At 59.1% G+C, this 57,671-nt stretch carries 46 protein-coding genes, 2 tRNA genes and 1 pseudogene (1 of these 49 running past the window's edge); 26 read left to right on the forward strand and 23 right to left on the reverse strand.

Features of this window, described 5'->3' with window-relative positions; all coding sequences use genetic code 11:
- Positions 1 to 1,385 (reverse strand): annotated as a pseudogene (locus VE934_RS12750) (hypothetical protein); the annotation flags it as partial.
- A 201-nt stretch (positions 1,386 to 1,586) separates the two neighbouring features.
- On the opposite strand from VE934_RS12750, the gene VE934_RS12755 reads away from it, so the two are divergent.
- The 5 genes from VE934_RS12755 to VE934_RS12775 all read left to right on the forward strand — a co-directional run bounded on the left by VE934_RS12755 (position 1,587) and on the right by VE934_RS12775 (position 7,299).
- Entirely contained in the window at positions 1,587 to 3,107 is a 1,521-nt protein-coding gene (locus VE934_RS12755) for a 3-hydroxyacyl-CoA dehydrogenase (protein WP_324888046.1), read from the forward strand.
- A 165-nt stretch (positions 3,108 to 3,272) separates the two neighbouring features.
- Positions 3,273 to 4,052 (forward strand): oxepin-CoA hydrolase, alternative type, encoded by a 780-nt coding sequence (locus VE934_RS12760; RefSeq protein ID WP_324888048.1) that lies wholly within the window; start codon positions 3,273 to 3,275, stop codon positions 4,050 to 4,052.
- Positions 4,053 to 4,174: 122 nt separating this feature from the next.
- Entirely contained in the window at positions 4,175 to 4,900 is a 726-nt protein-coding gene (locus tag VE934_RS12765; RefSeq protein WP_324888050.1) for a Crp/Fnr family transcriptional regulator, read from the forward strand.
- Positions 4,901 to 4,903: 3 nt separating this feature from the next.
- Positions 4,904 to 6,016: a phosphotransferase gene (locus VE934_RS12770; RefSeq protein WP_324888052.1), complete on the forward strand. Its 1,113-nt coding sequence runs from the start codon at positions 4,904 to 4,906 to the stop codon at positions 6,014 to 6,016.
- 23 nt (positions 6,017 to 6,039) lie between these two features.
- Positions 6,040 to 7,299, forward strand: a complete 1,260-nt coding sequence (locus VE934_RS12775) for an acyl-CoA dehydrogenase family protein (RefSeq protein WP_324888054.1) — start codon at positions 6,040 to 6,042, stop codon at positions 7,297 to 7,299.
- A 90-nt stretch (positions 7,300 to 7,389) separates the two neighbouring features.
- Here VE934_RS12775 and VE934_RS12780 read toward each other — a convergent pair whose 3' ends face one another.
- Positions 7,390 to 8,073, reverse strand: coding sequence for a hypothetical protein (locus VE934_RS12780; protein WP_324888056.1), 684 nt, complete (start codon positions 8,071 to 8,073; stop codon positions 7,390 to 7,392).
- Positions 8,074 to 8,300: 227 nt separating this feature from the next.
- On the opposite strand from VE934_RS12780, the gene VE934_RS12785 reads away from it, so the two are divergent.
- Positions 8,301 to 9,254, forward strand: a complete 954-nt coding sequence (locus tag VE934_RS12785; RefSeq protein WP_324888058.1) for an amino acid ABC transporter substrate-binding protein — start codon at positions 8,301 to 8,303, stop codon at positions 9,252 to 9,254.
- A gap of 47 nt (positions 9,255 to 9,301) precedes the next feature.
- Here the strand turns inward: VE934_RS12785 and VE934_RS12790 are convergent, their stop codons facing one another.
- Positions 9,302 to 10,468: a response regulator gene (locus tag VE934_RS12790; RefSeq protein ID WP_324888060.1), complete on the reverse strand. Its 1,167-nt coding sequence runs from the start codon at positions 10,466 to 10,468 to the stop codon at positions 9,302 to 9,304.
- Positions 10,469 to 10,630: 162 nt separating this feature from the next.
- Positions 10,631 to 13,810: an ATP-binding protein gene (locus tag VE934_RS12795; protein WP_324888062.1), complete on the reverse strand. Its 3,180-nt coding sequence runs from the start codon at positions 13,808 to 13,810 to the stop codon at positions 10,631 to 10,633.
- A 289-nt stretch (positions 13,811 to 14,099) separates the two neighbouring features.
- Between VE934_RS12795 and VE934_RS12800 the strand changes: the two genes are divergently transcribed.
- Together VE934_RS12800 and VE934_RS12805 are read left to right on the forward strand one after the other, a co-directional pair.
- Positions 14,100 to 14,176, forward strand: a tRNA-Pro gene (locus VE934_RS12800).
- A gap of 75 nt (positions 14,177 to 14,251) precedes the next feature.
- A tRNA-Arg gene (locus tag VE934_RS12805) sits at positions 14,252 to 14,328 on the forward strand.
- Positions 14,329 to 14,383: 55 nt separating this feature from the next.
- On the opposite strand, the gene VE934_RS12810 is transcribed toward VE934_RS12805, so the two are convergent.
- The 4 genes from VE934_RS12810 to VE934_RS12825 form a co-directional block, all read right to left on the reverse strand.
- Positions 14,384 to 16,522: a sensor histidine kinase gene (locus VE934_RS12810; RefSeq protein WP_324888064.1), complete on the reverse strand. Its 2,139-nt coding sequence runs from the start codon at positions 16,520 to 16,522 to the stop codon at positions 14,384 to 14,386.
- A gap of 185 nt (positions 16,523 to 16,707) precedes the next feature.
- Complete coding sequence (boxB, locus tag VE934_RS12815) at positions 16,708 to 18,132, reverse strand: benzoyl-CoA 2,3-epoxidase subunit BoxB (RefSeq protein ID WP_324888066.1); 1,425 nt, start codon at positions 18,130 to 18,132, stop codon at positions 16,708 to 16,710.
- Positions 18,133 to 18,231: 99 nt separating this feature from the next.
- Complete coding sequence (gene boxC / locus VE934_RS12820) at positions 18,232 to 19,926, reverse strand: 2,3-epoxybenzoyl-CoA dihydrolase (protein WP_414693850.1); 1,695 nt, start codon at positions 19,924 to 19,926, stop codon at positions 18,232 to 18,234.
- A gap of 5 nt (positions 19,927 to 19,931) precedes the next feature.
- Positions 19,932 to 20,831, reverse strand: a complete 900-nt coding sequence (locus VE934_RS12825; RefSeq protein ID WP_324888070.1) for a helix-turn-helix transcriptional regulator — start codon at positions 20,829 to 20,831, stop codon at positions 19,932 to 19,934.
- A 125-nt stretch (positions 20,832 to 20,956) separates the two neighbouring features.
- Here VE934_RS12825 and VE934_RS12830 point away from each other — a divergent pair, with 125 nt between their 5' ends.
- The 9 genes from VE934_RS12830 (at position 20,957) to VE934_RS12870 (ending at position 32,763) form a co-directional block, all read left to right on the forward strand.
- Positions 20,957 to 21,448, forward strand: a complete 492-nt coding sequence (locus tag VE934_RS12830) for a flavodoxin domain-containing protein (RefSeq protein WP_324888072.1) — start codon at positions 20,957 to 20,959, stop codon at positions 21,446 to 21,448.
- Between the two features lie 83 nt (positions 21,449 to 21,531).
- A complete protein-coding gene (locus tag VE934_RS12835) occupies positions 21,532 to 23,115 on the forward strand; it encodes a benzoate-CoA ligase family protein (protein WP_324888074.1) in 1,584 nt (527 codons plus the stop codon).
- A 147-nt stretch (positions 23,116 to 23,262) separates the two neighbouring features.
- On the forward strand, positions 23,263 to 24,462 hold the full coding sequence (locus tag VE934_RS12840) for an ABC transporter substrate-binding protein (RefSeq protein WP_324888076.1): 1,200 nt from the start codon (positions 23,263 to 23,265) through the stop codon (positions 24,460 to 24,462).
- Between the two features lie 166 nt (positions 24,463 to 24,628).
- Complete coding sequence (locus VE934_RS12845) at positions 24,629 to 25,255, forward strand: LysE family translocator (RefSeq protein WP_324888078.1); 627 nt, start codon at positions 24,629 to 24,631, stop codon at positions 25,253 to 25,255.
- Between the two features lie 137 nt (positions 25,256 to 25,392).
- Entirely contained in the window at positions 25,393 to 26,256 is an 864-nt protein-coding gene (locus VE934_RS12850) for a branched-chain amino acid ABC transporter permease (protein ID WP_324888080.1), read from the forward strand.
- Positions 26,253 to 27,275 (forward strand): branched-chain amino acid ABC transporter permease, encoded by a 1,023-nt coding sequence (locus VE934_RS12855; RefSeq protein ID WP_324888082.1) that lies wholly within the window; start codon positions 26,253 to 26,255, stop codon positions 27,273 to 27,275. The genes VE934_RS12850 and VE934_RS12855 overlap by 4 nt, the downstream gene beginning before the upstream one ends.
- Positions 27,268 to 28,014 (forward strand): ABC transporter ATP-binding protein, encoded by a 747-nt coding sequence (locus VE934_RS12860; protein WP_324888083.1) that lies wholly within the window; start codon positions 27,268 to 27,270, stop codon positions 28,012 to 28,014. Before VE934_RS12855 ends, VE934_RS12860 begins: the two co-directional genes overlap by 8 nt.
- Before the next feature lie 163 nt (positions 28,015 to 28,177).
- The gene (locus VE934_RS12865) at positions 28,178 to 28,891 is read left to right on the forward strand and encodes an ABC transporter ATP-binding protein (protein WP_324888085.1); all 714 of its coding nucleotides are present in this window, start codon (positions 28,178 to 28,180) and stop codon (positions 28,889 to 28,891) included.
- A gap of 197 nt (positions 28,892 to 29,088) precedes the next feature.
- Complete coding sequence (locus VE934_RS12870) at positions 29,089 to 32,763, forward strand: PAS domain S-box protein (RefSeq protein ID WP_324888087.1); 3,675 nt, start codon at positions 29,089 to 29,091, stop codon at positions 32,761 to 32,763.
- 1 nt (position 32,764) lies between these two features.
- Here VE934_RS12870 and VE934_RS12875 read toward each other — a convergent pair whose 3' ends face one another.
- Positions 32,765 to 33,586, reverse strand: a complete 822-nt coding sequence (locus VE934_RS12875; protein ID WP_324888089.1) for an IclR family transcriptional regulator domain-containing protein — start codon at positions 33,584 to 33,586, stop codon at positions 32,765 to 32,767.
- A 121-nt stretch (positions 33,587 to 33,707) separates the two neighbouring features.
- Between VE934_RS12875 and pobA the strand changes: the two genes are divergently transcribed.
- Positions 33,708 to 34,880 carry a 4-hydroxybenzoate 3-monooxygenase gene (gene pobA, locus VE934_RS12880; protein ID WP_324888091.1) on the forward strand — a complete coding sequence of 391 codons (1,173 nt, stop codon included), beginning with the start codon at positions 33,708 to 33,710 and terminating at the stop codon, positions 34,878 to 34,880.
- Between the two features lie 76 nt (positions 34,881 to 34,956).
- Here pobA and VE934_RS12885 read toward each other — a convergent pair whose 3' ends face one another.
- A complete protein-coding gene (locus VE934_RS12885) occupies positions 34,957 to 35,196 on the reverse strand; it encodes a helix-turn-helix transcriptional regulator (RefSeq protein ID WP_324888093.1) in 240 nt (79 codons plus the stop codon).
- A 276-nt stretch (positions 35,197 to 35,472) separates the two neighbouring features.
- Positions 35,473 to 36,042 (reverse strand): DUF2975 domain-containing protein, encoded by a 570-nt coding sequence (locus VE934_RS12890; protein ID WP_324888095.1) that lies wholly within the window; start codon positions 36,040 to 36,042, stop codon positions 35,473 to 35,475.
- Between the two features lie 181 nt (positions 36,043 to 36,223).
- On the opposite strand from VE934_RS12890, the gene VE934_RS12895 reads away from it, so the two are divergent.
- The gene (locus tag VE934_RS12895) at positions 36,224 to 37,168 is read left to right on the forward strand and encodes a CoA transferase (RefSeq protein WP_324888097.1); all 945 of its coding nucleotides are present in this window, start codon (positions 36,224 to 36,226) and stop codon (positions 37,166 to 37,168) included.
- A gap of 96 nt (positions 37,169 to 37,264) precedes the next feature.
- Here the strand turns inward: VE934_RS12895 and VE934_RS12900 are convergent, their stop codons facing one another.
- Both VE934_RS12900 and VE934_RS12905 read right to left on the reverse strand, forming a co-directional pair.
- On the reverse strand, positions 37,265 to 39,487 hold the full coding sequence (locus VE934_RS12900; RefSeq protein WP_324888099.1) for an ATP-binding protein: 2,223 nt from the start codon (positions 39,485 to 39,487) through the stop codon (positions 37,265 to 37,267).
- A 190-nt stretch (positions 39,488 to 39,677) separates the two neighbouring features.
- Positions 39,678 to 40,262, reverse strand: a complete 585-nt coding sequence (locus VE934_RS12905) for a helix-turn-helix domain-containing protein (RefSeq protein WP_324888101.1) — start codon at positions 40,260 to 40,262, stop codon at positions 39,678 to 39,680.
- Between the two features lie 67 nt (positions 40,263 to 40,329).
- Between VE934_RS12905 and VE934_RS12910 the strand changes: the two genes are divergently transcribed.
- Positions 40,330 to 40,758 carry a VOC family protein gene (locus VE934_RS12910; protein WP_324888103.1) on the forward strand — a complete coding sequence of 143 codons (429 nt, stop codon included), beginning with the start codon at positions 40,330 to 40,332 and terminating at the stop codon, positions 40,756 to 40,758.
- A gap of 167 nt (positions 40,759 to 40,925) precedes the next feature.
- Here the strand turns inward: VE934_RS12910 and VE934_RS12915 are convergent, their stop codons facing one another.
- The 4 genes from VE934_RS12915 to VE934_RS12930 form a co-directional block, all read right to left on the reverse strand.
- On the reverse strand, positions 40,926 to 43,304 hold the full coding sequence (locus VE934_RS12915) for a YgiQ family radical SAM protein (protein WP_324888105.1): 2,379 nt from the start codon (positions 43,302 to 43,304) through the stop codon (positions 40,926 to 40,928).
- 139 nt (positions 43,305 to 43,443) lie between these two features.
- A complete protein-coding gene (locus VE934_RS12920) occupies positions 43,444 to 43,737 on the reverse strand; it encodes a hypothetical protein (protein WP_324888107.1) in 294 nt (97 codons plus the stop codon).
- A 56-nt stretch (positions 43,738 to 43,793) separates the two neighbouring features.
- Entirely contained in the window at positions 43,794 to 43,991 is a 198-nt protein-coding gene (locus tag VE934_RS12925) for a hypothetical protein (protein WP_324888108.1), read from the reverse strand.
- Between the two features lie 175 nt (positions 43,992 to 44,166).
- Entirely contained in the window at positions 44,167 to 44,622 is a 456-nt protein-coding gene (locus tag VE934_RS12930) for a CHRD domain-containing protein (RefSeq protein WP_324888110.1), read from the reverse strand.
- 344 nt (positions 44,623 to 44,966) lie between these two features.
- Here VE934_RS12930 and ligD point away from each other — a divergent pair, with 344 nt between their 5' ends.
- Positions 44,967 to 47,561, forward strand: a complete 2,595-nt coding sequence (ligD, locus tag VE934_RS12935) for a DNA ligase D (RefSeq protein WP_324888112.1) — start codon at positions 44,967 to 44,969, stop codon at positions 47,559 to 47,561.
- A gap of 352 nt (positions 47,562 to 47,913) precedes the next feature.
- Positions 47,914 to 48,228 carry a hypothetical protein gene (locus tag VE934_RS12940; protein ID WP_324888114.1) on the forward strand — a complete coding sequence of 105 codons (315 nt, stop codon included), beginning with the start codon at positions 47,914 to 47,916 and terminating at the stop codon, positions 48,226 to 48,228.
- 140 nt (positions 48,229 to 48,368) lie between these two features.
- Here VE934_RS12940 and VE934_RS12945 read toward each other — a convergent pair whose 3' ends face one another.
- The 4 genes from VE934_RS12945 to VE934_RS12960 all read right to left on the reverse strand — a co-directional run bounded on the left by VE934_RS12945 (position 48,369) and on the right by VE934_RS12960 (position 51,601).
- The gene (locus VE934_RS12945; RefSeq protein ID WP_324888116.1) at positions 48,369 to 49,322 is read right to left on the reverse strand and encodes a PA2169 family four-helix-bundle protein; all 954 of its coding nucleotides are present in this window, start codon (positions 49,320 to 49,322) and stop codon (positions 48,369 to 48,371) included.
- Between the two features lie 357 nt (positions 49,323 to 49,679).
- Positions 49,680 to 50,864, reverse strand: coding sequence for a class I SAM-dependent methyltransferase (locus VE934_RS12950; RefSeq protein ID WP_324888118.1), 1,185 nt, complete (start codon positions 50,862 to 50,864; stop codon positions 49,680 to 49,682).
- A 148-nt stretch (positions 50,865 to 51,012) separates the two neighbouring features.
- Positions 51,013 to 51,231, reverse strand: coding sequence for a hypothetical protein (locus VE934_RS12955; RefSeq protein ID WP_324888120.1), 219 nt, complete (start codon positions 51,229 to 51,231; stop codon positions 51,013 to 51,015).
- 10 nt (positions 51,232 to 51,241) lie between these two features.
- Entirely contained in the window at positions 51,242 to 51,601 is a 360-nt protein-coding gene (locus tag VE934_RS12960; protein WP_324888122.1) for a hypothetical protein, read from the reverse strand.
- Positions 51,602 to 51,928: 327 nt separating this feature from the next.
- On the opposite strand from VE934_RS12960, the gene VE934_RS12965 reads away from it, so the two are divergent.
- Positions 51,929 to 52,099, forward strand: a complete 171-nt coding sequence (locus VE934_RS12965; protein WP_324888123.1) for a hypothetical protein — start codon at positions 51,929 to 51,931, stop codon at positions 52,097 to 52,099.
- Positions 52,100 to 52,260: 161 nt separating this feature from the next.
- On the opposite strand, the gene VE934_RS12970 is transcribed toward VE934_RS12965, so the two are convergent.
- Positions 52,261 to 53,424 (reverse strand): acyl-CoA dehydrogenase family protein, encoded by a 1,164-nt coding sequence (locus VE934_RS12970; protein ID WP_324888125.1) that lies wholly within the window; start codon positions 53,422 to 53,424, stop codon positions 52,261 to 52,263.
- Between the two features lie 105 nt (positions 53,425 to 53,529).
- Between VE934_RS12970 and VE934_RS12975 the strand changes: the two genes are divergently transcribed.
- Both VE934_RS12975 and VE934_RS12980 read left to right on the forward strand, forming a co-directional pair.
- Positions 53,530 to 54,735 carry an acetyl-CoA C-acetyltransferase gene (locus VE934_RS12975; RefSeq protein ID WP_324888127.1) on the forward strand — a complete coding sequence of 402 codons (1,206 nt, stop codon included), beginning with the start codon at positions 53,530 to 53,532 and terminating at the stop codon, positions 54,733 to 54,735.
- A 95-nt stretch (positions 54,736 to 54,830) separates the two neighbouring features.
- Positions 54,831 to 56,990, forward strand: a complete 2,160-nt coding sequence (locus VE934_RS12980; protein ID WP_324888129.1) for a 3-hydroxyacyl-CoA dehydrogenase NAD-binding domain-containing protein — start codon at positions 54,831 to 54,833, stop codon at positions 56,988 to 56,990.
- Positions 56,991 to 57,084: 94 nt separating this feature from the next.
- On the opposite strand, the gene VE934_RS12985 is transcribed toward VE934_RS12980, so the two are convergent.
- On the reverse strand, positions 57,085 to 57,282 hold the full coding sequence (locus VE934_RS12985) for a hypothetical protein (RefSeq protein ID WP_324888132.1): 198 nt from the start codon (positions 57,280 to 57,282) through the stop codon (positions 57,085 to 57,087).
- Here VE934_RS12985 and VE934_RS12990 point away from each other — a divergent pair.
- On the forward strand, positions 57,281 to 57,671 hold the 5' portion of the coding sequence (locus tag VE934_RS12990; protein ID WP_324888134.1) for a chromate transporter. Its footprint extends 194 nt past the window's final position; only the first 391 of its 585 coding nucleotides appear in the window; its start codon is at positions 57,281 to 57,283; its stop codon lies off the right edge, out of view. The two genes, VE934_RS12985 and VE934_RS12990, sit on opposite strands and share 2 nt — an antisense overlap.

The raw sequence follows: 57,671 nt of genomic DNA on the forward strand, positions 1-57,671 counted from the left end.
CAACGGGTATCTGCACTCTGTCCCGACACCCCGGCTTCCAGATCACCGATTTCGCGGGCGACAGCGTGCAGCAAAAGCAACTCGCGATAGGCCTCCAGGTGCAGCACTTCCGCGGGGTTACCCGGCTCACGAAACAGCGCATCTTCAATCACGTCAAGAACCCGGCGAGTACCCCAGGCACCCTGTATCCGCTCAAGCACTGCCCCATTAGCGCTCGTAGCCGGTACAGCGGCCGAACTGTAGCGGTGGAACGAGGCAACCTGCGTATTAAATACCCGGTTGAAGTCAGCCCTGAGGACTTCATAGTCTTCTTCGTTGCCGGTCTGGTGGTACAGGTCGAGCAGGTCGAGATAAACCAGCGCACTGGTTTTGACGTTGTCGACCAGATGCTCCCTGAGCAGCGCAATGGCCTTGTCTTGCTGGCCAAGCGAGCTAAAAAATTCGACCTGCTGTTGCAGATCAAACAGCTCTGGAACCTTCACCGTTCGCTGAACAAAAGGCACGCTCACTGAAAATTTGGCCCGGTCACGTGGGGGCAACGGCGGAATGGACTCCGGCCCAGCCCGACGGGTCGGTCGCTTTAGCTCGTCAAAAAGCGACTCGTTCAGATCAAGCTCTGCTCCCCCGCCAGAGCCGGAAGCGGACATGGTCGTAGACGATCTGGCTTCCATCGCACCCTCGGGGGGACCGCCGTCATCGGGCGAACGTTGGCGCGACAGGAATATCAGTCCGCCAACAGTCAAAAGGCCCAGCAAACCAAACAGGACCACCCTGACAAAGCGACTGGTCTCGGCTTTCTCAAGTTGCACCTTGCTCTCCGCAATGGCAGCCTGATTTTTTTGCAGCTCTTCGCGCATCTGGCGCAATTCGCTCTCCATGGCCTGCACTTTGTCTGCGGTTGGCCCAGCCTCTGTACCACCCGCCATGGCGGCCGCGCCGGCGGCGGGAGCCTGCACACCGGCCTGCAAGCGAGCGGATCCCGCAGCGCGGGTCTTGGTGGCAGCAAGCACCACATATCGACGCGAAGTCTTCTGAACACAACCAGCGCGCAGGTGCACGGTCACCACCGGACCTTCAACAGGGGCCGCCGCGCGAATGCGGATCACCGACTCCTGGGTGTTTGCAAGTTTTTCGGCAACGATGTCGACGCTGGATCTGTCCAGCTGCTTGTCGACGTAGAACACGTCCGCTTCGAGGCACAAAGCCTTGGGATCGTCAGAGGAATCCAGCATCATCTGGATGGAAATATCCAGCGGTTGCCCGAGTACCGCCGATCGTGTGTTCGGACCCAGCGTCAATGCCAGAGAGGCTGTTGCGCACAGGAAAAGGCCACCCGCAAGAAGGTGGCGCCCCCGCTTTCCGATTTTCCGTAGAAGAATGATCACGTAATTGATTTTGGCATAGACAGACAAGCTTGAACGTACCAGCCATGTCCGGCTGGCAAGCGGGGCACCGCTCACAATGACACTTCCAACCACTGCCCGACCCGGGGTGGCCCCTTGTGGGAGACGGCCCTTCCAAATCAGTTTACATCCCCCGCACGGGGCCGGCAAACGCCCGAGGTCGCTGCGTGATAATACTTTTCCATGAGACCACCCTTTAAAACTGTTGGAATCGTTGGAACGGGTGCCATGGGCAGAGGCATTGCCCAGATTGCGGCACAGGCGGGCAGTCAGGTCCGGTTATTCGATGCCAACGCGGTCGCCGCGGAAAAGGCGCTCGAATCGATCTGCGCGCAATGGGACAAGCTGGTGGAAAAGGGACGGATGGACACGGTCCTGGCTACCGAGTCCAAATCCCGCCTGTTACTCGCGCCCGCCATGGAGGACCTTGCCGATTGCGACTTGGTGATTGAAGCCATTGTTGAACTTTTGGCTGTCAAGAAGTCACTGTTTTCTTCTCTCGAAACCGTTGTTTCGTCGCAAACAGTGTTGGCCAGCAATACCTCTTCGCTGTCGATCACTGCGATTGCTGCGGGATTAAAACACCCGGAGCGTTTTGCAGGCTTTCACTTCTTTAACCCCGTGCCCCTTATGAAGGTGGTCGAAGTTATTGCAGGCCTGAGGACCGATGCCGGCACTTGTCACGCCCTGACCGAGTACGCGAGACGCATGGGGCACACGCCCGTGCTGGCTCAGGACACCCCCGGTTTTATCGTCAATCATGCAGGCCGGGCTTATGGCACCGAGGCCTTGCGCATCGTCAGCGAGGGCATCGCCGATTTCGCAACCATTGACCGCATCCTGAAAGACCAGGTCGGCTTCAAGCTTGGCCCTTTCGAACTGATGGACCTGACCGCCCTGGATGTGTCACATCCGGTGATGGAATCCGTTTACCGGCAGTACTACGAAGAGCCGCGTTACCGCCCCAGTGTGATCACTGCCCAGCGTCTGGCTGGCGGCTTGCTGGGCCGAAAGACCGGCGAGGGCTTTTACCGCTATGTCGACGGGGCCGCCCAGGTCGCAGAAGAAGTAGCTGCACCCGCTGTCGCTGAAATGCCGCCTGTCTGGGTTTCTCCCCGTTCAGCCCGTCGTTCCGAGCTGCTGCAGCTTCTGAAAAATCTCGGTGCCCACATCGAAACAGGGGCATCACCGTCGATGACCGCGTTGACGCTGGTTGCCCCGCTGGGATTTGATATCACGACCGTTGCCGTTGTTGAGCGCCTTGACCCCGCCCGCACCGTGGGCATCGACATGCTCATCGATGACGAATCGACGAAGCGCCGCGTGCTGGCAACCAATCCTGCAACCCGCGTCGACATGCGTGACGCTGCGCACGCCCTGTTTGCGCGTGATGGCAAGGCTGTCAGCGTCATTCGCGACAGCGGGGGTTTTGTCACCCAGCGCGTGGTTGCCGCCATCGTCAACATCGCGAGCGACATTTGCCAGCAAGGCATCTGCAGCCCCAAGGACCTGGAGATTGCCGTGAACCTCGGACTCGGTTACCCGCTGGGGCCGCTGGCCATGGGTAATCTATACGGTCCCACCAACATTCTGGAAGTGCTGTTCAACATGCAAACTGTTTATGGTGACCCGCGTTACCGCCCGTCCCCGTGGCTGCGGCGCCGGGGAGCTATTGGGCTGAGCCTGCTACACCAGGAAGAATGAACACCCCCGTCGGATATGAAACACCCCCGTCGGACGCTCACTTCGTGTAGCGCCTTCCCCCCTCAAGGGGGCAGCGCCTGCGGCCTGGCGGAGCCAGATCCGCGGCGCCCACTTGTAGGGGATCTATTTCCTGCTTCTTCCTCATTTCGCTGATTGGAAAACCACATGGCAGGCGCACTTAAAAGCACCAGTGACGGCAGCACCCTGGTACTCACGCTGAGCAACCCGGAGTTTAAAAACGCTCTCGGACCGGAGATCTATGCAGCTGGCGTGGAAGCGCTCAACGCTGCAGAAAACAATCCCGAGATTCGCAGCGTCGTCATCACTGGCGAGGGGGTCAACTTCAGCGCGGGCGGCAACCTGCATCGTCTTCAGACCAACCGTGAGCTTGCGCCTGAAGTCCAAACCCAGAGCATTGACGGCCTTCATAGCTGGATCGATTCGATTCGCACGTTTCCCAAACCGGTGATTGCCGCCGTAGAAGGTGCCGCCGCTGGCGCCGGTTTTTCCCTGGCGCTGGCTTGCGATTTTGTGGTCGCGGCGGAGAATGCGGTTTTTGTAATGGCTTACAGCAACGTTGCCCTGTCGCCTGATGGGGGTGGAAGCTGGTCCCTGAGCCGCGCCCTGCCCCGCGCGCTGGTCACGGAGCTGCTGATGTGTGGCGACCGCATCGGCACCGCCCGGCTACACGCGATGGGCCTGGTTAACCGGCAGGTGACCCCGGGCGACGCACTCAATGAGGCACTCAAGCTGGCAGATACGCTCAATGCACGCGCACCCAATGTGCTGGCCAGCATCAAGGAACTGGTCAACGATGCAGCTTCAAACACCCTGAGCGAACACCTGGACGCCGAGCGCGCACATTTTGTTCGAAACCTCCAGCACCCAAACGGCGGGGAAGGCATTTCCGCGTTCCTGGAAAAAAGAACGCCCCGGTACAGCTGAGGCAGATTCCTCCGGCGCCTGGGGCAACGGCCGTCATGCGACACCGAGGCGACAGATGGATGATCGCAACGCCGTCTCTGGCGTGACAATAGAAGTCTTCTGAGTCACACAAAAGACAGACTATGGACGATCCGATTCTTACGATAGACGAAAGAGAGGCCATCAACAATGGCCGCTGGTTTTCATCCCTGTCACCCTCGCTCCGTCACGACATACTTCGATGCGCCTTCGTTCAACGTTTCAAAGACGGCCAGCTGATCTGCGCGCGGGGAGACCCGCCGGAGCAGTGGATTGCGTGTGCCAAGGGAGCGGTGCGCGTGAGTTCAACTTCCATTTCGGGCAAACAGATCACGCTGACCTATGTCGAGCCGGGAATCTGGTTCGGAGACGTGGCGATATTCGACGGCGATCGCCGCACGCACGATGGCTATGCGCATGGCGAGACCACCATCCTTTGCGTGGCCAAGGCAGATTTCAAAAAAATCCTGTCCATGCATGTGGAACTGTACGAAGCCATGTTGCGCTTGCATGCGCGCCGCATTCGCCAGCTCTACGGTTTGGTGGAAGACCTCAACACCCTGCCCTTGCGGGCCCGCCTGGCCAAGCAGCTACTTCACCTGGTGCGCAGTTATGGCGTCAGCAGTCTCAGCGACGGGCGCGAGGTACGCATCGGATTGCAACTCGCGCAGGAAGAATTGGCGCAACTGCTGGGAGCTTCTCGCCAGCGTGTGAACCAGGAGCTCAAAGCCATGGAGCGCGAAGATGCCATCCGCATAGAACCGGGCGGTCTGGTCGTGCGCAATCGCGAAGCGCTGATGCGCATATCTGAAGCCGACCTTGAAAAATAATTGATGAGCAACTTTGACCATTTCCTGGGCACCCGTGAGGTGTCAGCCCAGCACGCTTTTGATACCGCAGCTCTCAGCGCCTACCTTGAAGGCAAGTTGCAAGGTTTTCAGGGGCCGCTAACGGTGGAAATGTTCAAGGGAGGCCAATCCAACCCTACCTACAAGCTGATCACGCCGGGCAAGTCGTATGTGATGCGCGCCAAGCCCGGTCCTGTGGCCAAGCTGCTGCCGTCTGCCCACGCCGTGGAGCGTGAGTTCAAGGTCATGAGCGGCTTGCAGGGCACCGACGTGCCGGTTGCCAAAATGTATTGCCTGTGCGAAGACGAAGCGGTGATCGGTCGCGCCTTCTACATCATGGAATTTGTCGAAGGCCGCGTCCTCTGGGACCAGGCCTTGCCAGGCATGACCACAACCCAGCGTGGAGAAATCTACGCCGAGATGAACCGCGTGATCGCTGCTCTGCACAAGGTCAGGTTTGCCGAGCGCGGCCTGGCCGACTACGGCAAACCCGGTAATTATTTTGAGCGGCAAATCGGCCGCTGGACCAAGCAGTACATCGCCTCCATCACCGAGCCCATTCCCGAGATGGACGCGCTGATGACATGGTTGCCGGCCAACATCCCGGCCAGCGCGCGTGACGAAGCCATGACATCCATCGTGCATGGCGATTTCCGGCTCGATAACCTGATGTTTCACCCGACCGAGCCGCGGGTGCTGGCCGTCCTGGACTGGGAACTGTCGACGCTGGGCCACCCGCTGGCTGACTTCAGCTACCACTGCATGGCCTGGCACATTCCGCCGGGAGCCTTTCGCGGCATTGGCGGCCTGGATGTGGCCAGCCTGGGCATTCCAGCCGAGGCGGAGTACATCCGGCTTTATTGCGAACGCACTGGCTTTGCCAGCCCCGAACTGATCAAGGCAGACTGGAACTTTTACCTCGCCTACAACCTCTTCCGCCTCGCCGCCATTTTGCAAGGCATTGCCAAACGGGTTGAAGCCGGCACCGCTGCCAGCGCGCAGGCCGTGGCATCTGCCAAGGGCGCACCCGCCCTGGCGCGCATGGCCTGGGACTTTGCCCAGAAAGCCCAGGCCGGCGCCGCGGCTAACCAGAAATAAAACGCATTCCTCAGGAGCTTTTCATGGATTTCAACTTCACCCCCAAGGTTCAGGAACTGCAGGCACGCCTGCTCAAGTTTATGGACCAGCATGTTTACCCGAACGAGGCGCGGTTTTTTCGGGAGATTGCTGAAAACCGGGCCAAAGGTAACCCGTGGATTCCGACCACCATCATTGAAGAGCTCAAACCCAAAGCCCGCGCCGCTGGCCTGTGGAACCTGTTCCTGCCGCACTCGCCCCGCGCGCCCGAAGGCCTGTCCAACCTTGAATACGCCCCCCTGTGCGAAATCATGGGCCGGGTCACGTTTGCGCCCGAGATCTTCAATTGCTCTGCACCCGACACCGGCAACATGGAAACCATTGCCCGCTACGGCTCCGAAGAAAACAAGGACCGCTGGCTGGAGCCGCTGCTCAAGGGCGAAATCCGTTCCGCCTTTCTGATGACCGAGCCTGAAGTCGCTTCGTCTGATGCCACCAATATCCAGTGCCGCATTGAACGCGACGGTGACGACTATGTTCTCAACGGCCTCAAATGGTGGTCATCTGGTGCAGGCGACCCGCGCTGTGCAATCTACATCGTCATGGGCAAAACCAACCCCGACGCAGGCCGTCATGAGCAGCAGTCCATGATCCTGGTTCCTGCCAATTCGCCGGGCATCGAGGTCATCCGTCCCTTGAACGTCTTTGGCTACGACGACGCACCGCATGGCCACATGGAAGTGCGCCTGACAAACGTTCGTGTGCCGGTCACCAACCTGCTGCTCGGCGAAGGCCGCGGCTTTGAAATTGCCCAAGGCCGCCTCGGCCCCGGACGTATCCACCACTGCATGCGCAGCATCGGCATCGCTGAGCGCGCGCTGGAGCTGATGTGCAAGCGCCTGAACACCCGCGTGGCGTTCGGTAAACCCATCGCGAGCCAGTCGGTCTGGCACGAACGGATTGCCGAAGCGCGCTGCATGATTGATCAGGCACGCCTGCTCACGCTCAAAGCCGCCTACATGATGGACACCGTTGGCAACAAGGTCGCCAAAGCCGAAATTGCCATGATCAAGGTGGTGGCGCCCAACATGGCCTGCCAGATCATCGATTGGGCCATCCAGGCGCATGGCGGCGGCGGTGTGTCAGATGATTTCCCGCTGGCTTACGCTTATGCTCATCAGCGCACATTGCGGCTGGCTGATGGCCCGGATGAGGTTCACCGCGCCTCGCTTGCCAAGCTGGAGCTGGCCAAGCATCTGGCCATGCCGGGTGAAGTGGAAATGCCCATCACTCGCGGCAGTTAAGCAGATCAGAAATGCGTCCGACGCAGCTTGCTATTAAATAAATAGCAAACTACGCTCGTAGCACTTGGGTAAATCCAGTTTCTTCTTAAATTAGAGGACGATGTCGGTCCCGAGACCTGCAAGTGCGGCGGCGCAGGCACTGGTGTAGGTTACGGCAGCATGTTGCAGTACTGCGATATCTGGAGGCGAATACTGCATGCGAAGGTAGGCTTTACCGCGCAACAGCATCAGGATAAATGGCGTCTCGGCATCCGGGCCAGGTGTCGGCCAGGACAACAGCTGCTCTGCCAGATTGTTGTCAATCCAGGCCAGCGCGTTGTCGCGCTGATCTGCCAGCACCGAATAACGCTCCCAAAACTCTGGTTGCAGGCTGTTCCAGCCCACTTCTTCGTACATGGCGAGCCAGCGCATTTCTTCGGGCAGGCTTGGGTCAGCGGTAGTCTGCAGGGTGTCTGTATAAATCGCATAGGCCCTTTTTTCGAGCGCCTCTTTCAGCGGGCGATTCATGATGAGGACCGCGGCATCTTCATTGATACCGAGATCGGCACGCGCCCTGAGCTCCTCGCCTCGAATGTAATCACGCGACGCCAGTCCGCGTTCAAGCTTCCAGGTTTTTCCGCCTACTTTCCCCGTCAGCAGAAAACCATTGCCCATGCCTTCGTTGGCGTAGTTAAAACCCTGGGTTCCCGCCCACTCGGACACCGGGTCGGAGGCCCCCGTTCGATCCGGGGTTGCAGCCCCGGCGGCGAAGACTTTTTTCAGGCGATCAAACATGGTGACAGGGTTTGGTTGGAACAGTTACAAACAATCATAATTGCAAAGATCGTCTTCATGCTTATCGTTGAGCGAAGTCGTTACCCGCGGTCGAAGTACCGACATACGCCTACACATAAACGCGAAGAAAACTGAAGAGGCAAGAGTGGTTTGCTTCTTACAGGACACTTGACCAGCAAGTTCATTAACCACAAAATAGCCAGCTACTCTCTTCGTCGAGGAAGGGCATGACCAGGGAGAGCGAAAAATACGCTGGCGCATGCTTTGACAACCGTCTTCAGCACCAACCCATCATTAGGGGATATATGCCAATTGCACGTCCTGCGGCGCTCGTTGCCGCGATCATTGTTTTGGCTTCTGTTGCCGAGACCGCTGTTGCGCAGGCGACGTTCGAAAGAATAAAGTCTCGTGGTCAGATAAATATTGGATACCGGCCCTTAGCCCAGCCATTTGCCATGGATGACGCTACGGGAAAGCCCGCAGGGTATGCAGTAGAGTTTTGCAACGCCATTGCGGATCGGCTTGCTGCGCAGACCGGCGTGACAAACTCCGTCAGATACATACCTGTTGATGTGGACAGACGTCTCCTGCTTTTACGCGAAGGTCACATTGACATGCTGTGCGACAGCCTTTCTGCCAACGAAGAGCGAGGTTCGGTTGTTGGTTTTTCGGCACCAATCTTTTACGACAACGTTCAGGTCATGGTGCGCAGCAAGGACAAGATCACAACCCTTGACCAACTGAAGAACCAGACGGTAGTTGTCATCAACACGACCACCGCCAACAAGGCAGTTGCAAGTTATTCCACTGCAACGGGAGCTGGGATCAAGGTTAGTCGGGCTGTGGGAGCGGACGCGGCATTTGCGCAGCTTCAACTGGGATGGGCCAAAGGCTACGCGCGTGACGGTGTTCTTCTTGCCAGCCAGAAAAGCTCTTTGCCAAACTCTGCGGATTTCGACATTCTGCCCACCCCGCTCTCGCTGGAGCCTCTTGCAATCGGCATTAGCCGCGCAGATCCTGCGATGAAAGCATTGGCGGATTCCGTCATTGCGGATGCGATGAAGGCGGGGACCATGCAAACATGGTATTCAAAATACTTTTTGTCGCCGACACCCTTTGGCAAAGCTCTGAATATTCCGATGTCCGACCGTTTGAAAGAGCAGGTTGAGGCCGTTAAATAGCCCCGGTCGTACACGACCTTTGGGACACTCGTCACTTACAACTTCACCTAGACCGCCGCCCCGCTTGCTGGATGCGTCGCCGCGATCTGCGGAAGCGAAAAGCTAAAGCGCGCGCCGCCAGCAGGAAGAGCCTCGGCCCAAATACGACCCCGTTGCCGGATCAATGCCTGCTCAGCGATGAACAAGCCGAGCCCTGGGCCACTGCGCTTCTCCTTGTCAAGGGGACTGTCGAAAGGAGCAAAAAGCCTATCGTGCTCTTCCTGGACAAACCCCGAACCGTTGTCCTCTACAGAATAAACAACCTCCCCTTCTCCAACGGTGGCGCTGATTCGTAATACAGGCGCCGCCGTTCCAGCCATGGCGCTGAGCGCATTGGTCACAAGCTGCTGCCAGACTTGTCGTAGCGCAGACTCGTCTGCTGTGCTGGGCGGCAAGTCCTCCATGAGAATTTCGGGTTTGTCGGCGTCAGGTAATTTGGCCAGCGCCTCCTCGACGGCGGTCCCCGCCAGTGCGCGCATGTCCAGCGGCACGGGCCGCATCGGTTGACGCACAAGCGCCGGAACCGTGCGCCAACTGTCGATCAACTCACCCAGTTGCTTGGCCCCGGACACAATCAACGTGAGCGATTTCAGGTTCTGCTCGTTACCTTCGCCGGCGAGCTTTTTCTTCAGCACATTTGCAAAGCCATTCACCAGATTCAGCGACGATCGCATGTCATGCGTGACGATATTCTCAAATTTGTGCAATGCCTTGCCGCATTCGGTCAAATCCAACGCTTGAGCTTCTGCTTGTTCTTGCAACAATGCGAGTTTTTTACGGGCGCCGCGCAACTCGACGTGGGCAGCAACCCGCGCCAACAGAATGGCCGGGCTGAGCGGCTTGGCGATATAGTCCACAGCGCCCGCCTCGAGCCCCTCTTCCTCGTCGCCGCTTCCCACCATTCCACTGAGGAAGATCACCGGTATATCGCGTGTCACGTCGCTTTGCTTCAGGCGCCGACAGACCTCCATGCCATCCATGCCGGGCATCATCATGTCCAGCAGGATCAGGTCGGGCACCGGATCGGATTGTGCGATCGCCAGACCCCGTGGGCCCGAGTTCGCCACCTTGAGCTCGTAGGTGTCGCCAAGAATCGCGTTCGCCAGCGAAATGTTGCTGGGCGTGTCGTCGATCACCAGAACGGTAGGCCGCGAAGTGGGTTGCTCAATGCTCATATGCTGTTTTCTCCAAAGCTGTAATCGGGCCGGCGCCAGCCACGCGTATTTCGATCAACGCATCCACGCGAATGATCGCGTCCCCGGAGTCTACGCGTTCGCCTCCCCCTCCGCCGACGCCCGGCCGGGCTTGATTGCTCCCGGACGGAGCAGGCCGCAAGGTCATGTTGTAGACGCCTGCCTCAAAAGTTCCAGCGCATCATCAAATTCATAGTTGTTGACGGCTGTCTCGAAGCGGGCGTAGCCGCGCCCCGCGAACAGCGGCCGTATATGCTCGCCGTTGTCGCGAAGGTAGTCCACGGCCGTGGCTTTTCCGCTTGCCAGCAGCGCGTCGATATGAGCGATGTGCGGGGCAGACGCCACGGCAGTGGACCCCTGCCCGGCCGGCTCTTCCTCGCCACCGTCCTCTGGAATCTGGCCGCCATCCGGGTCCGAACCATTCTCTCCAAGCGCGGCTTTCGGGAGCCACCGCAGAAGAGTTGCAAAGAGCGCCTCCGGGTCGACCGGCTTGGCGATGTGGTCCACCATACCGGCATCCGCGCATCGCTTGCGCTCTACCGGCATCGAGTGCGCGGTCAGAGCCAGAACGGGAATACCGGCCAGCTGCGGCTCGGCGCGAATGAGTCGCGTGGTCTCCACACCGTCCATACCCGGTATTTCCAGATCCATCAGCACCAGGTCGTAGGCATCAGCCTCTGCAAGAAGCATTTTTAGTGCCTCGGGGCCATTATTGGTGGAACTCACCGAGGCGCCTGCGCCGCTCAACAGTTCCGCCGCGATATGACGGTCAGTCTCGTTGTCGTCTACCAGCAGCAGGCGGACGCCGCGAAGATCAGGCGTTTGGCCGTCAGATCCAGGGCCGCGCCTGCCCTCGTCCGCTGCGTCACTTTGCGCGTCCAGGCCAAACCATGCCGGAAACCAGAAGGTGCTTCCCACGCCTGGAGAAGATTCAACTTTGATGTCGCCTCCCATGAGTTCTGCCAGGCGCTTGGCAATGGTCAGTCCAAGCCCCGTGCCACCGTATTTGCGCGCGGTGGAACCTTCCGCCTGGGTGAATGCCTGGAACAGCTTGCCCGCTTGTTCCGGCGTCATGCCAATGCCGGTGTCTTTGACTTCCACGCGCAGTTGCACCTTTTCGGCCGTGCGCTCCATGCAACTCACAGAAATGGCAACCCGGCCCTCTTCGGTGAACTTGACTGCATTGCCCAGAAGATTAATCAGAATCTGCCCCAGGCGCAAAGGATCGCCGACTAGGGCCTGTGGGACGTCGTCTGCGACTTCGATTCGCATATCAAGACCTTTTTCCTCAGCTTTGTGCGCCACCATCGTCACTGCGTTGTCAAGCACGTCCTCAAGCCTGAAATTCACCTGTTCGATCTCAATCTTGCCGGCCTCCACCTTGGAAACATCCAGGATGTCATTGATGATGCCGAGCAGCAGGTTGCCCGCCCTGTTGATCTTGAAAACATAGTCGCGCTGTTTTGGCTGCAAATCGGACTTCAGCGCGATGCTGGACAGACCGATGATGGCGCTCATCGGTGTGCGGATTTCGTGGCTCATGTTGGCCAGGAAGATCGACTTTGCACGGGTGGCTTCTTCGGCCTGGGCCCGCGCCTCGACCAGTGCGGTGATATCGACGTTGACACCGGTGGCACGCAATGCCGTGCCGTCCGGCGCGCGCACGAACCGGCTCAGCGACTTGAAAGTGCGCACCGCCCCATCGGTACGAATGATGCGGAAATCAATCTCAAACCGATCCGCGTCGCTGGCCACAGCCTTCTGGTAGTCCAGGCTGGCCTGCTCGGCGTCATCTGGATGAAGCAGCGCTTTCCAGGCTTCCATTGTTCCGCCAAAGTCTCCTACCTCCAGACCGAACAAGGCCTCCAGTTGTGGCGTCCAATAGTCGCGCCCAGTCACGAAATCGACATCGAACAGCCCGATGTTGCCGGCCTCCTGCGCCAGGTTCAGGCGCTCGGCTGCCATGCGCAACTCTTCCTGCGCCAGCTTGGCTTCGGTAATGTCCTCTGCCAGCCACACCTTACCTTCGACTGCCTTGTCCGGCCCCTCAATGGCACGGCCCATCAGATGGCACCAGAATGTGCTTCCATCCTTGCGAGTCATCAGCTTCTCGACGTTGTGCGTTTCCCCACGCGCCAGGCGCTCGCGGATGCGTGGCAGCTCAGCGGCTCGCTCCTCTTCGGAGTTCCAGAAGGGACGGTATTGGGGAGCAGTCTTGAATTCCCCTTCGTCATACCCGAACATGGTTTCCATCGCCCGATTCCAGTGCTCCAGCTTGCCGTCGCGCATCATGCCGATGCCAAGGCTGGCAGAGTCGAAAACCGCAGCGATCTCCGCATGAGCCTGGCGCATCGACAGCTCTGCAGCCTTGCGGTTAACCACTTCCTTTTGGAGACGCCGGTTCCAGATCACAAAGAAAGCGAAAAATCCCAGAACGACTGCAAGCAAGGGCAGCAGCCATCGCAGAGCCTCTTGCCAATCGAATCCTTCGTCTCGAAAGCTGGCCTCGAAAAGATGGTATTCCACCAGGGAAATGAGCCTGCGGGTACGCCAGTTTTTGTCGAGCAACGAATCGATCTGCATGCTGTCGTTGAAGAAGCGTTGCAGCGACTGCGCAAGGTCTGTGGCCGACGCGTTGACGCCCCAGCCAACCTGAACCGACGAACTGACAGGGAACAATATGGTCATGTTCGCCATTTCCGTTCGCGTCCAGCGAAAAGCGCTTTCAGTGCCGATGATGGTGAAATCCGCTTGCCGTTCTGCCACCATGCGCACGCTGTCACTGGTGGGTGCATTCCTGATGACCACCGGGTTGGATGCGAGCTCATCCTTATTGGCGGCTAGCAACCAGTCTTCATAGGCCGTGCCTTTTTGCACCGCAGCGACGCGACCCGCCAGCGAGTTGATATCCGTCAGCACGCCCCGCATGGTCGGATGAGCCAATACAACGTTGCGCGCGATGTAGTACGGCACCATGCGCATCTTTGATTCGCGCCAGTCGACGATGTGAAGGTCGTTGGGGAAAATGTCGCAGCTGCCATCTGCCAACAACTTGGGAGTGTAGGTTTGCGCCCTTTCGGTCACGCCAGACGCGTTGTGGAACTGTTCGTCAAAGGTCCCCAGGCGCCGTACTTCCGGACGCACCCCAAGATAATAGGCAAACGCTTCACCGTTGGCTTGATAGAAATCTGCAGCAGAGCCAGCAACGCAGATGCGAAGGGTCTTCGTGGCGACGATTTCGGCCAAGCTGCGGGCCTGGCCCAGCGCCGGAATACACGCTAGCCCGGCGATTGCGACTGCCGGGACAAATCTTCGCAGTTTCATCACATGCGCTTCTATGCAAGCCCGCGCTTTGGCAAGATCTGATCTTTGCATCTGTTCCTTGAATAAAGGAGGCCCGTTCTTACCCGCCAGGACAAGCTGGACTTTTTGCCGGACCGCAGCGGAGATAGTAATGCTGGAATGTGCCAGATTTGTGGCCTGGATCGGCACGTCTTGCTGTAATTAGGGATGTCGGACATGCGAGCTAGACACCAGGTGGGCAAATACGTGCCTCAAATAATTTGGGAACCCACCGGATTTACGACTCTTCGAGCTATAATATTTGACTTGTCGGAGTGTGGCGCAGTCTGGTAGCGCACCTGGTTTGGGACCAGGGGGTCCAAGGTTCGAATCCTTGTACTCCGACCATTAAATCCTCCAAAAAAGCTCACTTGTGTGGGCTTTTTTCGCATCTGTGATTACATTCGCCAGTAGCCGTTTTTTCTGCCCGTAGCTCAGTTGGATAGAGCATCAGCCTTCTAAGCTGAGGGTCGGGGGTTCGATCCCCTCCGGGCAGGCCATTTCAAAGACGTACCGCGGCAACAAGTCGCGCAAGATGCGCGCTTACAACCCAGACTAATCCAGCCAGGCACCAGGAAGGGTAACCACAAAGGTCGCACCGCGATCTGGTTCACCTGAGCCCGTTATCCGACCGTCGTTCCGGTCGATGATTCTTTGCACGCTTGCGAGACCTATGCCCGTACCTTCGAACTCTGTGGCCGTGTGCAAGCGTTTGAAAGGGGCAAACAAATCATCGGCGTGCTTCATGTCGAAGCCCGCACCGTTGTCCCGGATGAAGAAAGTCACCTCGCGATGAGCAGAGGCTTCAGGCGTTGCGCCTGAGCTGTCGACCGTACCCACTTCAATGATGGCTGGATCGCGGTCACGCGAGTACTTGAGCGCGTTGCCCAAGATATTCGTCAACGCAACGCGCAGCATCCCCGCATCCGCGCGCACGTTCGGTAAAACGCCAATGCGCCACTCAACCCTTCTGCCGCTTGCCTGAGCCATCAGATCATCGCGAATGGCGATCACCAAAGCGTATAAATCAACAGAAACTCTATTCAGTTTCGCATTGCCCAGTTGGGACAAGGTCAGCAGACTTCCCACGGTAGACGCCATCTGCCTGGCTTGCCGACTTATCACGCTAAGGTAAAGCGCGACTTTCTCCGGAGGGTCGGCAAGGTCTCGCGTGAGAAGGTCAGCATATCCCGCCACTACCGCGAGTGGGCTGCGAAGGTCATGTGCTGCAGAATAGGAAAACGCCTCCAGATCCTTGTTTGCCCGCGAAAGCTCTACCGTTCGCTCTTCAACTCGCCGCTCAAGACTTTTGTTCAATTCGTGAATTTCCTCCTCCGCGCGCTTGCGAGCAGTAATGTCCTGGCTGTAAACCAGAAGTTCAGTGGGCTTGCCTGAGGCATCCTGCATCACAGTGAAATGAGCAGCTGTCCACAGTGGCGTTCCGGCTTTGGTCACACCGCAGAGTTCCGTATCAAGCGAGTGAGTTTTGCCGCTCCGCAGGTCGTCCAGAGCCAACGCGAGCCTTCGGGCAGACTCGGGAACCAGTGTGGACCCAAATGGAAGCAACATGAACTCTTCCTTGCTATAACCCAACATAGCGCAAATAGCGGAATTTGCGTGTAGTTTCTGGCCTTCCAGTGACGATATGACGATGCCGATGGACGAGTTTTCTGTGGCGGCCCAATACTTCATCAGGATGTCAGAGTGCCTGCGGGTCAGCTGGCGGAGATAAGCCATCAGGAGACATGCAAACAGGGCCAAGGTCGCCGCCGCGGAACCAACCATGATGGCAAGATTTCCGGACCGGCGTCTCCACGGCTCCAGAACACCGTCTTTTTCCAGCCCCACAGCCAGTATGAATGGGTAGTCCTTCATCTTCCGCCACGAGTAGTAGCGCCGGATCCCGTCGCGCTCAGGTGTGTATTCGAGATTCCCAAACTGACCCGTTGCCTGGTCGAGAAATGACTGCACATCTGCAGGGCGCTCGCCCAACGGCCACCCTGCGAGCGGCGCACGCAGCATGGTGTAGCCATCAACCGTCATCAAGACAATAGCGCCCTGACTGAGGGCAGCGATGCTGCCATAACGTTTCAGGAACTCATCAACCCTCAATTCCGCCCGGATCGTGCCAATAATTGTGCCCTTGGAGTCGTAGACATCACTGGAATAGGGGATGACAAGCTGGCCATCCATCACGCTTTGCTGTGGCAGCTCCAATCGAAAGTTACGCCCACCAGGTTGGGCCGAAGCTACCACCCGTCCAAGCTCGCGGACCACACTCTTGGGAGGCAGGGGATATTCGGCAGACGAGGCAACCACCCGCCCCCCAAGATCGAGAGCCATCAGGCGCCGGGTAGACGATTCGTTCCACAGCTCGCGCTTGAGTTCGTCGTGCAAATGCTTTTCGGAACGAAATCCCTGAAGGCCCCCTGAATTTTCGATCAGGATGATCGCCGAAGTAGCGGCGTTTTCAGCATCCCTGAGGGTGGAGTTGATCTGCCCTTCCAGGCTTTGTGCCAGCGATTCCGTCAGGCGAACGCTCGTGGAGATTGTTACCTGCTTGTCGCGGGCAATTTCGTAGTAACAAATCGCCGCAGCAAGCAGGACGCCCAGAATGATGCCAGCAACCAGGCCAAATTCGTAATGACGCTGGTATTTTGCTTGCGCTTCAGCTTGGGCACGTAGTTTATGCATGCTGCAAATAGTAAGGAGGAACGATGCCCCGTCCTTCCGTGCCGCTCAGGCCTCAAAGGGTGTAACAAACCGGGGTTGTGGTCCTCTTGCACAAGTGTTGCCGCATTCTGCCAAGTTGTCTAGCGGGATATGTTTCAGGGATCTGGCAAAGGGGGCCCACGCTAGGCCTGGTTTACCCAGAACGCCTACAGCTTGACGTACTCATAACCCACCGGGTTGGCGTTGATGCCGCGATTCGGTGGTGCGATCCAGCCCGCCATCTTGCCGGGTTCAATCACACGCTGCATCAGGCTGTGGATGAAGGTTTTGTCTGCATCGTTTGGCAGCCAGCCATCTTTCCGGGCTTCAAACTCTGCTTCGCTGACGGGGTTGCCTTGGGGGTCGGTGTGTGCACCGGCCCAAGCGCCGACACTGCGGCGAAAACGCGTGTGGGGCAGGCTCAACTCAAAGTCCACACCAGCGCGTTTGATAGCCATGTTCCAGCGCGTGACCCCGACATTGCAGTCTTTGACGTACTCCAGGCGGGTGATCTCGTTCATGCCGTTTCGGGTCGAGATGGTTTCGTTCTTCAAGCCGCCCTTGCCATCCGGCACCTGGATGGTCATTTCGGTTTCGAGTTCAACGTGGTCTGCAAACTTGGCTTCGTCGGGCCGGCCCTTGATGCCGTTGCTGAAGTAGTTGGCGGCGTTGGACGAAGCCTCTGAACCAAACAAGTCCAGCGAAGAGGTGAACCAGAAGTTCATGAATTTTTGCACCGTCGGCAAATCGATCACGCCTGCTTTGCGCAAGGTGTCGACGTTGTCTGTGTCCAGCTCTTTCATCACTTCCAGCGTGCGCTTGATGACGCGGCCGATGCCGGTTTCGCCGACGAACATGTGATGGGCTTCCTCAGTCAGCATGAAACGTGTGGTGCGGGCCAGCGGATCAAACGCGCTTTCGGCAAAACTCTTGAGCTGAAACTTGCCGTCGCGGTCGGTGAAATAGGTGAACATGAAAAAGCTGAGCCAGTTGTCCATGGGCTCGTTGAAGGTGCCCAGGATGCGCGGCTTGTCGGCGTCGCCGCTATGGCGGGTCAGCAGCTCTTCGGCTTCCTCGCGGCCATCACGGCCAAAGTGGGCGTGCAGCAGGTAGACCATGGCCCAGAGGTGGCGCCCTTCTTCCACGTTGACCTGAAACAGATTGCGCAGGTCGTAGAGCGAAGGCGCGGTGTGGCCCAGTAGGCGTTGCTGCTCGACGGAGGCTGGCTCGGTGTCGCCCTGGGTGACGATCAGGCGTCGGAAGGCGCTGCGGTATTCGCCCGGCACTTCCTGCCAGACATCCTGACCCATGTGGTCGCCAAAACCGATCTTGCGGTTTTCTTCCTTGTCAGCCAGAAAAATCCCCCAGCGATAGTCGGGCATGGGGGTGTAGCCGTAACTGGCCCAGCCCGACGCGTCCACGCCGACGGCGGTGCGCAGATAGACCTCTTTGGCCTTGAAGTCACTCGGGCCCATTTCGTCCCACCAGTTCATGAACGCCGGTTGCCAGTGCTCCAGCGCGCGCTGCAGCTGGCGGTTTTCGCCGAGGTTGACGTTGTTGGGGATGAGGGCTTGCAGGTCAATGGTGGACATGATGAGTTCCTTGGGAATATCCGTTCGGGCTGAGCTTGTCGAAGCCCTCCTGTGTTCGCACCAGCACTTCGACAGGCTCAGTGCGAACGGTCAAAACATTTAGATTCTTTTCCAGTCGAACTTGGCTTTTTTGCCGGTGCCGAAAAGTTTCAGCGCGCCGTCTTCACCCACCGCATTCGGGCGAATGAAAATCCAGTTCTGCCAGGCGCTCAGGCGCCCAAAAACACGCGTCTCCATCGTCTCCCTGCCCGGGAAACGCAGCGAGGCTTCCATGCCAGTCATGGCGTCTGGCGACATGGATGCACGCTCTTCCAGCGTGATCCGGATCTCGTCGTCCCAGTCGATGTCGTCAGGGGTCAAGGTGACCAGACCCAGCTCCAGCGCCTGATCCGCGCGCAGTTTGCTGTCGCCGAGTTTTTCCAACTGCGCGATGGTGACTGCATCTTCGTAAAAGCGGGTTTGCAGGCGCGTGAGTCCGTTGACCGCTGGAAACCAGCCGAAGTTGGCCGGACTCAGTTGCAAGGCAGGGGCTGCATCGGGCGAATCCGGCAAGTCCAGCATGTAGATGCGGTCGCAGGCCAGGGCCAGCTCATAAAACGTACCGGCAAAGCAGGAGCCAGCATCAACCAGCGCAATCAGCGATCGGCTTGTGACGTCGATACGCGCCAGGGTGCGGCGCAGCGCTCCTGTGGTCTCTTTCACCAGCCAGTGATCATTGAGTTTGGCCAGCACGTCGTCCATGCGGATCACCTCGCCTGCATCACCCACGGTTTTGATCACCCATGTACCGACTTCAAGTTCGTTGGTACGCAGATTCAGGATTGCGTCGTCCAGTTCGCGCTGAAGTTTGAGCGGATACCAGTTGACGCCCGCCGCTTCAATCGATTCCGGCGTGGACTCAATAGCCGACGCCGGCGCCTTCACCGTGATGGTGGCAATGCGGGTGCTGCGATCCACAAGGGCATCCACCACACTGTAGTGGTAGCCGCTATCGTCAATCTGTGCCTTCAAGGGCGCCAGTTCTATGCCTTTTAGGCCGCCCGCCCTCGTAGAACGGGCGCGGAGTGCTTCTATTTCTGTAGCAACCAAAGCGCTGAACTGCTGTGGTTTGGCGTGCGCGTCAATCAGCTTCCAGTCCTTAGCCCGGTCGGCGCGCACGCCTTCGCTGGTGGTGCAGAAGATATCGGCCAGGTCCCGGCGGACCTTGCGCTTGTCGGTTATGCGGGTAAGTCCGCCGGTTCCAGGCAACACGCCCAGCAACGGCACTTCGGGCAGGCTCACGGTCGAGCTGCGGTCGTCCACCATGACGATGCGGTCACAGGCCAAGGCGAGTTCGTAGCCGCCTCCGGCGCACGCTCCGGTAACCGAAGCGATGAACTTCAGGCCATCATGACGTGAAGAATCTTCCAGTCCGTTGCGGGTTTCGTTGGTGAACTTGCAGAAGTTGACTTTCCAGCCGTGGGTGGACAAACCCAGCATGTAGATGTTGGCACCCGAGCACCATATTTTTTCCTTTGCGCTTTCAAACACCACTACCTTGACAGACGGATGTTCAAAACGAATGCGGTTGATGGCATCGTGCAGCTCGATGTCCACACCCAGGTCGTAGCTGTTGAGCTTGAGCTTGTAGCCCGGCTTGATGCCGCCGTCTTCATTGATGTCCAGCTTCAGGCGTGCAACATCACCCTCTATGGTCAAGGTCCAGTGCTGGTACTTGCTGGGGTGGGTGGCAAAACTCACCAGCTCGCGTTCCCCGCCGGCTATCACCTGTTTGAACAACAGCGGTTCAGTCATGGCATTCATTTAATGTCCTTTGGTTGTGCGAGCGCAGGAACGGCCCGCTCCATGTCTTTCAGGCTTTGCTTCAGCGTGCGGGCGGATGTATCGACCACCGCATCAGCGCGCGCGTACAACGCTTCACGGCTGGCCAGAATGCGGCGTATGTCTTCCATCGCCTCGTTGGTGGCCCCGCGCGTCGTATCAAAAGGTCGCATGTCCCCTTGCGCAACCACGCGGGCCATGTGTTCTTCGGGACTGGCCTTGAGCCACACACAGTAAAAACGGCTTTGCAGCAGGTCAAAGGTTTCGCGCTCGCTGACAATGCTGCCGCCTGTGGTCATGACGACACCATCGGCATGGTCCTCGGCAATGCGAAACAGCGCGCGCCGTTCGTAGCGGCGATAACCGGCCTGACCGTGCAGCAACAAAATCTCGTTCATGCTGGTGCCGGCTTCGCGCTCGATCTCCCGGTCCAGTTCGATGAAGGCAACACCGCGATCAGCTGCCAGTTTCATGCCCAGGGTCGACTTGCCCGCTCCGCGCAAACCAATCAGCGCAATACGCTGCTCGCGGCCCAGCGTATCCCCAAGCCCAAAGGTATTGCCCAGCAGCGCGTAGGCCTGATCGAGCTGGCTATCGTCCAGCCGCCCGAGCATGCCGTGCACCCGCGCCAACGCCGGGCGCGGTGCATCCTGCAGCAATTCGATCATCGAGATATTCAGGGCCCGCGCTGCGGCTTCGAGGGAGTTGATGGACACATTGCCCTTGCCCGTTTCGACATCCGCCAGAAAACGCTCGCTGAGACCTGAATCGGTGGCGAGTTGCTTGCGGGTCATGCCGCGACGGGCACGCCAGGCCCTTACCCGGGAACCCAGTTCCGCCAGCGTTGCTTTGGCATCAATTTCAGACATGACTTGCATGAACCACCATTTTTATGAAAAGTCTTTGCGCTAGATCAATATTGCAATATACTTCACATTAAATTTATGTCAAGCAGTTTACTGCATGTATTGCTCTGGACAGGGCTCAGGATGATTGGAACAACATGAAACTCAAAATCCTGGTTGGAACCATGACGAGCACTGCCGATTACGTCGCACAGGCCATTCAGATGGATTGCGCCGATCTGGTGAGTGACATTGAGATCAAGCTGATGGATGGCCTGGAAATCGACGTTTTTGGCCAGCCGCCCGCAGAAGATGCGTTATATCTCATCTGCTCATCCACTTACGGGCAAGGCGATGTGCCCGACAACGCGCGCATGCTCTACGACTCGCTGGACACTCAGCCTCAATTTCTGGGTCATGTGCGCTACGGGGTGATTGCCTTGGGCGATCGCACTTACCTGCAGACTTTCTGTTTTGGGGGCAAAAAATTTGACGAGCGGCTGCAGGGCCTGGGCGCGCAGCGTGTTGGTGAAGTCTGGTGTCACGACGCCAGCGCCGGCACCCTGCCCGAAACTGAAGGCACGGCCTGGTGCCGGGAATGGTTGGCGCTGGCCTTGGCACAGACGTCCCCCACTGAAACCACGGCGTGAGGCTCATTACTGCTCAAATGTGCTCAACGCCCAATCACCGCGCGCGCAAGCAGCTATAAAAACAGTAGCAAAGTGGAGAAGTCATGAAGCTCAGCCGCGCCGACCACTCCGTCAGCCCTCCCCGCATAGACATCCCGCGCGACTACAACGCCGCGCATGACCTTCTGGCCCGCAATGCAGGACGCGGCAGCAAGGTGGCATTTATTGATGCGGTCAGCGGCGCCGAGCTAACTTATGGCGAATTGACAGAGCAGTCCCACCGCTTTGCCAATGCCCTGCGTGCGCAAGGTTTTGTCCCCGAGAGCCGTATTCTTTTAGCCATGCTGGACACGCTGGAATGGCCAGTGGCATTTTTGGGTTGCATCCTGGCCGGGGTGGTGCCGGTGGCTGCCAACACCCTGCTGACCACGCAGGACTTTGACTTCATGCTGCGCGACTCCCGCGCCCAGGGCTTGGTGGTGTCCGCGCCCCTGCTGCCCGCTTTTGAACCCTTGATTGGCACGGTTGCGACCCTGCGAACCGTGATCCTCGCGGGCGTTGAGGATTCACGCTCTTACACGACCCTTGCCCATATGGTACGGGGGCATGATGCTACACAAACCATAGCAACTACCTGCGCAGACGACGCGTGCTTCTGGCTGTATTCCAGCGGATCGACAGGCACACCCAAAGGCACCGTGCACCTGCACAGCCATCTGATTCAAACGGCGGAGTTATACGGCCGCGGCGTGCTTGGCATTAAAGAGTCCGACCTTGTGTACTCTGCCGCCAAGCTGTTTTTCGCCTATGGCTTGGGCAATGCGCTGACCTTTCCGATGAGCGTGGGGGCCACTACCATCCTGTTGCCCCTGCGCCCGACGCCCGCCGAGGTGTTTGGGATTTTGAAGAAATACCAGGCCACTATTTTTTACGGCGTACCCACGCTTTACGCGGCGCTGCTGGCAGACCTCGCCCCGCCGAGCCGGTCTGAATTGAAGCTGCGTATCTGCGCCAGTGCAGGCGAAGCGCTGCCGGCTGAAATCGGCAAAAAATGGACGGCGCACTATGGCTGTGAAATTCTGGACGGCATAGGCTCCACCGAAATGCTGCATATCTTTCTGAGCAATCGGCCCGGCGAGGTGCGTTACGGAAGCACTGGCAAGGCAGTCCCGGGTTACGCATTGCGCATCGTCGGGGACGACGGGCGCGACAGCGGCGTCGGCGAAATTGGCGAGTTGCAGATCAGTGGCCCCAGCGCGGCGCTGATGTACTGGAACAACCGCGCCAAAACCAAGGCTACCTTCGCAGGCGACTGGACCCGCAGCGGCGACAAATACACGGTTGATGCCGACGGCTACTACACCTACTGCGGCCGCACGGATGACATGCTCAAGGTCGGCGGTATTTATGTCTCACCGTTTGAGGTAGAGGCCAGCCTGGCCAGCCATCCGGCAGTGCTGGAGGCCGCCGTGATTGGCATGCTTGATGCAGACGAACTGGTCAAGCCCAAGGCCTGCGTGGTGCTTAAAGCGGGATGCACGGTCACGGCTGACGAGCTGAAGGCGCATGTCAAACAGCAGCTGGCCCCCTATAAGTATCCGCGGTGGATTGAGTTTGTGACCGAGTTGCCCAAAACCGCCACAGGCAAGATTCAGCGCTTTAAATTGCGACAGAAAACGTCGGCCTGAGAGGCACCAGGCCCTATCAGGCCTGGTCTTTGCTTTAGATTTAAACAATTCAATCTTCAATCTCGGGTTTTTCACTAGGGAGTTTTAATCAGGCACAGCTACCATTTCCCTGTTCTACCGCCTCCATACCGTCAACCAGGAGTTTTCATGACCACACGTTCCCCATCACGCCGCCTGATCCTCAGCCAGAGTGCTGCAGTTATTGGCGCAGCATCCACCGGCCTGCTGCTCCCGCAAATAGTGCGGGCCCAGTCCAACAAGGTGCGTGTCGGCTTCATGCTGCCCTATACCGGCACCTTTGCGCAGCTGGGCGTGGCTATTGAAAACGGCTTCCGCATGGCGCTTGACCAGCAAGGCGGCAAGCTGGGTGGCCGTGAGGTTGAATTTTTCAAGGTCGATGATGAGTCGGATCCTTCAAAAGGCATTGAAAACGCCAGCAAGCTGGTGCAGCGTGACAAGGTCGACGTGCTGGTTGGAACCGTGCACTCTGGCGTGCAGATGGGTATCCAGAAAGTCGCGCGCGACTCCGGCGTGCTCAGCCTCATTCCAAACGCTGGTGTGCACGCTGCCACGCGCAGCCTGTGCGCGCCCAATGTGTTTCGCACTTCCTTCAGCAACTCGCAGCCTACCCGCGCACTTGGGCAGGCCATGGTGGCCAAAGGGCACAAAAAAGCCGTGTGGATCACCTGGAAGTACGCCGCTGGCGACGAAGCCTTTGAAGGCTTCAAGGAGAGCTACACCGCAGCTGGCGGCACCATCGTCAAAGAGCTGGGCCTGCCATTTCCACAGGTGGAGTTTCAGGCGCTGCTGACCGAAATCGCCGCGCTCAAGCCCGACGCTGTCGCCTGCTTCTTTGCTGGTGGCGGCGCCGCCAAGTTCATCCGCGACTACGCTGCAGCCGGCCTGAAGGGCAAGATTCCGCTGTACGGCTCCGGCTTTCTCACCGAAGGCGTATTGGACGCAGCGGGCCCGGCCGCTGACGGCATCATCACGACCATGCACTACAGCGACTCGCTGGACACGCCACGCAACAAGGCCTTCCGCACCGCGTATGCCAGCCGCTTCAAAATGCAGCCCGACGTGTATGCCGTGCAGGGCTACGACACCGGCCTTCTGCTTGTGCAGGGTGCCAACGCTGTCAAGGGCGACCTCAACAGCAAACCGGCACTCTACAAAGCCATGGAAGGCGCGGTCATTGACAGCCCACGCGGCAAGTGGACCATGAGCAAGTCGCACAACCCGGTTCAGGACATCTACCTGCGCGTGGTTGAAAACAAAGAGAACAAGGTGCTGGGTGTTGCTGCCAAAGCTTTGGCAGACTCGGGCGCCGGCTGCAAATTGAGTTAAGCCCCCACGATTGCTCACTGCGTGTAGCGCCCTGCCCACCCAAGGGGGGCCGCTGCGCCTGCGGACTGGCGGAGCCAGATCCGCGGCCCCTGCTTGAATTAAGAGATACACGGGAGCGCGCCGCGCGTGGCTCCCGACCCTTCACAGGGATGCTATCTTTACCACCATGACTCTCACCACCTACCTCCTTTACCTGGCAGCCGTCGCGCTGCTGATCTTCACGCCGGGGCCGACCATGCTGATGTGCATGACGACGTCCCTGAACCATGGCCCGCGCAAGGCGCTGAGCTCTGCGTTCGGAAGCATCAGTGCAGTGCTGTGCGTGATGCTGCTGTCGGCGCTGGGGCTTGGTGCGCTGCTGGCGGCTTCGGAAGCCGCCTTCACAGTCGCCAAGGTGCTGGGTGCGGCCTATTTGATTTATGTGGGTGTGAAAACTTTTCGCAGTGATGGGGCCCTGCTCCACGGTGACAAAGGTTTGTCCGACACGCCGCGCAGCTCATTCTTTCTGCGCGGCTTTCTGGTAGGCGCAAGCAATCCCAAGGCGATTCTTTTCTTTGCCGCGTTTTTTCCGCAGTTTCTTGATCCCGCCGCCCCTTTTGCGCCGCAGTTCGCCATCCTCGCGCTGACGTTTATTGCCTTTGAATTTTCCGTGCTGAGTGCCTGCGCGCTGGGTGTCTCGCGTCTTGCCCCGCTGCTGCGCTCCAGCCACGCGGTTCGCCGGTTCAATCAGGTTTCCGGAGGACTTTTTACGCTCATGGGCGGCCTGCTGCTATTCACGCGCCGGCAAACATGAGCCCCCACGGTCGCTCACTGCGTGTAGCTCTCTGCCCCCCGAGGGGGCCGCTTCGCCTGCGGCCCGGCAGAGCCGGTTCCGCGGCCCCTGCTGACAGATACCGCCCTCAGCCCTCCCCCTTTCTGGCTTGAAACACGATGGATCTCGCCAACTTTCTCATTCAGCTGCTCAACAGCGTCCAGTATGGGCTGCTGCTGTTCATGCTGGCCGCCGGCCTGACCCTGATTTTCGGCATCATGGGTGTGGTTAACCTTGCCCACGGCAGCTTTTACATGCTGGGCGCCTATCTGGCCTGGTCACTCAGCGCGTACTTCGGCAGTCTGACGATGGCCATTCTTGCTGGCGCGGTGTTGTCGGCGATTTTCGGGTTGATGCTGGAGTGGTTGCTCTTTCGCCACTTCTATCACCGTGATCACCTGGACCAGGTGCTGCTGACCTTTGGCCTGATTTACATTTTTGAAGAGTTGCGTTCCATCATCTGGGGCGACGATGTCCATGGCGTTCCGATTCCGGAGTTGCTGGGTGCATCGGTCGTCCTCACAGACAACCTTTCTTACCCCGTGTACCGGCTCTTCATGTCTGGCGTGTGTCTGGCGCTCGCGCTGGCCCTGTATTTGCTGATTTCGAAAACCCGGCTGGGCATGAAGATTCGCGCGGGCGCATTCAACCGCGAAATGGCCGAGTCGCTGGGCATCAACATCAAGCTGATTCACGCCACGGTGTTTGCATTGGGTGTGACGCTTGCCGCAGTGGCGGGGATGATTGCCGCGCCCATTGCCAGCGTGTACCCCAACATGGGATCGCAAGTGCTCATCATGTGTTTTGTTGTGGTGGTGATCGGCGGTATTGGCTCGGTCCGAGGCGCCATGATCGCAGCCTTGCTTGTCGGCCTTGTCGACACCTTCGGCAAGGTGCTGTTGCCGCAGGTGGCGGGCATGCTGGTTTATATGTTGATGGCGGCGGTTCTTTTGTGGAAGCCTGAAGGGTTATTTAAACAATGAGCGCGGCAAAGGCCAATCTCGAAATCCTGCCGCGTGGCGTACAGGTGGCGCTGGCACTGGGCCTGATCGCCCTCCTCGCCTTTCCCTTTGTCGGTACCGATTTTTATGCCCAGATGGTCACGCGCATGATGATCATGGCCATCTTCGCGATGAGCCTGGATTTGCTACAGGGCGTGACCGGACTCGTATCGCTGGGCCACGCGGCCTACTTTGGTCTTGCAGGCTACGCGCTGGCTTTCCTCACGCCGCAAGGTGAGGCGGTCAGCCTGTGGTGGACGTTGCCACTGGCTGTGCTGGGCTCCGGCTTGGCAGCCCTGGTCATCGGATTTTTTGTGGTTCGCACCCACGGCATTTACTTCATCATGGTCACCATGGCCTTTGCGCAGATGGTGTTCTACCTCTTTTTCGACAACAAGCTGCTAGGTGGCTCGGACGGCTTGTATGTGAATTTCAAACCGGAGATTGCGCTGTTTGGCTGGACGCCTTTTTCGTGGTGGACGCTGGACAACAAACTCACGCTGTACTACGTGACGCTGCTTGCGCTGATCGGCGTGTATGCCTTTCTCCGCCGTTTGCTCTGGAGTCCGTTCGGGCGTGCGCTGGCTGGCATTCGGGTCAATGAGCACCGCATGCGCGCCATGGGTTTTTCCACCTTTGGCTACAAGTTGTCCGCCTTCACGCTGGCTGGGGCGCTCGCAGGTCTGGCGGGTTACCTGTGGGGCGTCCAGACAGGCTACGTCAACCCGGAGCTGATGGGTTTTCACATGAGTGCTCACGTCATCATGATGGTGATTTTGGGCGGCATGGGCAACTTCGCCGGTGCCATCGTTGGGGCCTTCGGGTTTGAATACCTGCTGCATGTCTTCAAGGACTTGCCGCAAGTTGGCAGCGTTAATTTGGGTAAACACTGGCAGCTGTGGATGGGCTTGTTCATCGTGCTTCTGGTCACCTTTGCGCCGCGCGGCATCCTGAGCCTTGCGGAGCGACTGGGTAAACGCAGGGAGTCGGGCGATGCCTGAAGTCCTGCTCAGCGCCCGCGGCCTGACCAAGCGCTTCGGCGGGCTCGCTGCCGTCAACGACGTATCGGTCGACCTATGGCGCAACCACATCCATGCGGTCATTGGTCCCAACGGCGCCGGTAAATCAACATTGACCAATCTTCTGTCTGGCGACCTGCCGCCCACCTCCGGCACGATTCAGCTCGGCACGCAGGACGTCACAGGATGGACGCCCGAAAAAATTTCCCGCCAGGGTTTGGGCCGCAGTTACCAGAAGACTAATATCTTTTTGCCCTTCACCGTTTGGGACAACGTGCGCCTGGCGGCGCAATCGCGCACCCCGCATCCGTTGCGCTGGCTCAGCAATGCTACTGATTTTATAGCTATCAACGCCCGTACGGAAAGGGCAATCGAACTATCTGGCCTTAAAGATCGCGTCAAGAGCATCGCCGGCAACACCAGCCACGGCGAACAGCGTCAACTGGAAATCGCCATGACCCTGGCAACCGAGCCGCAGGTGCTGCTGCTTGACGAGCCACTGGCCGGCATGGGCATGGCGGAGGCCGAGCGCATGGTGGCGCTGCTGCAAAGACTCAAGGCGGACCATGGCATCTTGCTGGTTGAGCACGATATGGATGCCGTGTTCACGCTGGCCGATCAGCTGACCGTGATGGTGGATGGTCGGGTGATTGCCAGCGGCGCGCCAGCAGATGTTCGCGCCGACGCGAACGTGCAGGCCGCTTACCTTGGGGAGCACTGATGCCCCCACGCTTTTCACTTCGTGTAATGCGCTGCCCCCCAAGGGGGCGCTGCGCCTGCGGCCTGGCAAAGCCAGTTCCGCGGCCCCTGCTGGTAAAGACGCGGGGTCAGTCTCCTCCCGTTCGTCCTGAGCCTGTCGAAGGATGCCCTACTGCGGATATCTCATGAGCGACTTGTTGATCGATGCCAAAGGCATCCAAACCTATTACGGCGCCAGTCACATCCTGCGGGGTATTGATTTTTCAGTGGCCCGCGGCGAAACCATGGGCCTGATGGGGCGCAACGGCATGGGCAAAAGTACCCTGCTCAAAAGCCTCATGGGGCTGGTCAAGCCGCGCTCGGGCAGCATCGACATCATGGGCAAACCCATGCTGGGCCGAGCGCCCTATGAAATTTCTCAACTGGGCATTGCCTATGTGCCCGAAGGGCGCGGCATCTTCGGCAATCTCAGTGTGGTGGAAAACCTCAAGATGGCCGCCCGCGCAGGCACCCGGGGGCAGCGCGACTGGACCTACGAACGCGTGCTGGAAACTTTTCCGCGCCTGAAGGAACGGCTGGGCCATGGCGGCCAGCAGCTCAGCGGCGGTGAACAGCAAATGCTGACGATTGGCCGCGCACTCATGACCAATCCCGATGTGCTGATTCTGGATGAGGCCACGGAAGGCCTGGCGCCATTGATTGCGCGAGACATCTGGCGCATCTGCAAGCTGGTGCGCGAAACCGGCATCAGCAGCGTCATTGTCGACAAAAACTGGAAGCATGTGACGCAGATCACAGACAGAAACGTCATTCTGGTCAAAGGCGAAGTGGTGTTTCAAGGCAGTTCCGCCGATCTGCACGCGCGGCCCGAGTTGCTGACCCAATACCTCGGGGTCTGATTCGCCAGTTAGTGGTCGACAAGGCCCGTCCTGCATGGCATCATCTTTCTCAGTTGATTAACATCGGCCCGCCGCCCAAGCGGGCCAATTGAAAGGTCGGATTCATGCGGTGGCCTTGGCAGACAGACACACCGTCCCGACCCTCACCCGCTCTGACAGAATCCGGCGCCCAGCCCTTCGGCCGAAGGGTCTTCCCGATGGCCGCGACGCTGATCCTCCTCTCAGGCTGCGGCGTGGCTGCGGCTCTCTGGTACCTCCGGGCTGAGGCCATCGAGTCCGGCGAGACCCTCAACGAAGCGCTGGCTCATGTCATCGAAGAGCAAACCAGCCGGTCCCTTCAGGCCGCAGACCAGCGGCTTCAGCTTGCTTCTCGCGGCCTTAAAACCCTTGAAGCTGAGCAGCGTCTGTCTGAGGACTCGGTTCGCAGCATGTTGCGTGAGCAACTCAAAGACCTCGCTTTTGTGCGGGCCATGTGGGTTGTCGGTCCGGATGGACGCATTTTGTTCGACTCCGACGTTGGCAATATTGGCATTTCCCTTGCAGACAGGGAGTATTTCAGCATCTATCGGGAAAAACCAAATACGGAGTTTTACATCAGCGCTCCCATCCTTAGCCGGTCCAAGGGTACCTGGCTGATCAGCGCCTCCCGGCCCTTGCGATCAGCCTCGGGCAAGGTGGTCGGCGTCATGGTCGCCGCTATTGAGCCCCCCTATTTCGACCAGTTGTGGCGCAAACTGGATATTGGCGCCAACGGCGCGGTCGCGCTGTTTCGTCGGGATGGCGTGCTCATGATGCGCAGCCCGACTGACGAAAAATCCATCGGCAAAACGTTTCTCGATCTGCCCGTCTTTGCAAGCGGCCTCCCTAAAAGTCCGCAGGGAAGCTACCGGACCATCAGTGCTTTTGACGGCCAGGAACGCCTCGTTTCCTACCGCACCCTTTCAACCTACCCCGACCTGATCGTGAACGTGGGGCGTTCGCACCAGGCAGTGATTGCGTCCTGGACCCGGTTTGCAACCCTTGCTTTTTCAATCTGGCTGGGCGCCTCTGTTCTGTTGGGCCTGCTTCTTACCGTGCTGCGGCGCCAGTCGCGCCAGCACGAGCAGAATGAGCTGCGCTTTCACCGCCTGGCGCAGGCCATGCCGCAGATTGTTTTCATGACCGATGCCAATGGAATATTGACTTATGTGAACAACCAGTGGACTACGGTGACGGGCCAACCGCCCGCGGCCGCTTTGGCAGGTGGCTGGATGCAACGCGTTCACCCCGACGATGTTGAGGAGGCTCTGCAAGCGGGCCGCTTGTCAATGGACACCGGAACCACGGTTCCCAACGAGCACAGGCTGATGTATGCGGACGGCAGCTACCGCTGGCAGCTAGCCAGGGCGACACCCAATTTCGACAGCGCGGGGCGGATCGTGTCCTGGTACGGCACCTCCACCGACATTGACGATCTCAAGCAAGCTGATGCCGCCCTGAAGGCGCAAGCCGGACTCATGAAGGTAGCCGGAAAGATCTCGCGACTGGGCGGGTGGGCGATGGATGTGGACTCGGGGCGTTTTGTCTGGTCGGACGAAGCCCGCCTCCTTCTGGGGCTCAATGACGATGGCTCCACGCATCTGGAGTCGGCGATCGAGGTCTGCGCACCCGAGTGGCGCGAGGTGGCAACCCGTGTTGCGCAGGACTGCGTGAGCTACGGCACGCCGTTTGATCTGGAACTGGAGATGATCACACCGGGCGGGCGCAAGGTCTGGGTGCGCTCCATGGGCCAGGCAACGCGCGACAGCAATGGCAACATCACCGGCATGCAGGGTGCGCTTCAGGACATCACCGAGCGCAAACTGGCAGCGCAGGCATTGGTCGAAAGCGAGCAGCGCCATGCCGCCCTATTTGACGCCGCGCCTGTCCCCATGTGGGTGATGGATAAATCAACGCTCAACCACATCGCAGTCAACGAGGCAGCTGTGCGCAACTACGGCTACTCGCTCGATGAGCTCAAGACCATGACGCCGTCTGACTTGCGCCCCCCCACTGAGCAGGCCCGTATCCACCAACTCATGGCCGAAGGGCTGCCCTACAACACGCCCGAACTGTGGCTCCACCGACGCAAGGATGGAACCGAGTTTCCCGTCGAACTGATTCGACAGGAGATCCGGTACGCCGGTCGGGACGCGATCTTTGCTGTGGCATTTGATGTCTCCGAGCGCGTGAAGGCCGAGCAAGACGTTCAGGCTTACCTCAAGACCCTGCAGCGCGCAGCGGATGCAGCCCAGCTCATCACCCAGCAGCGAAGCGTTGAGACAGTGACGCAGGTTGTGGCGGACGAGGTGCGCAACATCATCGGTGCCCATCAGGCCATCGTCAGTCTGAGCCTCAACGCTGACTGGGCTCAGGCCATTAACGGTATTTCCTTGTCTGAAAAATATGCAGCCTACCGGGAATGGATGGAAAAAACTGACGGCAGCGGCATCTATTCCATCGTGTGTGAAAGCAACCAACCCATCCGCCTGACGCAGGCTGAGCGGGAAGCCCATCCGCGCTGGCGTGGCTTTGGAAAGTACGCCGACAAGCACCCTGCGATGCGCGGCTGGCTGGCTGTGCCATTGATAGGACGCGACGGCGCAAACATGGGTTTGCTGCAACTGTCAGACAAGGAAGAAGGCGACTTCAGTAAGCAGGATGAATATGTGGCGGCAGAGCTGGCTCAACTTGCGTCCATTGCCATTGACAACGTCAAACTGCTTGAGCAGATCAAGGACCTCAACAGCGGCCTCGAAGAAAAAATTGCGACTCGCACGAGCGAACTTTCGCGCCAGGAGGCCCTGCTGCGGACCCTGGCCGAGCAAGCGCCGGAACCCATCTGGACCATCAACCCCAAAGGCTCGGTCACCTTTATCAGCAAAGCCTGGTACGACCTGGCCGGAGGCTCACCGCCCGACTGGTATGGCTTTAAGTGGATAAAACTCGTCCACCCCGATGACATGGAATCCGTCACCCAGACCTGGATGGAAGCAGAGAAAACCGGCAAACCGTACAGCGGGCTGCGGCGCCTCAAAGCCATCGATGGCAGTTATCACACCATGTCCTATCGCGCGTCACCGGTGTTTGATGAGGAAGGCAAGATCATTTTCTGGGTGGGTATCGACGTCGACATCACCGAGATCAAGGCCATCGAAACTGCGCTGCGCCTGTCCAATGCCGAGCTCGAGGCATTTTCCTATTCGGTCTCCCACGATCTGCGCTCGCCCCTCAACACCGTCGACGGTTTCAGCCGCCTGCTGGCCAAAGAGCTTGGCAGCACTGAGCGCGGCAAGGTGCAGCACTACCTGACGCGCATCCAGAATGGCGTCAGCCAGATGGGCAATCTCATTGAAGGCTTGCTGACGCTGGCGCATGTTGCGCGCCAGGAACTCCGCCATGAGGTGGTAGACCTCAGCGCCATAGCCAACGAGATCATGGAGCGCCTTCAGGCCAGCGACCGCAACCGCCAGGCAATGATCAACATAGAGGCCAACCTCGTGGTGCACGGCGATAGCCGGCTCATCAGGTCAGTGCTGGAAAACCTGCTGGGTAACGCCTGGAAATTCAGCGCGCGCAAGACAAATGCCGAAATATCTTTTGGCCGCTCAGCGCAAGCCGGTGCCTTCTTTGTGCGCGACAACGGCGCCGGTTTCGACATGGCCTATGCAGACAAGTTGTTCGGCACTTTTCAGCGCCTGCACGGGGTGACTGAATACGCCGGAACAGGCATCGGCCTGGCCACGGCGGCGCGGGTGATTCAGCGGCACGGCGGTCGTATCTGGGCTGACGCTGCACCCGACAAGGGCGCCACCTTTTTCTTTACCCTGCCCGGATCGGCCAACCAGGTCTAACTCACAGCAAGGGCCGCAGCTCCCGTGCTGCGTCAAGCAGCAAAGGAAGAATGTCCCTCTGCATGGTCTGCACCGGCAGACGCTGCGGTGAGGCCACGATGTTGAGCGCCGCGACGGTTTTGCCCTGCATGTTGCGCAAGGGCACGGCCATCGCATGAACGCCCAGCTCATGCTCTTCACTGGCAACGCAGCAGTCATCTGCGCGGGCCTGATCGACCATCGCCCGGAATTGTTTGAGGTCAGTCGTGGTCCGCGTTGTCAGGCGCGCCAGCGCCCTGCCCCTGAGCCACTGAGTCAACTCGGTTTTTGTTTTCCCCGCCAGCAAAATGCGGCCAGTGGACGTGGCGTGGGCGGGCAACCGTGCACCCAGGTGCAAACCATAAGCCAACACGCGGCCTGCGCTGTCTGCCCCGCTTTTCCACTCGTAGCCGCTGCGCCCCACAATCACCACCTCGTCACCGTCCAGTACCGCTGCGGAATAGGACTCCTGCGTCTGTGCTGCAAGGCGGTTCAAGGTCGGTTGGATCGCACGCGGCAGGCGGGCTGAAGCCAGGTAGCTCCCCGAAAACCGCAACACCTTTGCAGCGAGCCAGAAGTAACCTCCATCGGTCTCCAGATAACCAAGGTGTGCCAGGGTCAGCAAGTGGCGCCGGGCAGCCGCCCGGGTGATACCTGCCCGCTCAGCCGCGAGCGTGGCATTGAGTCGCTGGCGCTGAAAATCAAAACTTTCCAGCACCGCCATGCCCTTGGCCATGCCTTCAATCAGGTCGGCCTTGGCGATGGGAAAGGCGCCGGCCACAGGCGGCTTTTTTGGGGCGATCATTGCGCGATCATCGCACAATCGCCCCACACATCGTGCAAGGCCGGATCAACGCGACGTTCAGGGCACAACGGGCGCCCTACGCTTGGAGGATGCACTTCAATCAACCCTTCAAAAGTCCATCATGCGCGTACAGGTAGCCATTGTGGGCGGTGGGCCGGCCGGCCACTTGCTGGGGCAGCAGCTCTACAAAGCAGGTATTGACGCGGTGGTTCTCGAGCAGCGTAGCCAGGCATATGTCCTAGGCCGTATTCGCGCGGGTGTGCTGGAGCAAGGCACGATTGAGCTGTTGAACCAGGTGGGCGCCGGTGCGCGCATGCACCGCGAAGGTTTGGTGCATGGCGGCATTGAGCTTGGGTTTAACGGCAGACATCACCGGATCGACCTGCACAAGCTCACCGGTGGCAAGCGGGTGATGATTTATGGCCAGACAGAGCTCACCAAAGACCTGATGGACGCGCGTGCTGGAGCCGGGCTCACCACGGTGTACGAGGCGCAGGACGTGACTCTGCATGACTTTGATTCAGATCAACCTTCCGTGCGCTACACCAAAGACGGTATTACCCATGAAGTCGCTTGTGATTTCATCGCCGGCTGCGACGGCTATCACGGTGTCAGCCGCGCGAGTGTTCCCGCGGACTCCCTGCAGACCTTTGAGCGCATTTACCCTTTCGGATGGCTGGGCGTGCTGTCAGAAACGCCGCCTGTGTCCGATGAGCTTATTTATGCGAATCATGAGCGGGGTTTTGCCCTCTGCAGCATGCGCAGCCACACGCGTAGCCGCTACTACATTCAGTGCGCACTGGAAGACAAGGCGGACCAGTGGAGCGACGACGCATTTTGGGACGAGCTGCGAAGGCGCCTCGCCCCTGAAGTTGCTGAGGCGATGGTGACCGGCCCGTCCATTGAAAAAAGCATTGCCCCCCTGCGCAGTTTTGTAGCCGAACCGATGCGCTTTGGCCGCCTCTTTCTGGCCGGGGATGCAGCCCACATCGTGCCACCCACAGGCGCCAAAGGCTTGAACCTTGCGGCCAGCGACGTACGCTACCTCGCGCAGGCTTTCGCGGAGTTTTACGCCGGCAGTGAAGCCGGTATCAACAACTATTCAGACACCTGCCTGCGGCGTGTCTGGAAAGCAGTGCGCTTCTCCTGGTGGTTCACCTCGCTGATGCACAAGTTTCCGGATGACACGGGCTTTGGGCCGAGAGTGCAAGCGGCCGAGCTGGACTATTTAATCCGCTCTGAGGCAGCGGCAACGTCGCTGGCTGAAAACTACGTGGGCCTGCCTTTTGAATAACCGCTCTTGTGATTGCGGGTTGCTGACACCTACGTCTCTCGCGCCCGACAGTAGTTCATGTGGCATGGATCCCGGATCAAGTCCGGGATGACGCTGTTTTTTTGCTCGCGTCATCAAGCTCGCACACAAGCAGGTCACCCGGCTGACAGTCAAGGAATGTGCAAATCCTGAGCAAGGTATCAAAGCGCACGCCCTTGACCTTGCCCTGCTTGAGCAATGACAAATTGGCTTCCGTGATGCCGACATACGCGGCAAGGTCTTTGGACTTTGCCTTGCGATGTGCCAGCATCACATCGAGTTTGACAACGATGGACACGGGACTTAGGGCCTGTTCGCACTATTTATGCAAGTGCGAATGTGGTTAAAACAGCGCCAATCTAGGCGCGCGACGACGCTCAGCCTGGTGGGCTGAGCTAGGAGTGCAACAACGAGTGGCGTTGTTTTCACCACATTCCCTCCGGGTTGCGGCCAAAAAGGCCATGCGCAGCGTTGCAAAGCCTTGCCGGGCTCCAGCCCGGCTGCATTTTGCGCCTCACGCATGACCTTTTTGACTCGCAACGCATCTTGCATAAATAGTGAGAACAGGCCCTGGTCAGACAAACTGCGCGTTCTCTTCGGCCAGTGCCACGGCTTTGGCCATGACTGCTGCAATCTGCCACACCATGCCCGCAAACAGCAAGGTCAGCAGCTCGTTGCTGCCAAGGCCAAACGCCAGCGCTTTCTGGCCAGCAGGCGCACCAGCCGTGAGCACCACGCTGATCAACATCGAGGCGAAAAAACCGGCCACTACAGACGCAAAAATGCCGGCTGCAAAGCCGCGCAGATAACGCACGGTGCGCAGGCTGAAATACTCACCCTGTGAGAAGCCCGAAAAGCAGCGCATGGCACACACCAGTCCATAAGAGGCGCACAGCACAGGGGTCATGCCAAGCGCAACCGCCAGGCTGCGCTGCAAAAAGCTCACGTCGAGTGCTTGCGCCTGCACCGCAGACAGATTGACACCGGCACGCAGCAACAGGCCCACGGTGGGCGTGGTCATCAGGTGGTAGCAAACGGCCACAGGCAGGGCCACCGCCAGCAACGCGCAGGCCCAGGCAAAGGCGCTGTTGAGCCGCTGAACCTCAGGGGTAGAGAGGGTCGCGGAGGAGAGCGTGTTTTTCATGAAGATCCCTTCCAAAACCCGAGTATCGCGCAATACTTTCTATAAAACAATAATTAATTTCTATAAAACATTGATTTTTAGCCTCACCTCTGAATAGACTCCTGCAGTTCTTCCCAGCCTTTTGAGGTTAAATTGCTTGCAGTTACCCGCTCGCCACCAGCCGCACAACCACTTCATCCTCATGCCCGCAACTTCACCTGCCAAACGCGCCACGCCCCCGCAAGCCCTCAAGGGGGTACGGATTCTCAGTTTGGCGCTCAACCTGCCAGGCCCCGCCGCCCTGATGCGTTGCCGGGCCATGGGGGCACGATGCACCAAGCTTGAACCTCCTGCACCCGCCAACGCTCCTCAAGGCGCCTCTGGCGATCCCATGGGCACTTACAACCCCTCGGCCTATGCGGCGCTTCACGCAGGAGTCAAGGTCGGCGTGGCAGATCTGAAAACCGCCAAAGGCCAGCAGACCTTGCATCGCGCGCTGGCCAAAACCGATGTGTTGCTCACTTCTTTTCGCCCCTCTGCTCTCGTCAAGCTCGGGCTGAGCTGGAAAGCGCTGCACACGCGCTACCCGGCGCTGTGCCACGTCGCCATCGTCGGCGCGCCTGGAAGCCGGGCAGAGGAGCCCGGCCATGACCTGACCTATCTTGCTGAAAACGATCTTGTGACCGGCCTGGAATTGCCGCCCACACTTTATGCGGACATGGGCGGTTCGTTGATGGCGGTAGAAGCCATCCTGCAGGCCGTGATGCTGCAGCGCGAGCGTTATGCAGGTACGGGCGAGCCACATCCCGCGGGGGTGTTTCTTGAAGTGGCTTTGTCCGAGTCAGCGAATTACCTCGGTCTGCCGCGCGCCTGGGGCCTGACCACACCGGGTGCAGCCGTCGGCGGCGGTCATGCCGGTTACCGCGTTTATCCCTGCAAGGATGGCCGAGTGGCGGTCGCCGCGCTCGAGCCGCACTTTGCGGCCAGCCTGTGTGGTGCAGCGGGTGTTGAAGTCACCAGCATAAAGGCCATGTTTGCACCGGCAACCCATCAGGCCATTGCTGCTTTCCTGAAGACACAAAGCCATGAGCAGCTTGACAAACTGGCGGCAGAAAAAGACATTCCGCTGCACACGCTATCACATTGATAGCTATGTATCAGCGTCAATAAAGGGCAAACGGCCGTTTTCGCTTACAAAACAAGCTCCATGCCGCCATGGGCACCACGCTTGCCCCACGTTCATCTAACCCGGCGGGCTGTCTGTTTGTGGCTTTAGCACCGCCTCGATCGCCCTGGCCAGGTCGTCTGGATCAACGGGTTTGACCAGGTGCGTATTAAAACCGGCGAGCGATGCGATTTCCTTGTCCCGAACCTGCCCATAACCGGTCAAAGCGATCAAGGGGATCTGCCGGCTTTCAGGGTTGTCGCGCAGGCGCCTGGCTACCTCGTAGCCGTCCATGTCAGGCAGGCCGATATCAAGGATCACGGCGTCTGGTTTGACGGCAAGCACCATGCTCAATGCGCCAGCTCCGTCTTGGGCTGAAAACACCTCGTAGCCGAACATTTCCAGCAACTGACCCATCGTGGTCCTTGCGTCCGGGTTGTCTTCCACATAGACCAGCTTGCGGCGCTGTGGCGCGGCGATGTTCGCTGCGGTCTCCGTGACACCTGGCGCCGAAATGGACGGCACCCAAAAGGAGAACAGGCTTCCGCGGTCAGCGCCCGCGCTGGACGCCTCCACCTCTCCTCCATGGAGTTCAACCAGCTGCCGGACCAAAGCCAATCCAATGCCGAGCCCGCTTTGCGCCCGATTGACTGGAGGCGGACCTTGTACGAAGGGCTCAAAGACGCGTGAAAGCAGTTCTGGTGTCATGCCTGCGCCCCGGTCCCTGACGGTAACGACGGCGCGCCCTGCTTCCTCGCAAACAGTCACTTCAATCTCGCCGCCAAAGGGCGAAAACTTGAGCGCGTTGGTCATCAGGTTGTTCAGAATCTGCTCCATCCTCGACACATCACCATCAACCCAGACGGGACTGGCATGCACAAGGATGACATATCCCTCAGCGCGTTCTGTGGTGCGTAATGCGTCAACGCAGTCATTCAGACAGTCCGCCAGGTTGAACGGTTGACGGTCCAGCTCGATCTTGCCCGCCATCAGGCGGCTCACATCCAGCAGGTCGTTGACGATGCGGCCGAGGTGGCGGTTTTGCCGGGTGATGATTTCCAGATAACGCTCGGCACCGTCCTTGCCCAATCCTCCCCGCTCCAGCAATGCCGAGGCGCCGGAGATAGCTGCCAGGGGATTGCGCAACTCATGGCCGAGCATGGCCAGAAACTGGTCTTTGGCCATGTTTTGCGCTTGCGCCGCTTCCCGGGCCAGGGTTTCGTTCTCCAGCAGGCGTTGTCGCTCAGCCTCCGCTGCCTGCCGGGATTGCCTTTCAACATCGAGCAGCGCGCCGGTGTTCACCAGCGCGCGGTTGAGGTCGTTCACCTCCGCAATGCCCGTCTGCACGGCCAGGGGACGCTCGCCCCGACCCAACGCCCCTGCCGCGCTGCCCGCGCCTTCTATGGCCTTTATCAAGTGGCGACCAAAAGCAGCGGCGATGATCAGTGCCACGCCCACCGCCAACAAAATTCCGGTTACAGCCACCTGGACCGCACGCTGCGCCGCCAACTCAATGGATTTGACGGGTGCAGCCACGGCAATGGTCCACCCGGTCAGCGAGGAATGTGCAAAGGCGTCGTAAGAATCCACGCCTTCGACAGTGAAGTGCCTGATCAAACCCTGATCAGCCGCCGCAGCTGCGGCCACCAATTCTGGCTTGGCAGACCTCCCCAAAAATTCGTCGCTCCCGTGGCTTCGCGAAATAAATTTACCGTTGCGGTCGATCACGGCAACGATCCAGTCCGAGGGCATGGACGCTTGGAGGGCCGTTTTTTTCCAGTGCTCAACCGAGAATGCCTGGGCCACCACATAGCTCTTGCCGCCCGCAGCAGCCGCCGGGACATAAACGCTGGTGACGAGTTTTCCCGTTGCCGGACCGACAACCAGATCGGTCACCACCGGTTTTTGGGTAGCGACCACCTGCGCGACTTTGCCACCCGAGAGAGGCGCTGGCGGCGGCGTACCGAGCGGCCTGACCGTGTTCAGAATCTGCGTGCCTGTTTCGTCCAGCAGCAGTGTCCAGACGTCGGGCATCTGGTTGAGCGCTGCAGCCTGGTTATAAAAGGCCTTGAAGTCGCGATTTTCGAGACTGGGGGAATTGCCCAGGGCCTTCAAGGCCCACATGGAACCCTGAACCTCACGGTCAACGATCAACGCCGTGGCACGAACGGTTTCTTTGAGGCCACGCAAGGCGGCCTGCTTTTCCCCTTCCATGATTTTGTCCAGCGCGATACCAGCGGCCAGAATGACCGGCACCATCACAGCCGTCGCCATCAGAAGAATTTGAGTCCGTATGCGCATACAAAGATTCTCACACGGAACTTTGGCAGCCACCCTCCGGATGGCACCCTGCGTGCGCCCGCCGCTGCAAAGAAATGGCACGTCCAGTTGTGAACCACTATCGCTATGTTATTGATAGCAATCTGCGCCCGTGTTATTTGGGCCAACTGCCGATTTGATGTGAACAAATGCGCACAACGGGCCGGTGCCGCTATCCCAGCGTTTTTTTGAGCAACCACAGCAAGGTCGCGCGGATTTCGTCGGCGTCGCCGCCCGCATCCATCTCCAGCGCCGCCCTGTCAAAAGCCGCTGAGAGCAGGTTTGACAAAGCGTTGATGAACCCATCTTCCGCTCCGGGCATGGCAGCGCGCAGCCCTTGCCTGAGGGTCTTAGCCGCGTTCTCTTCGTCTATGGCCATGATCTCCGCTGTGCCCAGCACAGCAGGCCCATCGATCAATAACAAGCGCGTGCGTCCTGGAACGCTCATGGCCTTGAGGTAGGCATCGCTTCCGGCGATCAGGGCTTCACGCGGCTTGAGCCGCGCAGGCGTCGCCGCCACGATGTCCGCCGTGATGGCGTGGACTTCCCGCACCACCACTTGGCGGAACAGATCACGCTTGTCTGTGAAGTGGTGGTACAGCGCGCCGCGCGTGGTTGCGGTGGACGCGCAGATGTCCGGCGTGGAGGTGTCCGCGTAACCCTTGCTGATGAACAGCGCACGCGCCGCGTCCATCAATGCCTGGCGGGTGGTCTCCGTACGTTCGCGGTTGGATCGACGTGTTGTTTCTTCTTGCATACATACAGACTGTAGGTTAATATTTCATTTACATGCAATGTGTATGTTAATTGAAAGGAATGAAATCATGAAAATCTCCAGCTACTACCCCGTCTTGATGGCTCGCGATGTTGCCGCAACGGCAGCTTTCTACCAGGATCACTTTGGCTTTGCACCGCTGTTCACGAGTGACTGGTATGTGCACCTGCAGTCCACCACCCATCGCTGGGTCAACCTGGCCATTGTGGAAGGCCAGCACCCGACGATCCCCGAGGCGGGCCGCGGTTACGCCAACGGACTGGTGCTTAATTTCGAAGTGGAGGATCCGGACGCCGAGTACGCTCGTCTGCAGGCTGCAGGGCTTCCGATGATGTTATCCCTGCGGGACGAGGCTTTCGGCCAGCGCCACTTCATCGTCGCCGACCCGAACGGGGTGCTGATCGACGTCATCAAGCCGATCCCGCCGACCGGTGAGTATGTTGCCCAGTACGCGGCCAACGGGCTGCCTACATCCTGAGTCCGCCGGAGTGAAAGCGCTGCCGCTATTGATTTAGTAGCTGTCAGCGCCCGTGTAGCCTGGGCCAGAGGGTTATTTCTTGCTCAAAACAAGAGCCCAACCCTCCCCTGCGGTCATCCCGGACTCGATCCGGGATCCATGCCGCACAACCCATTGACGCGACCCGTTCAGCGCGCCTTGCGGCCAAATGGTTTGCCACCGGGCTTGCCGGACCCGTTGTCACGCGGCGGCAGTCCGGTGTGTTGCGTGAGGATGCGGCCCTTGACGGGGGCTGCCGGCTTTAACGCGACCGAGGTCGAATTTTTCTTGCGCGCGCTGACGTAGCCACCGTCGGTGAGTGGCTGGAAGGTCGGGATCAGATGGCGTTTGCCATTGCCGATCAGATCGGCGCGGCCCATGGCTTTGAGTGCTTCGCGCAGAAGTGGCCAATTGTTGGCGTCGTGGTAGCGCAGAAAGGCCTTGTGCAAGCGGCGGCGTTTGTCGCCCCGCACGATGTCCACCGTCTCGCTGTCGCGCGTGATTTTGCGCAGCGGGTTCTTGTTGGTGTGGTACATCGTGGTGGCCGTGGCCATGGGCGATGGGTAAAAAGTCTGCACCTGGTCAGCGCGAAAACCGTTTTTCTTCAGCCAGATCGCCAGGTTCATCATGTCTTCGTCGCTGGTACCGGGATGTGCCGCAATGAAGTACGGAATCAAAAACTGCTTCTTGCCAGCCTCCAGGCTGTACTTCTCAAACATCTGCTTGAACTTGTCGTAGCTTCCGATGCCGGGTTTCATCATCTTGGTCAGCGGCCCCTGCTCGGTGTGCTCGGGCGCGATCTTCAGGTAACCACCAACGTGGTGCGTGACCAGCTCTTTCACGTACTCAGGGCTTTGCACGGCCAGGTCGTAACGCAGGCCGGAGCTGATCAAAATTTTCTTTACGCCCTTCAGCGCTCGCGCACGCCGGTACATCTTGATCAGCGGGTTGTGATCGGTGTTGAGGTTCTGGCAGATGCCCGGGTACACACAGCTTGGCTTGCGGCAGGCTGATTCAATTTCCAGCGACTTGCAACCGATGCGGTACATATTGGCCGTTGGGCCGCCGAGGTCGGAGATCGCGCCTGTGAATCCCTTGACGGTGTCGCGAATGGCTTCGATCTCGCGGATCACGGAGTCTTCGGAGCGACTCTGGATGATGCGACCTTCGTGCTCGGTGATGGAGCAAAAGGTGCAGCCACCGAAGCAGCCGCGCATGATGTTGACGCTGAAGCGGATCATCTCCCAGGCGGGGATTTTGGTTGCGCCGTCGTGGCTACCGTGCTCGTCCTGATAGGCCGGATGCGGAGAGCGTGCGTACGGCAAATCAAACACGTAATCCATCTCGGCCGTGGTCAGCGGGATGGGTGGTGGTGTGATCCAGACGTCGCGTGCGGTAGTGCCCTCCCCGTGCGCCTGCACCAAAGCCCTGGCATTGCCGGGGTTGGTTTCCAGGTGCAGCACGCGGTTGGCGTGGGCGTACAGCACGGCGTCGCTTTTAACTTTCTCGTACGAAGGCAGACGGATCACCGAGCGGTCACGCAGCGGCACTTTGATGCGGCCTTGCATGTGAGGCAAAGTGGGATTGGGGACAAAGATCAGTGGCTTGATGGCCGGGTTGGCCTGAGGCATCGCGGTGAGGATAGGCGAACCGGCTGATTCAGCTTTCACCGCAACCTCCGCCGCCTCATCTTCACGCGCGCAACTTGCGCCCTGCTCTTTGGCCTGCTCCGAAATCATCAGATACGGATTGACATGCGCCTCAACCCGACCGGGCGCATCCACACTGGTGGAATCAATTTCGAACCATCCTTGCGCCGTCTCGTCACCGCTGCGGCGAATAAAAGCCGTGCCGCGGATATCGGTCATGCTGGCCACCGGTTCTTTGGCGGCCAGACGGTGCGCGATTTCAACAATGGCACGCTCGGCGTTGCCGTACAGGAGCAGGTCGCACTTGGTGTCGATCACGACGGACCGGCGTACCTTGTCAGACCAGTAGTCGTAGTGGGCAATGCGGCGCAGTGAGCCTTCGATGCCACCGAGAACAATGGGCACATCTTTATAGGCCTCGCGGCAGCGCTGCGAATACACCAGCGCGGCGCGGTCCGGACGTTTGCCGCCAATGTCGCCGGGGGTGTACGCGTCGTCACTGCGGATCTTGCGGTCCGCCGTATAGCGGTTGATCATTGAATCCATGTTGCCGGCGGTCACGCCGAAGAACAGGTTCGGTTTGCCTAGCACCTTGAACGGGTCGGCGCTCTGCCAGTCAGGCTGAGCAATGATGCCGACGCGAAAGCCCTGCGCCTCCAGCATGCGGCCGATCACCGCCATGCCGAAGCTGGGATGGTCCACGTATGCGTCACCGGTCACGATGATGATGTCGCAACTGTCCCAGCCCAGAACATCCATCTCTGCCCGGCTCATGGGCAGAAATTTCGACGTGCCGAAGCGGCTGGCCCAGTACTTTCGGTAGCTGGTCAGCGGTTTTGCGGCGCGCGCGAAAAAGGAGACGTCGATAGGAGCGTTCATGCAGGATCGGGGGTAACCCTGCATTTTAAGGTTTTAAGCCACCCCGTAGAACTTAAATGGGTACCCAAGGCCGAGATCGGGCCACATCCGGGCTTGCCGGGTCAATCCCGCTGCCCGAAGGAACGCACGAAGGTCTCTGCTATTTCCGCAGAATCGCGCGTGCGGCGGCCATTTCGCGGTTGTACACAGCGCGGGCCTCGTTCCGGCAGGATGCACGTTCAGCAGCGGCCATGGTGGCGCATTCAGCCAGGTAAAGTTTGTAGCCGCCATTTGCCTCTTTAATGGCCGTCGTATACAGCTGACGGGGTGTGACATCCGCCACCGCACCGCGAGCCAGGAGGCGCTCCTCCATCGCGACGGGCTGCGCCAGGGCTGCAGACGCCGCAACGGTGAGGAGGGATGAAACCAGTACATGGGTCAGTTTGATTGACATCAGGAATTCCTTGGGTTGCTGAAAAAGTTCTGGACAGCGCGCGAAACAACGCGGATTTACTTGCGGCCCGAGCTATTGGGCATGTGTTGCTGGTGTAGCGCTGGCTTGTCTGGCATGTTTTTCGAATCGATACGCGCCTTGACGCTGGCCGAGCTGTTGGACGCCTTTTCTGCGAGTGCCTGGTGCTCGCCACCCAAAGGCTGCGGATGTTTGGAGGTAGTCTGCTTGTCGGAACTTGCTTTCTCTGGTTTCATGGCTTGTTTCCTTCAGGTTGGGCTGCGGGGCAGCGTGTGGATATCAGCCCTGACCCTAGTCCGGCGCCGGTCCGCCCATCGTCAGTAGCCAGGCCCGCTTTCTGTAGGACACGTGACGGGCATAAAAAAAGCCAGGCGGCTAGCCTGGCTTTTTGTTGAGAAGTTAACGTACCGATTAAGGACGCACAGTCATCTGGCCACGAATTTCCCCAGCGGGGAATTTGGCAGTGTGGATGTTGGCGTACCACTTGCCTGCCAGCAGATCTGCGGCCTGCGCTGGCGTCAGCGTGGCTTGTCCGATCATGGGGCTGCTCATCGGGCTGGCCCAGCCCAAAGCAACACCAGCGTTGGTGCCCACTGCAGCCGGACCGTGAAAGTGGCCTGCGGTCGCCGGGCCACTCAGGTTGTCATATTTCAGCTCCCAACGCAGAACGTTGGTGTCCTTGTTGAATACGGCATCCACCTGGCCCGTAGCAGCACTGGCAACAGGCGGAACTTCATTGGCGGCGCGCAGCTGGGTCGTCAAAGCCACCGGGGGGGATGCTTTTTTCATCATGCCGCAACCCGCGACGACCAAAACCACTGCCGAAGCTGCCAATGCAGCACAAACGATGCGAGGAAAATTTGCCATTTTTCAGTCTCCGGAAAATTAATGAATTTGCATCATAGGACCGAAAACGTCACAGCCAACTAGGCGTTTTCCCAGTCCCCGCCACGCTGCGTATTTGAGCCCAACCCGGTCTTTACCCTGAAACGACAAGGGCTTCTCGCTATCACTTCCGTAGCACTGCCGCACACACTTGGTGCGGGGCCTAAACGTGCCCTACGTTCGTCCTACGCCTTCGTTCGGCCCCTACCCACAGTTCGCGGGTGCCGCAATTCTTAAAGTAATGACCAATCTGGCGCATCGCCCGAACTCCAAAATAGACGACAGGAGCAGGTCATGGCATCACGCACTAAACGGAAAGGACCGCGATGGGCGCGAACGACCTTCTGAAAAGTTATCGGGCCAAACGCGATTTCAGCCAAACGACTGAACCCGCTGAAGGCGGCAAACGCTCGGACAAGGCCTTGAGCTTTGTGATCCAGAAACACGCTGCCCGCAACCTTCACTATGACTTTCGGCTGGAGCTTGAAGGAACGCTTAAAAGCTGGGCGGTGCCCAAAGGCCCCAGTCTGGATCCGCAGATCAAACGCATGGGCGTCCACGTTGAAGATCACCCAATTTCCTACGCGGCGTTTGAGGGAAACATCCCGGCAAAGCAATACGGTGCCGGTGATGTCATTGTGTGGGATCGGGGCCTGTGGACACCGCTGGGTGACCCCATCAAGGGACTGAAAAGCGGCAAGCTCAAATTCGAACTGCAGGGCGAAAAACTCAAAGGTGGCTGGACGCTGGTTCGCATGCACGGCAAGGGCAGCGAAAGCCACGAGCCCTGGCTACTCATCAAGGAAAAAGACGAATACGCGCGCGCTGAAGACGAATTTAATGTTTTGACAGAGCTGCCCAACAGCGTGATTACTGGCAAGGCCTTGCCAGGTGGGGCCGCAACCCCTGTCCCAGTGACCCCCTCCCGTCCCACAGCCAAAACCATCGCGAAGCTACCCGCCAAAAAATCGCGCAGCGCGCCGCGGAAACAGGAAATCGTTGAAGGTGCCATCAAAGCCGAGATGCCTGAAAGCCTTGCGCCTCAACTGGCTACCCTGGTGAACGAGGTTCCCCAAGATCCACAAGGCTGGGTGTATGAAATCAAGTTCGATGGCTACCGGCTGCTCACCCGTATCGACGGGAAATCGGTACGCTGCTACACGCGCAACGGCAATGACTGGACCGCCAAACTGCCACGGCTGGAGCAAGCGCTTGCGGGGCTTGGCCTTTCATCAGGCTGGCTTGACGGAGAGATTGTGGTGATGAACGCACAGGGCCTGCCCAACTTCGGCGCTTTGCAAAACGCCTTTGACAGCGCCAGCACGGCAGAGATCATTTATTACGTGTTCGATCTGCCTTACTACGACGACTTTGATTTGCGCGAACTGCCCCTCATCCGGCGCAGGGAAATCCTGCGCACCGCCCTATCAAGCAACCCGCACCCCAACATCCGGTTCAGCGAGTCTTTTGAACAGACGCCGCAGGACATGCTGGACTCGGCGCAGCGTCTGGGCCTTGAAGGCGTGATTGGCAAGCGCGCTGATTCCACCTACACCTCGCGGCGCTCGGCCGGCTGGATCAAGCTCAAAACCCAGCAGCGCCAGGAGTTTGTCATTGGCGGCTACACCGCCCCTAAAGGTTCACGTACAGGCTTGGGCGCGTTGATGCTGGGTGTGCATGACGCCAAAGGCCAGCTTCAATATGCGGGAAACGTTGGGACGGGCTTCAATGAAAAAACCTTGCGGGACCTTCACAAGCGCCTGTCTACGTTGCACACCACGGCGTCCCCGTTCGCGAGTGTGCCGGCCGGCACCAAAGGCCAGTGGGTCAAGCCGCAGCTTTTAGCCGAGGTTGCATTCGGCGAATGGACGCACAGCGGGCACATCCGCCATTCGGTATTTCAGGGGCTTCGGACCGACAAACCTGCCACCAACATCCCCCGCGAAAAAACCGCCGCGGTGAAAAGCGCAAGTACGAAGGCCGGCACACAGCCCGGCGCAAGCATCCCACCCCAAGCTGCCATGAAATCACTTCGCATCACCAATCCTGACCGTGTCATTGATGAGACCACGGGTTTTACCAAGCAAAACCTCGTTGAGTTTTACGCTGCCGTCTCGCCGCTCATCCTGCCGCATCTGAAAGCACGGCCCACCTCACTGGTCCGCGCCCCCTCCGGTATCGCGGGCGAGCTGTTTTTTCAGAAACACGCTGAGGCCACGTCCATCCCCGGCATCAAGTTGCTGGACCCCGCCCTTGATCCCGGGCACGGCCCGCTGCTTGAGATCCCTTCCGCAGCAGTGTTGCTGGCGGCCAATCAGGTGAATGTGGTTGAGTTTCACACCTGGAACGCCACCACCCGCTCGATCAACAAACCCGATCGCATGACTTTTGACCTTGACCCCGGTGAAGGTGCAGGCTGGGCAGAAGTGCAAGAAGGCGCGCAACTCGTCCAGAATTTTCTGGAGCAGCTGGGCCTGACGAGTTTTTTAAAAACCAGCGGTGGCAAAGGCCTGCATCTTGTTGTCCCGCTCAAACGGTCTTATGACTTTGACACGGTGAAAGATTTTTCACACGCCATCGTTAGCCACTTGGCCAGTGTTGTACCCCAGCGCTTCGTTGCCAAAAGCGGGCCCAAAAATCGGGTGGGCAAAATTTTTGTCGACTACCTGCGTAATGGTTTTGGCGCCACCACTGTTTCCGCATGGTCTGTGCGTGCCCGGCCAGGGCTGGGCGTGTCCGTCCCGGTGGCATGGACCGAACTGTCGACGTTGACAAGTGGCGCCCACTGGACAGCCCTGAACGTTGCCGAACGTCTGGCAACTGGCAATCATCCCTGGGAAGGCTACGAGGCAGCCCGCTGCGCATTGTCCGCAGCCATGAAGACGCTGGGGTTCAAACCGCAGAAGGCGAAAAAAGCTTGAGGACATTGAGTCCCCAGGGGTTGAACCCGTAGGACCAACCATCACAGGGGCACGGCATCAGGACTGACACACGTGCGGCTTGCGTGCCGCTGGGAGAGGGTGCGGGGTCAACGTATCTTCATCACATCATCGAACGGAAGCCCGACATGAAGCAACATATATCCTCCCTGGCCATGGTTTTTGCAACGGCCCTGCTGGCCGGGTGTCCGCAATCCAAGGTCCCCGACCCTCCGCCCCTGGTGCCACAGCCCAAGGCTGGCCTGCATGCGCCCGGTAAAGCGGTTTCGGCTCATAGAAGCGCAAATGAAACATTAGCCGGCGGTTCGTGGCAGCTTTCTCGCATTGCGGCGCCATGAAGTACGTCGCAGGCCTCGCCGCAGCGGGCTTGTCCCTTCTGCTTGGCGCGTGCACCTCGTCCCCTATGGCTGTCCAGTCGCCTCCGCAAACAGTGGTCTCGGACGGCATCACCTACAAGGTAGAACAGGTAACGGCCAGCACCTGGTCTGTTGCGCTCCCCAGCGGCCTGGGCGACGCGCCCAACAAAACGCCCAGCCTGGTCAAGGCGGTTGAAAAAGCTTCCGGCTGCAAAGTGACAGACAGCACCTATGGCCGACAGGGCACTGTCCTGAATGCGCAAGTCGATTGCGGAGCAAAGCCAAAAAATTAGCGCCCTAAACGTCCGCCACTTAAGACTACAGACGATCACGCCGCGATGAATCTTGCACGGCAGGGGCCAAAGGGAGAGATTCCCGGCAAGCGAAAAAAAAGCTGGCATAGCCAGCTTTTTTTATACCAGTTGAATTCGGCTTACGAGGTCGACTTCAGTGCATCGCGCATGGCCTTGACCTGGTCATGGTTGCGCTGGGTGCCCTGGGCCTGACGCTCGACAATTGCGCGAATGTTCGCTGGCAGGTTCTCTTTCAAGGCCTTGCGATAGCGTGCCAGGGCAGCATCTTCACCGCGCTCGCATTCATTGAGCATGGCGAGATCGGTGTAACCGCTGAGCGTCCCGCGAACGGAAACCCAGCCACGGTGAAGAGCGCCCGCTGTGGTGCCACCTTCGTCGATGTCACCGCCCAGTTGCCGGACCTGCGTGGCAAGCTCGGCTGCAGCGGTGCGGCACTCTTCTGCATGACGGAGCAACAGGGTTTTAATGTCCTGGGCCTTGATGTGTTCAGCACACTCCCTGAAACCGTACTCACCGTCGCGGCATGACTCCACCAAATCGTTCAGGGTGTCGATAACATCAACATTGTCAATGTCACCGCCAGACACGCGGCCTGAGCCAAACTGGTCGTCAATGCGATTCCACGCTGCCCGGCTGGCGACCTGGGCCTGTGGCCAGCTCAACGTTGAACGGTCCTTGTTGCTGTTCCACTGGGTTTCCAGATGAGGTTGGGCATCGTCAAAGCTGCCGTCATAGCTGGTGCGGCCTTGCACACCCAAGCGATAAGCTGGCCCGTAGTCGTCATAGGTACGGCCTTGCTCGTAATAAGACTCCTTGTTGTAGCTCTCGCGCCAGTAAGCCTCTTCAGCCGTGGGGTTGACGGATTCAGCGATCGCTTTGCCGCCAAGGCCGCCAGCAACCGCACCAACAATGGCGCCAGCTACAGCACCGACGGGGCCAGCGATAACACCTGCCGCAGCGCCTGCGGCCGCGCCGCCGGCAACAGCGCCCAAACCGGTACCAACAGGATGTGCACCTGGTTCATCAGTGATCGGATCGAGGTTGAGGTCTTTGTCTTTTCGGTCGAGTGACATATGAATCTCCTTCAGTAATGTGGATGGACTACTTGGGACTGAATCGCCGCCCGGATGGTCCGGACGACTCGCTGCCAGATAAAAAAACAGGCAACTCTCTCAGTTCGGAGTCCATCGTTGCGCGTGAGAATATGCGCTGCGGTCAGGCGAGGACAAACGCCCCTGTAGGAGAACACGCCGTGCCGGATATCGACTGGTCAGGCGGAATAGATGCGATGCTGGCTGCTCATGCAAATGCGTTGCCTGGGCTTTGTCCAGCGCCGGGCCACTGCGCGTCGCCGGCAATCGACGACGTGCCAGGGGTTAGACGATTTTGGCCATTTTCCCACGAGGGACGGGCGTTTTACGCTATGCTATTTATAGCGCTTCCGATGCAGCCTTTGCGGCAAGGCGCCACAGTGAAGTGATTTCAGCGGCGCGCGCGCTGTGCAGCGTATCTTGCGCATCAAACACCTTGGCATGTTGCGGCCTGGTGTCCATCCGCCCTACGACCCGCAAGCCCGCTTCGTTTATCCAGGTCAACAACTGATCCCTGGAGCGAAGGCCCAAATGCTCCGCCAGATCGGACAATACAAGCCAGCCCTCGCCCCCCGGAAGCAGATGCGCTGCGAGCCCCGATAAAAAGCCGCGCAACATGCGACTCTCCGGATCGTAAACAGCATGCTCAAGCGGCGAACTGGGTCGGGCCGGGAGCCATGGCGGATTACAGACAACCAGAGGAGCGCGCTCCGGTGGAAACAGGTCAAGCTGCTGCAGCGTGACCTGGGTTGTCAGGCCAAGACGCTCAAGATTGTCGCGGGCGCAAGCCAGTGCCCGCGGTTCCTGGTCTGTGGCAACCACACGTGCCACACCCCGCCGCGCCAGCACCGCTGCCAACACCCCGGTACCGGTGCCAATGTCAAAGGCAAGGCTATTGCCTGCCAGCGCTTTCGGCAAGGGCGCATCACGCACCAGCTGGACATATTCGCCGCGAACAGGGGCAAAGACGCCGTAATGCGGATGGATGCGCTGGCCGTCAAGCGCAGCGACTTCCACCCCTTTTTTACGCCATTCATGGGCGCTGATCAGTCCCAGCAACTCACGCAGGGACGCCACATACGTTTCCTGCGTGGCGTTGCCAGGCCCATACGCTTCCGTGCAAGCCTGCGTGACATTTGGTGCGCGCCTCAGTGAAATTTGGTGTTGGCCATCAAACTCAATGACCAGCATCGCCAGCGTGCGAGCCCGCTGGGACTGGGCCTGGCGGTGCAGGTTGAAACGGTCAATGGGCGCCGCAACGGCAGCCGCTGATTTAGGCTTGCTGGCTTTTTTAGGTTTGTCTGTCCGGCGCGCCAGAGCCTGAAGCAATTGCCGCGCGTTCTGGAAATCACAACGCCACAACATGGCCGTGCCTTCGCTGGCGAGCCGAAATGCCGCGTCAGCCGTGAGGGTGTCATCGGCAATCATGACTCGCTTTGGCGCAGGTGCGCCGGATTCAGAGCGCCATCGCGCACGCCTGGGTTGGCCTTCTTCGGTCCAGCTGATATGGGTCGAATCACTCATGCGAACGCAGGCATGACCATGCAGGACAAAGACAAGGTCAAGCCCTCACCGGAAAACAAAAGGAAAAAGGACATAGCGACAAGCAACCAGGCGGGCAGTTAACAGACCGTCATTATCGGCAGGTGCCAAGGCAGCACTGAATCCGCCCTCAGTTGCTGTCTTTGCTGTCGTCACCCAACGGTGCGAGGTCCGAAGAATAGGTACGGTCCCCGATCTGAAATTCGCTGCCTTTTTTCCAGGCGGCCTCAAACGCGGCGAGCTCCTGCTCGGTGGCGCGTTCGTACTTTCGGACATTGGAGAGACGCGCCGAATCAGCCGCGCCCTCGGGCGTTGTCAACGAGGCCGCAGCATGAAGGTTGTCAACCATCTTGAGCTCCTCATTGACGCGCCAGTACACGGCCGCCACCCCCAACCCGTATCGCCCCAGCGCATCTTTGACAATCCTTGACCACGGCCATCAAGGCCCGCTGGCTGCCGTGCTCGCTGTCCATCAATTCAAGAGGCAGATCCACCATCACCAGGAAACTGTGGCCTCGCTTGTCGGCCTTGACAACCTTCAGCCGATAACTGACGGTCGAAATACCGTGATTGCCTAGCGTGGTTTTGAGCGAGTCAAAAAGCATCTCGCGGCGAAACGCCATGCGCTCGTCGAGGTCCATCTTGACAGGGCCGGTCTCTGGCCCCAAACGGCTTCTGGTACCTTGTGAACTGGAAAAGAGATTTTGAAATAGGGACATGGACAGCAGGTAAACGTGACCGGTGTTGTCGAATCGACTTCCGGCCTCCCGTCCGAGTGGTTAGCACGGCAGGGAAACATCCTATGCTTTTCGTAACCATCTGTCACCGGGTTATTCGCTTGAAAGCGCCAAGTCCAGAAACCTGTTTCTCCGCTGTCCCTCGTATACCGAATCAAAGGAAGTAATGCGAAGAGCGAGACTAGAACTTTCCACCACACCTGGCGAGCGCACGGTAGTAGTCTTTCTCCCACAGTTGCCACCGCTGCCCGCCGATAGTCAAAATTAGTCTGCCCATTCACACTGACGCCACAACTTCAGGAGAAAAATATGTCATTTGCACTTTATATGATTGGTTTCGTCATCTTTCTGGGTGGACTGATCTGGGGCGCCGTGGTCGCCGGCGTTCCCACCCTGTACATCGGGATCGGAGCGCTGATCATTTTGGGTGTGGGCATCTTCAGCGCCGTGGGCCGCACCCGCAGCAAAGACCCTTCCTGACGTACTCACCATCCGACGGCTTCGCGCCGACGCTACCTGAGCCCTGCTTTTAGCGGGGCTTTTTTGTTTCTGTCCGCGCAGAGACGGCGTGTCCCTCGCCCCGGCCGCTTCGCTCGCGTCACCCTGCCCAACGCCCTCAATTTAGAGAGCCTCGAAACGGGCTATTTGCCCGCCAGGCCCATGGCGCGGGAAATCACCTCTTTCATGATCTCGTTGGTACCGCCATAGATCCGCTGCACACGCGCGTCCGCGTAGGCCCGGGTGATCGGGTACTCCCACATGTAGCCATAGCCGCCAAAGAGCTGCACACATTCGTCCATGACCTTGCATTGCAGGTCCGTGGTCCAGTACTTGGCCATGCTGGCGGTCGCGGTGTCCAGCTTGTCCTGAGCCACGAGCTCCGCACACTTGTCGATAAACACCCGCGCCACCTGCACCTCGGTCTGCAACTCCGCCAGCTTGTAGCGCGTGTTCTGAAAGTTCGCTACGGCCTGGCCGAACACCTTGCGCTCCTTCACATAGGCGAGTGTCCAGTCAATGGCGGCCTGGGCGGACGCCACGGCCGTGATGGCGATCTGCAGACGCTCCCAGGGCAGTTGCTCCATCAGGCAAATAAAGCCGCGGTTTTCATGCGCTGGCCCGCCCAGCAAATTGTCGGCAGGTACCTTCACGTCCGTGAAAAAGAGCTCGGAGGTGTCCTGCGCCTTCAAGCCCAGCTTTTTCAGGCGCTTGCCGGTTTCAAAGCCGGTCATGCCGCGCTCGACCAACAACAGACTGGTGCCCTTGGCGCCGGCTGCGGGGTTGGTCTTGGCAACGACGATCACAAGATCGGCGTGCCAGCCGTTGGTGATGAAAGTCTTGCTGCCATTGAGCAAATAGCTGCCGTCTGCCTGCCTGATGGCAGTGGTCTTGACACCCTGCAAATCAGACCCTGCCGCAGGCTCACTCATGGCAATGGCGCCTACCATGACCCCACTGGCGAGCTGAGGGAGGTACTTTTGTTTTTGCGCCTCGGTGCCGTAATGCAGGATGTAGGGCGCCACAATTTCGCTGTGCAAGCTATAGCCGATGCCGGAGTAGCCGCCGCGCGCCAGTTCTTCCATTTGCACGACGGAATAGAGCTTGTCAGCCCCTGAGCCTCCATAAGCCTCGGGCATGGTCATGCATAAAAACCCGTTATCCCCGGCCTTGTTCCACACAGCGCGGTCCACATAACCCTGCTCTTCCCACTGAGCGTGAAAAGGGGCAATTTCCTTGTCGCAAAATTTGCGGAAAGCATCGCGGAAGGCCTCGTGGTCGCTGTTGAAAAGGGTGCGGTCGATCATGAAGTGTTGGATCCTTACGCGGAAAGTGGCCTATTTATAGAAAGCAATTGCTTTGTGAAATGAATATACTCTACCGGACCGCTTTTCCCAAGTCCGGAGCACACCATGACAGAAGCATTCATTTATGACGCCATTCGTACGCCGCGCGGCAAAGGAAAAAAGGACGGCAGCCTTTACGAGGTCAAACCCGTCAACCTGCTGGCGGGGGTGCTGACCGAGCTTCAGCGTCGCAATGACTTTGATACCGCCCAGGTTGACGACGTGGTCATGGGCGTTGTTTCCCCCATTGGAGAACAGGGCTCGGTGATTGCCAAGGTGGCCGCCCTGAAGGCCGGCTGGGATTTCCGCGCCTCGGGTGTGCAGATCAACCGCTTTTGCGCCTCGGGGCTTGAAGCGGTCAACATGGCTGCACAGAAAGTACGTTCGGGTTGGGAGGAACTGGTGGTGGCCGGCGGCGTGGAGAGCATGAGCCGCGTACCTATCGGCTCAGATGGCGGCGCCTGGGCGCAGGACCCGGAGACCAACAGTGCAACCGCTTTTGTGCCGCAAGGTATAGGAGCCGATTTGATTGCCACGCTGGAAGGTTTCACGCGAGCCGACGTGGACGCGTTTGCGCTGGAGAGTCAAAAACGCGCAGCACGTGCACGGGACGCTGGGTACTTTGACCGCTCGGTCGTGCCGGTAAAGGATTTTCTGAACCAAACCATCCTGGGGCAGGACGAGTTCATCAAACCGCACACCACGATGGAGGGCCTGGCCTCACTCAAACCCGCTTTCGAGCAAATGGGTGCCATGGGTTTTGACCAGGTGGCACTCACGCGTTATCCGCAGGTTGAACGCATTGCCCATGTGCATCATGCAGGCAACTCGTCGGGCATTGTGGATGGCGCAGCGGCGATGCTGGTCGGAACCGAAGCCGCCGGAAAAGCGCATGGCTTCACCCCGCGAGCGCGCATCGTGTCTGCCGCACTCAGTGGGGACGATCCCACCATCATGCTGACGGGCCCCATGCCTGCGGCGCGCAAAGCGCTGGCCAAAGCCGGGTTGACGATCGATCAGATCGACCTGTTTGAAGTCAACGAAGCCTTTGCCGCCGTGGTGATGCGTTTCATGAAAGAGATGAAAGTGCCGCATGAGAAGGTCAACGTCAATGGCGGTGCCATTGCCATGGGCCACCCGCTGGGAGCCACCGGCGCCATGATCCTGAACACGCTGGTAGACGAGTTGCACAGGCGCAAGCTGCGCTACGGCCTGGCCACCTTGTGCGTGGGCGGCGGCATGGGCATTGCCACCATTGTTGAAAGAATTTAATTCTTGTCATGCCGGGCTTGACCCGGCATCCACCCCTACCGGACCATCACTTTTATCCAACATGGATTGCGGGTCAAGCCCGCAATGACAAAAGCATGAAAACAATCAAGTACCAACTGGCTAACGGCATTGCCACCCTCACCTTTGACGAGCCCGACTCGCCGGTCAACACCATGTGTGCGCAATGGCAGCAGGACATGACGGCCGTGACTGCGCAAGTGCTGAAAGACAAGGCCGGGATCAAAGGCATCATCCTGGCCTCGGCCAAGTCCACATTTTTTGCCGGCGCCGATCTTAAGGCGGTCATGCGTCTCACCCCCGCAGATGCGCAAACCGCCTATGCGGAAATCGAATTGCTGAAGAAAAACTTTCGCACGCTGGAAACGCTGGGCGTACCCGTGGTGAGCTGCCTTAATGGCGCCGCGCTGGGCGGCGGCTGGGAAGTTGCCTTGGTCGGTCACCACCGGATTGCGGTAGACGACAAGAAAATCCAGTTTGGCTTGCCGGAAGTTACGCTGGGGCTGCTGCCCGGTGCCTCGGGCGTGACCAAGATGACGCGCCATCTGGGCCTGCTGGCCGCCCAGCCTTATCTGCTGGAGGGCAAGCTGTTTGGTCCGCGCGAAGCACTTGAAATTGGCCTGGTCCATGCGCTGGTAGACACCCCGGACAAGCTCCAAGAAGAAGCGCTGGCCTGGATCACGTCCAGTCAGGGCGATCCTTTGAATGCCCAGCATCCCTGGGAAGCCAAGGACTACAAGATCCCCGGCGGCACACCGGCCAACCCCAAAATTGCGATGGCTTTATCGGTCGCGCCAGCTATGCTGAAAAAACAGACTCGCGGCCTTTATCCGGCGCCCGAGGCGATTTTGGCCTGCATGGTTGAAGGCGCGCAGGTTGATATGGAAACGGCCCTGCGTATCGAGAGCCGTTATCTGGCCCGATTGATGACCGGCGCCAATGCCAAGGCCATGATCAACACCTTCTTCTTCAACATGAATGCGATCAAAAGCGGGCAGTCGCGGCCTGGAGGCGTGCCACGCTACAAGCCGGCCAGGGTGGGCCTGCTGGGCGCCGGCATGATGGGGGCGGGCATTGCCTATGTGCAGGCTGGCAAAGGCATCAGTACTGTGCTGCGGGACGTGAGCCAGGACAAAGCCGACGCAGGCAAAGCCCATAGCGCCAAACTCACACAGGCGCGCGTGGACAAGGGGCGTATGAGCGCGCCTGACCAGACCGCCCTGCTCTCGCGCATCCAGGCCACCGACAAGGTCACCGACCTGGCCGGGTGCGACTTGATCATTGAAGCAGTTTTTGAAAGGCGCGACCTGAAAGCCAAGGTCACGCAGGAAGCCGAGCCACTGCTGGCAGACGGTGGATTTTTTGCGTCCAACACTTCCACCCTGCCGATCGGCAGCCTCGCAACTGCAAGCGCCCGGCCTGAAAAATTCATAGGCATCCATTTCTTCAGCCCGGTCGACAAGATGAAACTGGTCGAGATCATCCGCGGCAAGGAAACCGATGACGAAACTGTGGCGCGGGCCTTCGACTACGTCCAGGCCCTCGGCAAGATTCCCATCGTGGTCAATGATTCGCGCGGCTTCTACACCAGCCGCACGTTTGGCACCTTTGTGATGGAGGGCGCAGCCATGTTGAGCGAAGGCATCCCCGCAGCCGCGATTGAGAATGCTGGCATCCAGTGCGGCATGCCGGTGGGCCCACTGGCAGTGCTGGACGAAACCGCCTTGTCGCTCAGCGTGCATGTGCTGGACCAGACGCGCGCCGACTTCGTTGCAGAGGGCATGGTTTATCAGGCAACACCCGGGGAACTGCTGGTCGAGCGCATGGTCAAGGAGCTTGACCGCAAGGGCCGCGCTACCGGTGGCGGGTTCTACGACTACCCCCCAGAGAAAGGCGCGAAGAAAAGTCTGTGGCCAGAACTTAAATCCCTCTTTGAAAAGCCCGACACCGTTTGGAGCATCATTGACCTCAAAGACCGGTTGCTCTACCGTCAGGCGGTAGAAACCGCGCGATGCCTGCACGAGAACGTGCTGACCAGCGTGCACGATGCCAACATCGGCTCCATCTTCGGCATCGGTTTCCCCGCCTGGACGGGCGGCGCCATGCAATTCATCTACGGCATGGGAACAGAGACTTTTTTCCGCCGCGCAGATGAGCTTGCGCGGCAGTACGGAGCGGGGTTTGACCTCAGCCCTGGAGTCAAGGCCACCATAAAAAACCACCAGCCGGCCTACTGACCACGTTAAATGGCGCTTCAAAATGGCCAACAGCGAGCCCTACACCGGCTTCGGCAAAGGCTGATTGGCAGGACTTGGGAGTTCAAGCCGTAATCTACTTGGGGCACCAGCCAAAATCAATGCGGCCCTGCTGCGCCACGCTTTTGATTTTGCCTCTTTCGTCATTTTGGGTCTCAAGGATTTTCAGCACCCGGCCCTGAAAGGACGGGCGTCTATGGCTATCAAAACCGTAGCGATCCGCAACTGACTGGGGATGCACGATCGAGCAGCAACGGGGCGATAATTGCTTCATGATTTCTCCGTCAGCAGACGCCGATCACGCGCGTCCCCAGCCCCAATCCCTCACCGACCTTTTTATATCTTTCACCCTCCTGGCGCTGCAGGGGTTTGGCGGTGTTTTGGCGGTAGTGCAGCGTGAGCTGGTCGAGAAAAAACGCTGGCTCACACGTGAAGAGTTTGTCGAAGAGTGGGCGGTCGCGCAAATCATGCCGGGACCCAACGTGGTCAATCTCTCGCTCATGATTGGGCACCGGTATTTCGGTTTCCGCGGCGCCATGGCGGCCCTGGCGGGCATGCTGGCTGTGCCACTGGTCGTCGTCTTGCTCCTCGCACTTGTGTATGCGCAGTTTGCCCACTACCCACAGGTTGCCGGCGCCCTGCGCGGCATGGGGGCCGTGGCCG

This window comes from Polaromonas sp., assembly GCF_035638815.1.
Taxonomy (GTDB): domain Bacteria; phylum Pseudomonadota; class Gammaproteobacteria; order Burkholderiales; family Burkholderiaceae_C; genus Polaromonas.

Coding starts and splice junctions, on each gene's coding strand:
- VE934_RS12775 (WP_324888054.1), top strand. CDS start 6,040: ATGGATTTCAACTTCACCCCCAAGGTTCAGGAACTGCAGGCACGCCTG.
- VE934_RS12910 (WP_324888103.1), top strand. CDS start 40,330: ATGAAAATCTCCAGCTACTACCCCGTCTTGATGGCTCGCGATGTTGCC.
- VE934_RS12810 (WP_324888064.1), bottom strand. CDS start 16,522: ATGCATAAACTACGTGCCCAAGCTGAAGCGCAAGCAAAATACCAGCGT.
- VE934_RS12905 (WP_324888101.1), bottom strand. CDS start 40,262: ATGCAAGAAGAAACAACACGTCGATCCAACCGCGAACGTACGGAGACC.
- VE934_RS12915 (WP_324888105.1), bottom strand. CDS start 43,304: ATGAACGCTCCTATCGACGTCTCCTTTTTCGCGCGCGCCGCAAAACCG.
- VE934_RS12760 (WP_324888048.1), top strand. CDS start 3,273: ATGGCAGGCGCACTTAAAAGCACCAGTGACGGCAGCACCCTGGTACTC.
- VE934_RS12970 (WP_324888125.1), bottom strand. CDS start 53,424: ATGATCGACCGCACCCTTTTCAACAGCGACCACGAGGCCTTCCGCGAT.
- boxB (WP_324888066.1), bottom strand. CDS start 18,132: ATGTCCACCATTGACCTGCAAGCCCTCATCCCCAACAACGTCAACCTC.
- VE934_RS12785 (WP_324888058.1), top strand. CDS start 8,301: ATGACCAGGGAGAGCGAAAAATACGCTGGCGCATGCTTTGACAACCGT.
- VE934_RS12870 (WP_324888087.1), top strand. CDS start 29,089: ATGGCCGCGACGCTGATCCTCCTCTCAGGCTGCGGCGTGGCTGCGGCT.
- VE934_RS12845 (WP_324888078.1), top strand. CDS start 24,629: ATGACTCTCACCACCTACCTCCTTTACCTGGCAGCCGTCGCGCTGCTG.
- ligD (WP_324888112.1), top strand. CDS start 44,967: ATGGGCGCGAACGACCTTCTGAAAAGTTATCGGGCCAAACGCGATTTC.
- pobA (WP_324888091.1), top strand. CDS start 33,708: ATGCGCGTACAGGTAGCCATTGTGGGCGGTGGGCCGGCCGGCCACTTG.
- VE934_RS12855 (WP_324888082.1), top strand. CDS start 26,253: ATGAGCGCGGCAAAGGCCAATCTCGAAATCCTGCCGCGTGGCGTACAG.
- VE934_RS12900 (WP_324888099.1), bottom strand. CDS start 39,487: ATGCGCATACGGACTCAAATTCTTCTGATGGCGACGGCTGTGATGGTG.
- VE934_RS12930 (WP_324888110.1), bottom strand. CDS start 44,622: ATGGCAAATTTTCCTCGCATCGTTTGTGCTGCATTGGCAGCTTCGGCA.
- VE934_RS12890 (WP_324888095.1), bottom strand. CDS start 36,042: ATGAAAAACACGCTCTCCTCCGCGACCCTCTCTACCCCTGAGGTTCAG.
- VE934_RS12830 (WP_324888072.1), top strand. CDS start 20,957: ATGAAACTCAAAATCCTGGTTGGAACCATGACGAGCACTGCCGATTAC.
- VE934_RS12860 (WP_324888083.1), top strand. CDS start 27,268: ATGCCTGAAGTCCTGCTCAGCGCCCGCGGCCTGACCAAGCGCTTCGGC.
- boxC (WP_414693850.1), bottom strand. CDS start 19,926: ATGACTGAACCGCTGTTGTTCAAACAGGTGATAGCCGGCGGGGAACGC.
- VE934_RS12835 (WP_324888074.1), top strand. CDS start 21,532: ATGAAGCTCAGCCGCGCCGACCACTCCGTCAGCCCTCCCCGCATAGAC.
- VE934_RS12770 (WP_324888052.1), top strand. CDS start 4,904: ATGAGCAACTTTGACCATTTCCTGGGCACCCGTGAGGTGTCAGCCCAG.
- VE934_RS12940 (WP_324888114.1), top strand. CDS start 47,914: ATGAAGTACGTCGCAGGCCTCGCCGCAGCGGGCTTGTCCCTTCTGCTT.
- VE934_RS12980 (WP_324888129.1), top strand. CDS start 54,831: ATGAAAACAATCAAGTACCAACTGGCTAACGGCATTGCCACCCTCACC.
- VE934_RS12825 (WP_324888070.1), bottom strand. CDS start 20,831: ATGCAAGTCATGTCTGAAATTGATGCCAAAGCAACGCTGGCGGAACTG.
- VE934_RS12840 (WP_324888076.1), top strand. CDS start 23,263: ATGACCACACGTTCCCCATCACGCCGCCTGATCCTCAGCCAGAGTGCT.
- VE934_RS12755 (WP_324888046.1), top strand. CDS start 1,587: ATGAGACCACCCTTTAAAACTGTTGGAATCGTTGGAACGGGTGCCATG.
- VE934_RS12795 (WP_324888062.1), bottom strand. CDS start 13,810: ATGAAACTGCGAAGATTTGTCCCGGCAGTCGCAATCGCCGGGCTAGCG.
- VE934_RS12895 (WP_324888097.1), top strand. CDS start 36,224: ATGCCCGCAACTTCACCTGCCAAACGCGCCACGCCCCCGCAAGCCCTC.
- VE934_RS12865 (WP_324888085.1), top strand. CDS start 28,178: ATGAGCGACTTGTTGATCGATGCCAAAGGCATCCAAACCTATTACGGC.
- VE934_RS12780 (WP_324888056.1), bottom strand. CDS start 8,073: ATGTTTGATCGCCTGAAAAAAGTCTTCGCCGCCGGGGCTGCAACCCCG.
- VE934_RS12950 (WP_324888118.1), bottom strand. CDS start 50,864: ATGAGTGATTCGACCCATATCAGCTGGACCGAAGAAGGCCAACCCAGG.
- VE934_RS12920 (WP_324888107.1), bottom strand. CDS start 43,737: ATGTCAATCAAACTGACCCATGTACTGGTTTCATCCCTCCTCACCGTT.
- VE934_RS12790 (WP_324888060.1), bottom strand. CDS start 10,468: ATGAGCATTGAGCAACCCACTTCGCGGCCTACCGTTCTGGTGATCGAC.
- VE934_RS12765 (WP_324888050.1), top strand. CDS start 4,175: ATGGACGATCCGATTCTTACGATAGACGAAAGAGAGGCCATCAACAAT.
- VE934_RS12875 (WP_324888089.1), bottom strand. CDS start 33,586: ATGATCGCCCCAAAAAAGCCGCCTGTGGCCGGCGCCTTTCCCATCGCC.
- VE934_RS12955 (WP_324888120.1), bottom strand. CDS start 51,231: ATGGTTGACAACCTTCATGCTGCGGCCTCGTTGACAACGCCCGAGGGC.
- VE934_RS12975 (WP_324888127.1), top strand. CDS start 53,530: ATGACAGAAGCATTCATTTATGACGCCATTCGTACGCCGCGCGGCAAA.
- VE934_RS12965 (WP_324888123.1), top strand. CDS start 51,929: ATGTCATTTGCACTTTATATGATTGGTTTCGTCATCTTTCTGGGTGGA.
- VE934_RS12925 (WP_324888108.1), bottom strand. CDS start 43,991: ATGAAACCAGAGAAAGCAAGTTCCGACAAGCAGACTACCTCCAAACAT.
- VE934_RS12985 (WP_324888132.1), bottom strand. CDS start 57,282: ATGAAGCAATTATCGCCCCGTTGCTGCTCGATCGTGCATCCCCAGTCA.
- VE934_RS12945 (WP_324888116.1), bottom strand. CDS start 49,322: ATGTCACTCGACCGAAAAGACAAAGACCTCAACCTCGATCCGATCACT.
- VE934_RS12850 (WP_324888080.1), top strand. CDS start 25,393: ATGGATCTCGCCAACTTTCTCATTCAGCTGCTCAACAGCGTCCAGTAT.
- VE934_RS12960 (WP_324888122.1), bottom strand. CDS start 51,601: ATGTCCCTATTTCAAAATCTCTTTTCCAGTTCACAAGGTACCAGAAGC.